The organism is Allobosea sp. P4_E12 (genome assembly GCF_056401655.1).
On the sequence record NZ_JBFUIY010000013.1, the window covers coordinates 56,694 to 113,813 of the forward strand.

Genomic DNA, 57,120 nt, shown 5'->3' on the forward strand with positions numbered 1-57,120 from the left:
GAGAGCCATGAAGCAAACGCTGCTGCAGATCTTTACCTGGTGGAACGGCCAGACCATTGGCACGCGCTTCCACACCTGGCGCTTCGGCGAGAAGGTCGGCCAGGACGAATTCGGCAATACCTATTACCGCACCAAGGGTGGGGTGAAGGACAAGGCGCTGGGCCTACAGCGGCGCTGGGTGGTCTATAACGGCCTGGCCGAAGCTTCGACCATTCCGGCTGGCTGGAATGGCTGGTTGCATCACACCGTCGATATCGCTCCCTCCGAGGAGAGCTATCAGCCGCGCGACTGGCAGAAGCCGCACCAGCAGAATTGGACGGGAACGGCCATGGCCTATCGTCCTCAGGGCTCGACCCTGGCTGAAGGCGAGCGCCCGCCCGCGACGGGCGACTACGAGGCCTGGACGCCCGGGCGCTGAAGCCTGCACGATCTGTTTGAGAAAGGGGCCGCCGGCGAATGAACGCCGGCGGCCCCTTTCGATTCAACGGAGTGCCCGTTTCGCGTCAGTCGGCCTTCGGCAATCGCTGCATGAAGGCATCGACGCGTTCCGCGATCTCGCCGGAATGGGTCTCGAGCGCGAAATGGCCGGCATCGAACAGATGCACCTCTGCGGCCGGCAACTGCTCCTTCAGATAGTCGACGCCCGCCAGCATGAAGAACGGATCGTTCTTGCCCCAGACAATCAGCGCGGGAGGCTGGTGTCGGGCGAGATAGGCCTGCCAGGCCGGGTAGGCGGCAAAATTGCTCTGATAGTTGTGGAGGAGCCGCAACTGGATGTCCTGATTGCCTGGGCGGTCCAGCCCGGCCTGATCATGGCGCCAGGCATCCGGCGAGAGCCGCTCCAATCTGGTCGCGCCATGCGTGTACTGGAACTTCGTGCCGTCGGCACCGAGCAGATTGCGGAAGGGCTTTTCGGTCTCGGGCGTCCAGTTTTGCCAGAACGGCTCCATGTCACGGCGGGCCTCCGCGCTCCAGGCGCCTTCATTGGCGACGGCATTCTGAACGATCAGCGCGCGAATGCGCTCGGGATGTTTGAGCGCGAGGCGAAAGCCGATCGGGCCGCCGTAGTCCTGGATATAGAGCGCATAGCGGGTGAGGCCGACCTGCTCCGTGAAGCCCTCGATCACCTCAGCCAGCCTGTCGAAGGAGTAGGCGAATTCGCTCGGCGCGGGCGCCGAGCTGTGACCGAAGCCGGGATAGTCAGGCGCAACGACGCGGTAGCCCTTGGCGAGCAGCGGCAGCAGGTCGCGGAACATATGCGATGAAGACGGAAAGCCGTGCAACAGCAGGATGGCGGGAGCATCCCGAGGTCCGGCCTCCCGATAGAAAATGTCGAGGCCCTGTATCGTGGCGGTGCCGTAGCGGACCGCGACCGACGGGGAGAGGACGGGCGCAATGGGCTGTGCGGTGGACATGAGTGGGGCTCCGAACATGAGAAACGTGGCGAGCGCGGCAGAACTGACGAGAGTTCGCATTTCGAGTCCGTAACCTGTCAATCTGTCGTTCAACGGTGTCATTTGACGCGTAACCTGTCAATGACTAAATTAGAGGTTACAAACGGCACTCACCTGCGCCAACCGGAGCGGCCCATGTCTGCGAGCCCGACCAATGATGATTTCCGGGATGGCTTTCCCTTCATGGGCGGCCGGCCCTGGCTCGATCTGCTCAACACCACGCCGCTGACCGAGACTGGACCGCGGGATCTGCTCGGCGAGCCGCACTCCATGGCGGTGTGGCTTGCCGCGGCTGGGCTGGGGGAGGCGGAGACGCCTGAAACCGGGTGTGAGCTCAAGAGCTTGCGGGAAACCCTTCGCCCGACATTTGACCTGTTGCGGCAGGGCAAGCCGCTGCCGGAAGGGTCTATCGATGCGATCAACCGCCTGCTCGTGCCGGCGACCGAGCGTTATCGGTTGCAAAGGGGTGACGAGGGCTACGCGCTAATCTCCGTGGCCGATCGGGGCGTCGGAGCGGCGTCGAGGATCTCGCTGGATTTCGCCCGCTTCGTCTGCGACCACGAGCCGGCTCGGCTCAAGCACTGCGCCAACCATGACTGCGTGATGGTGTTCTACGATCGAGGGCGAAACAACACGCGGCGCTGGTGCACGATGAGCACCTGCGGCAACCGCGACAAGGTCGCCCGCTTCCGGGCGCGCAAGAGCCAATGATGCGGTGCCGCCGCAGGCGTCACTGTGGCCCCGCTGCCCTTTTTCCGCTGCGATTGCCGTGTTAAGCCGCAGCCCCCGTCTTCTGGCGGGAGGGGAGATTCGTAGCAGAAGATGCGGTCCGTCAGCAGATTGTCGAAGGTCGCGGCCCTGGCCGCTCCAGCTCTCGCGGCCCTGATGGCCGCCCAGCCTGCGAAGGCCGACCGCATCCGCAATCCGACGGCGGTTTTTGCGGGTCTCGACAAGATCACCGGTCGGATCATCTCCTTCGAGGTGGCGATTGACGAGACCGTTCAGTTCGGTGCGCTGCAACTGACGCCGCGCGTTTGCTGGACCCGCCCGCCGACGGAGAACCCGCAGACCACCTCCTTCGTCGAGGTGGACGAGGTGACCTTCTCGAACGAGTACCGGCGCATCTTCACGGGCTGGATGTATGCCGCGAGCCCTGGTCTGCATGGCGTCGAACACGCGATCTATGATGTCTGGCTCACCGACTGCAAGGGCGGTACCGAGCTCGTGGTCGATCCCAAGGATCCGGAAGCGCCGCCGCCACCGGAAGAGCGCAGGCCGCGCACGCCGCCACGCGACGTCAACCAACTGCCGCCGGGCACCCAACTGCCTCCTGGCACCCAGCTTCCCCCCGGACAGCGCATGGATGTGGCTCCGCCGCGTGGTGTGCCGGTTGAGCCGCGTCAGGCGCCGAGCCAGCGCTTCTTCCCGACCAATCCTGTTCCTGGACGTGATCCCGCCGGCAATAACTGAGGCAGGGGCAAGAGCATGCTGCGAAAAAGTGGCAACGGTTTTTCGCATAAAGCAGGCTCTAAACTATAAGAGTTGATCACGCTGTATTTGGACAATTTCGTTCAAACGCAGCGTGATCAAGGGCTGAACTCAGATCAGCTCAGTCAGGGCCTCGCGACCGGCGATGTCCTGGCCTTTTGGCCAGCTCCACCATTCCGCGTCATGGGCGATCGCGGCTTCGAGCAGCATGCGATAGGCCTCGCGTGGCACTTCCTGTGTGCCGAACTGGGCAAGGTGCGTGGTCTGGAACTGGGCATCGAGCAGGCGGTAACCGCCGCGCTTCAGCCGGGCCACCAGATGGACGAGCGCGACCTTCGAGGCGTCAGTCGCCCGATGAAACATGCTCTCGCCGAAGAAGGCTGCGCCAAGGGACAGGCCGTAGAGCCCGCCAACCAGCTTTCCATCGCGCCAGCATTCGACGCTGTGCGCGTGCCCGAGTTCGTGAAGTGCGCCAAACAGCTCCCTGATCCGCGTATTGATCCAGGTATCGGGCCGGTCCGGGCGCGCTTCGGCGCAGGCCGCGATGACCTGTTCGAAGGCGGTGTCGACCCGGATCTCGAAGGGATCGGCGCGGAGCTTACGGGCAAGGCGTGAAGGCAGATGGAAGTTCGCGAGCGGGATCACGCCCCTGACCTCGGGCTCGACCCAGAACAGGTTTGGATCGTCGGCGCTCTCCGCCATCGGGAAGATGCCGGCTGCATAAGCGCGCAGCAGGATCTCCGGCGTGATCACGGGCGAGCGTACTGGCGCTGAACGAGCCTTCATGTGCAGATGGGAGCGTGAGCGCGGCGCCAAGTCAAACGCGAAAGCTGCGCTCTTTCGTCATGGCCGCTCCCATCGCGACCGTCCCTGTCACTGTGGCGGGGCTGGCGACCGAGACATCGCAGGATGTCGATGCCCGCCATCGGGCGGGCATGACAGGCCGTGACCGGCGCTATTGTCCCTCGGGCCCCATGCCGCCCGCGGCCAGGAACTTTTCGAGCCAGTGGATATTGTAGTCGCCGTTCAGGATGTCGGGATTGCGCACGAGCGTGCGGAACAGCGGCAGGGTCGTGTCGACACCGTCGACGACGAACTCGTCGAGCGAGCGGCGCAGCCGCATCAGGCATTCCGCCCGGTTGCGACCATGGACAATCAGCTTGCCGACCAGAGAGTCGTAATGGGGCGGGATCGAGTAGCCCTGATAGGCCGCAGAATCGACGCGGACGCCAAGCCCGCCCGGCGTATGGAACGAGGCGATCTTGCCCGGGGAGGGGCGGAAATTCGCCGGATGCTCGGCATTGACGCGACACTCGATGGCGTGGCCCTCGATGATGATGTCGCTCTGCTTGAGCGAGAGCGGCGCCCCGGCGGCGATGCGGATCTGCTCGTTCACCAGATCAATCCCGGTGATCATCTCGGTGACCGGATGCTCGACCTGGATGCGGGTGTTCATTTCGATGAAATAGAACTCGCCATCCTCGTAGAGGAACTCGATCGTGCCGGCGCCGAGATAGCCGAGATCGGCCATCGCCTTGGCGCAGATCGAGCCGATCCGGTCTCGCTCGCCGGCATTGAGCGCGGGCGAGGGGCCTTCTTCCCAGACCTTCTGGTGGCGGCGCTGCAGSGAGCAGTCGCGCTCGCCGAGATGGATGGCATGGCCGCGGCCGTCGCCAAGGATCTGGATTTCGATGTGGCGCGGCTTCTCGAGATATTTCTCGATATAGACAGCGTCATCGCCAAAGGCGGCTTTGGCCTCGGTTCGCGCCGTCTGGAGCGCCACGACGAGATCATCCTCGCTGCGCGCCACCTTCATGCCGCGCCCACCGCCGCCGGCCGCGGCCTTGATGATCACGGGAAAGCCGATATCGCGCGCGATGCGCAGGGCTTCCGCATCCTCGCTGACGCCGCCCTCCGAGCCGGGGACGCAGGGAATGCCGAGGCGCTTGGCCGTACGCTTGGCTTCGATCTTGTCGCCCATCACCCGGATATGCTCGGCCTTGGGACCGATGAAGGCGATGTTGTGCCGCTCGAGAATCTCGGCGAAGCGGGCGTTCTCCGACAGGAAGCCGTAGCCGGGATGGACCGCATCGGCGCCTGTGATCTCGCAGGCCGCGATCAGGGCCGGAATGTTGAGATAGCTCTCGCGGGCGCTCGGGGGGCCGATGCAGACGCTCTCGTCGGCGAGGCGCACATGCATGGCATTGGCATCCGCGGTCGAATGGACCGCGACGGTCGCAATGCCGAGCTCCTTGGCCGCGCGCAGGACGCGCAGCGCGATCTCTCCGCGGTTGGCGATCAGGATCTTGTCGAACATCTTCGGCTCGTCCGCGCCCGCTGCCCCGCTCACTCGATCACCAGAAGCGGCTCGCCGTATTCGACCGGCTGCCCGTCCTCGACCATGATCGCCGTGACCTTGCCGGCGCGCGGCGCGACGATGTCGTTGAAGGTCTTCATCGCCTCGACGAGAAGGACCCGCTCACCCGCCTTTACCTCCTGGCCGATCTCGACGAAGGGCTTCGCTTCAGGCGAGGGGCGGCGATAGGCGGTGCCGACCATCGGGGAGGGCACGGTGCCGGGGTGGGCGGCTGCCGACTTGACCTCGACCGGCGCGGTCGCGACCGGTGCATGGGCCATGGCCGGGGCATGCGAGGCGACGGGCACCTGCACGGTTGCGGAGATGGTGCGGGCCACACGGACGCGCAGATCACCCTTCTCGACCTCGATCTCGGACAGGTCGGTCTCGTTGAGGAGCTGCGCGAGTTCGCGCACCAGTTCGGGATCGATCGGGCTCTTGGTCGCCATGGCGGGTTTCACCGTCTTCGTCGTCTTGGTTGAGAGGATGGGCAGCCGCGAGGCGCCACCCTGCTGGATTGAGCCGGCCCGTTCAGGCCGCCGTCTTTTCCGCGCGCTTCTGGAGAAGCGGCACGATCGCGTCGAAAGCAAGGTCGTAGCTGGCGACGCCGAAGCCGCAGATCACGCCAACGCAGACCGGTGCCATGTAGGAATGGTGCCGGAATTCCTCGCGGGCGTGCACGTTGGAGACATGGACCTCGATGGCGAGGGCCTCGGTGCCCTTGATCGCATCGCGCAGCGCGACGGAGGTGTGGGTGTAGGCGCCGGCATTGATGATGATGCCGGCTCCCGCCAGCCCTGCCTGCTGCACGCGGGTGACGAGCTCACCTTCGAAATTGGTCTGGCTGAAGGTCAGCTCGACCCCGGCAGCGGCGGCCCTCGCCTTAAGGCGTTCCTCGACGCCGGCGAGCGTCACCGAACCGTAGGTTCCGGGCTCGCGGGTGCCGAGCAGATTCAGATTGGGTCCGTTCAGGACGTGGACGGCGACCATGGCTCGCGTTGATTCCTCAAGCCGCGAAGCTGCGGCGTCGGCGTCGTCTTAACCGGAACGGCGGGACAGGGGAAGCCTGTGACGCCGGCCTGCGATGAGAGCCACCACAGGCCGGCCGGTTTCATCAGCCGCTGCAGGTGGCCTTGCCGCATTTGCGGACGGCTTCGATCTTCTCCTTCAGCGCCGCGGCGCCAACGGCGCCGAAGACAACTTCGTCACCGATGATGAAGGCCGGAGTGCCGGTCAGGCCGAGCCGATCGCCGAGTGCGACCGTGGACTCGATCGCGGCGCGGGTTGCAGGCGCGTCCATGTCCTTGCGGGCGCGCTCGACATCGGCGCCGGCGTCCTTGGCGATCTCCAGCGCCTTGGCGCCGTTGATCCGGCCCTTGGTCGCCATCAGCTTGTTGTGGAAATCCCAGTACTTCTGGCCCTGCAGCTGGTTCTTCACGGCGATGGCGACACGGCTCGCCTCGACCGAATCGGGGCCGAGGATCGGGAAATCCTTGATCACGACGCGCAGCTTCGGGTCGTCCTTGGCGAGGGTGCGGACATCGTCGAGCGCCCTTTTGCAGAAGCCGCAATTGTAATCCATGAACTCGATCAGGGTGACATCACCCTGCGGATTGGCGGCGATGATCGATGTCGCGGGATCGACGAGGTTCGCCTTTTCGCTGGCGACGGCGCTGCGCTGTGCCTCGGCCTGAGCGACCTGATTGCGGCGCTCGAGTTCGACGAGCGCTTCCTGGATCAGTTCAGGGTTCTTCAGCAGCGTCTCGCGAATGAGATCGGTGACGGCCTTGCGCTGTTCGGGTGACAGGGGCTGTCCCTGCGCCTGAACCGGAGCGGCGGCCAGGGTTACGGCGAGGCCGAGCCCGCCCAAGACCAGACCCGCGCGCCTGATTCCGGCGAAGGCCGGGCGGAGCAGGGTGAACAGAGCCATGTCGTCATCCTTTCGGGCTCGCCGGCCCTTGGCCACGGCAAGCGTTGAACCGGTCATCTTGCGCCCCTTCTCCGCTCTCGCGCGGGCAGCGTCAATTCACAGCTTTGCCAGCGGTTGCGGCGGGAGCATGACCTGACCTGTGCGCAGCGTCGCTCAACACCATTGCGAATGCGATGGTCGGTCACCTCCTGTCGCCGAGTTGGAGACGGGGCAGGCGCAAGCCGGCCTCTCGAAGGAGGCCCCCGGTCGTCGTCTGTGCCACAAACGGCTTCCCACGCTCCCTCCTGATGCTCTAGGGCACTGCTTCAAGTGGCGGGCGGGGCTCCGCCGGTTCCCGACGCGAGATCTGCATGACAACCGATGTTCACCGCCTAGCGACGCCGCCCGCGCTCTCCGCTCGTGCGGCCGAGGTCGCACCCTTCATCGTCATGGACGTGATGAACCAGGCCGCAGCGATCGAGCGGGCCGGTGGTTCGGTCGTGCATATGGAGGTCGGGCAGCCTTCCGCGCCGACACCGGCCAGCATCCGCGCTGCAGCGGCGCGCGCGCTCGAGCATGGTCGCATCGGCTATACGCAGGCGCTCGGCACCGACTCTCTCAGGGCGCGTATCGCGCGCCACTATCAGGACGCCTATGGCGTCAGCATTCCGGCCGATCGTGTCATCGTGACCACCGGTTCGTCGGGTGGCTTCATTCTCGCATTCCTCGCCTGTTTCCAGCCGGGCGCACGCGTCGCGATCACGGCGCCGGGCTATCCGGCCTATCGCAACATCCTGACCGCGTTGGGGCTGGAACCGGTCGCGATCGAGGTTGGCCCGGAGACCCGCTACGCGCTGACCCCGGACCTGATTGCGAAAGGTCACGCCGAGCGCCCGCTCGCGGGCGTCCTGACCATGAGCCCCGCCAATCCGACCGGCGTGGTGATGGCACCAGACGCGATCGCTGCCGTCGCCGCTGAATGCCGCCGGCTTGGGTTGTGGTACATTTCCGACGAAATCTATCACGGCTTGACCTATGAGACGCCCGCGACGACGGCGCTGAGCGCCGATCAGGACGCGATCATCGTCAATTCGTTCTCGAAATATTACTGCATGACGGGCTGGCGCGTCGGTTGGCTCGTGGTGCCGCAGCGCATGGTGCGCACGATCGAGCGGTTGCAGCAGAATTTCTCGATCTCGGTGCCGTATCTCAGCCAGGTGGCGGGTGAGGCGGCCTTCGATGCGACTGCCGAGTGCGAGGCAATCAAGGCCGGCTATGCCGCCAACCGCGCCTATTTGCTGAAGGCTTTGCCTGAAATCGGCCTGGGCGATTTCCTGCCTGTCGACGGGGCCTTCTACATCTATCTCGACATCGGACGATATTCGAACGATTCCATGGCCTTCTGCCGCGATGTGCTCGAACAGGCTCATGTCGCGATCACCCCCGGCCTCGATTTCGACGGGGGGCGTGGCGCACGCACGGTGCGACTTTCCTTCGCCGGTTCGCTGGCTGAATGCGAGGACGCGGTCTCGCGCTTGGGCATGTGGCTGAAACGGCGCTGAGAGCCTGTAACGATGCCAGCGCGGAATGCTTGCCAAATGGATGTATTCCCGTCCAAGTCATAGGAGAGCAGACAAGGGGGAACCGGTTTTGATGCGAGCTTTCTTTGCGTCTTCGCGCGGTCATGCCCTCCCGGCGGCGCTGGTCCTCCTTGCCTTTCTGCTCATCGGATCGGGATCCGCAGCGTTCGCCCAGGCGTCCGGTGACAACAGCGTGACCCTGATCCTGCGCGGGGACGAGGCGCCCGACGCGCTGCGCAAGACCATCACGACGCTGGAGGCGGGGGGGCGCAAGGTCATTCTCCGCATGGCTGGCCCCGGCGAGGCCGTCGCAACTGCACCGGCGGCAGCGGCCACACCTGTCAAGCCCGCGCCTGCGGAAACGCGCGTTGCGGTTGCCGAAACGCGGCTGGAGGAGGTTGCCAACCATTTCGTCGAAGGGTTCGACTATGGCAACGCCTCGATCCCGTCCGCGACGCGCATACCGAGCGACTGGGCTCGCGCCTGGGCCGCCAATCAGAATGGCGCCACGGGAATGTCGGCGGGGGCCCGCGTCCTGCTCGTCCTGTTTGCCGCCACGGCTTTCGCCGTCATCCTCTGGAAAATGACGCGCGGCTTGATCGCCAAGCGCCTGGTGCCGCGGGACGACACGCTCTTCGAACGGTTCGTTGCCTCCTCGATCGGCTTTGCGCACGATTTCGCCGCGCTCGTGGCCCTATGGCTCGCCGGGCGAACCCTGGTGCGGTGGCTTCTGCCGCAGCTCGATTTCGCGCAACACATCGCCACGGCCGAACTCTACGGACTGGGGATGTTGTGGTCGTTCGCGATGGCCGGGCGGTTCCTGCTTTCCCCGGGGAACCCGGCGCGGCGCATCCTGCCTCTGCCGCGTGCCGAACGGCATTTCGGGCTGATCATGATCTATGCCTTCTTCGGGCATATCGTTCTGGTCGTGAACGCGCTCGGCGAAGGCTCGGCGTCGGATCCTGCCTCGATTGCCGGATGGTTCGCGGTGTCCTCGCTGCTGCTGACGGCCTACAAGGTCTGGTGGTTCTGGTACGCACGGCATGACCTTGTCAGCCTGGCGCAGCCCGGCCCCTCGGCAAGCGGCTTGCGCCGCTTGGTTGCTGCGGCGACGCCCTGGCTCTTGATGGCGAGCGCCGTGTTGATCTGGGCCGTGGGCCGCAGCGCCGCTGTCATGCCTGATGGCGCGCACTGGGGCGTCAAGGCGGGGACCACGCAGTTCATCGTCGTGCTTGCTCCGATCGTGGCGTCGGGGCTTGGGGCGCTGATCCGCTCGTGGCTGAACTGTCGCTCCGTGGAGCGCGAGCAGACCCCACTCTCGAGTGCAATGGGCAGGACCTTGCAATCGAGCGTGGTGGGCTTCGTCTGGCTCTGCGCCCTCTATTTGCTGGTCCGGCTCTGGAGCGGTTTCGTCATGGACGCCGATGCGCCCGATACCGTGTCGTTCGGTCAACGCCTCCTCAGTGTCGCCTCCCTGGCCTTCATGGGATGGATCGCGCTGACCTTCCTGCGTGCCTTCTTCGATGCCTATACGCCGCGTGCCGTGCATGCAGGGCCGACAGACGAGGAAGCTCCCCCAGACGACCATGTCCCGTCCAGGCTCGGCACGGTGCTCCCGGTGCTGCGCGGTGTCGTGCTCGGGGCCGTGATCGGCCTGACCAGCCTTGTCGTGCTATCACGGCTGGGTGTCGATATCGGGCCCCTCTTGGCCGGCTTCGGCATCCTGGGCCTCGCCGTGTCCTTCGGTTCGCAAGCGCTCGTGCGCGATATCGTCTCCGGCTTCTTCTTCATGGTCGAGGATGCCTTCCGCGTCGGCGAATACGTCGATACGGGGCGGCTCAAGGGCACGGTCGAGAAGATTTCGCTACGCTCGGTACAACTGCGCCATCAGAGCGGACAGATCCATACAGTGCCCTTCGGCCAGATCCCGTCCCTGACCAATGCCAGCCGCGACTGGGCAACGGTGAAGTTCAACGTCCGGCTCGACCGCTCCGCCGATATCGAGAAGGCGCGCAAGACAATCAAGAAGATCGGCCTCGCGTTGCTGGAGGACCCGGAATTCGGACCTCACTTCATCGCGCAGCTCAAGATGCAGGGTGTGGCCGAGATTGCCGACACTGCGATCGTCATCCGGCTGAAATTCACCGCCAAGCCGGCTCAGGCCGGTGCGCTCCAGCGTGAGGCGCTGAAGCGGATGTATCAGGCGCTCAACGATGCCGGCGTAGCCTTTGCCTCGAACGCCGTGACCGTCAGGGGCGGTGAAGGGCAGGCCTCTGCCGGGGCCGCCGCATCGATCACGACCATCCAGCCGCCGACGCCGCTGGCGCCTTCGGCCGGGTAGGGTCTCAACGACTGGCTTCGAGGATGAAGAAGAAGCCGAAGCCAATGGCTGTCAGCAGGAGGCCAAGCCCGAGTCCGAGGCGGGCGGCAGAAATCTGGGCGACGAGTTGGGTGCGAAAGCCCGCTCGCTCTGCCTCATGCTCACGGCCATGCTTGTGGAATTGGCTGGCATAGAGATCCGGCGTCATCTGGTGGCCGACGGGCCGGTTTTCCTCGAGCTCGAAGCGGATCGCCACGAAGGCGATGAAGAGGCCGAGCAAGCCGACGCCGAACCAGCCGATCGCCTGCAAAGCCAGCCAGGCGAGACCGAGCAGCGCCGCGATGCAGACGACGACGAGCGCCAGTCGCTCAAAGCTTCTCGGCGGCGGCATCGACGGTCACCCCCTTAACGAAGAAGGCCGCTGCGAGTGATCGCAGCGGCCGGAAGTCTTACTTGCGTCCGGCGAGCTTGTTCCACCAGCCGCCGCGCTTCGGCCGGTCCGGATCCGGCGGGGTCAGGACGACCGCGACGGGTTCCTCGACGACACGCGGGGCAGGTTCGGGAGCGGGCTCAGCTTCGGAGGTGATCGGCGTCTCGACCGGAGCAGCCGGAGCTTCGACTGCGGGGGCGGGAGCCTCGGCGGCGACGCCGTCCTCGGTGATCGGTACGACCTTCTTGCGTGCCCGACTACGCTTCGGCTTCTCGGCCGGTGCGGCCTCGGCGGCGACGGTCTCCGTCACGCCCTCGGCTGCCTTCGCCGCTTCGGGGGCTGCCTCTTGCTCGGTTTCGGCCTTGATCTTGCGCGTGCTGCGGCGGGCGCGGCGCGGCTTGGCCTCCTCGACGGCTTCGGCTGCAACCTCGGCGACAGGCGCTTCGGCTGGCTCGGCTACGGGAGCCGGGGTGGCTTCCGCGACAGCGGGGCTGTCGGCGTGCTCGTCGCCATCCTCGTCGCCTTCATCGCCTTCGGCGTCGCTGCCGCCCTCGATCTGCTGGCCGTTCGCATCGCGCTCGCCACCACGCCGGCGCCGACGACGGCGGCGGCGCTTGCGTCCGCCGTCCCCACGGGCTTCGCCATCGCCGCGTTCCGCAACGGCGTCTGCCTGGGTAGCGTCTTCCTGCTCGTCTTCGCTTCCTCCGGCGGCCTCCGCCTCGGCCGCTGCATCGAGCGCATCGTCATCGACATGCGCGATCGCCTCGGCCTTGAAGGGGCTCGGAACGACGCGGCCTTCATTGCCGACGAACTCGCCGCGCTCGACCTCGAAATAGCGGGTGCCGAGCAGGGTCGCGTCGGCCGAGACCGTGATCGCGATGGCGAAGCGTGTCTCGAGGTCGGTGAGATGCGCGCGCTTCTGGTTGAGGACATAGAGCGCCACTTCAGGCCGCGTCCGGACCGAAAGATTGTGCGAGGCGCTCTTGATCAGGGTCTCTTCCAGCGCGCGCAGGATCTGCAGCGCCACCGAGGAGGTCGAGCGGATCATGCCGGCACCCGCGCAGTGCGGGCAGGGGACCGAGGAGCTCTCGAGGACGCCGGTGCGGATGCGCTGACGCGACATCTCCAGCAGGCCGAAGGCCGAAATCCGGCCGACCTGGATGCGCGCACGGTCGTTCTTGAGGCAGTCCTTGAGCTTCTTCTCGACGGCGCGGTTGTTGCGATTCTCCTCCATGTCGATGAAATCGATCACGATGAGACCTGCAAGATCGCGCAGCCTGAGCTGGCGGGAGATTTCCTCCGCCGCTTCGAGATTGGTCTTGAGAGCCGTGTCCTCGATATTGTGTTCGCGGGTCGAGCGGCCCGAGTTGATATCGATCGCGACCAGAGCTTCGGTCTGGTTGATGACGATATAGCCGCCGGACTTCAGCGTGACGGTGTTCGAGAACATTGCGTCGAGCTGGCTCTCGACGCCGAACGAGGCGAAGAGCGGGGTCTGGTCGCGATAGGCCTTCACGCTCTTGGCATGGCTCGGCATGAGCATGCGCATGAAGTCCTTGGCCTCGCGGTAGGCCTCCTCGCCGGCGACATGAACCTCGTCGATGTCCTTGTTGTAGAGATCGCGGATCGAGCGCTTGACGAGGTTTCCTTCCTCATAGACGAGCGCCGGCGCGACGGAGCCGAGCGTGAGTTCGCGCACGCTCTCCCACATCCGCATCAGATACTCGTAGTCGCGCTTGATCTCGACCTTGGTGCGGGAGGCGCCGGCCGTGCGCAGGATGATGCCCATCCCTTCCGGCACCTCCAGTTCCTGGGCGATTTCCTTGAGGCGCTTGCGGTCCTCGGCATTGGTGATCTTGCGCGAGATGCCGCCGCCCTTGCCGGTGTTCGGCATCAGCACCGAATAGCGGCCGGCGAGCGAGAGATAGGTGGTGAGCGCCGCGCCCTTGTTGCCGCGCTCTTCCTTGACGACCTGGACCAGGATGATCTGGCGGCGCTTGATCACCTCCTGGATCTTGTACTGGCGGCGCGAGTGGCGCGGGCGCTCCGGCATATCGTCCAGGGCGTCGCCGCCGCCGAGCTGCTCCGGCTCTTCCTGCGGCTCGTCGTGGCCATGGTCGTCGCTGTCTTCGCCGTTCTCGTCCTCGTCATTCTCGGACGGACGGCGCGCTTCCTCGTTGTCAGCGGACGCCTCGCCGACTTCTGCAGAGGCTTCGATCACGGTCTCGAAGGTCAGCGGCGCAGCGTTCTCGACGACGGTCTCGTCACTCGATTCTGCGACCTCCGGTGCAAAATACTCGCCGAAGGCGGGCGCGCCTTCGTTGACCATGGCGGCTTCCTTGCCGTCGGTCTCGACGACATCGGCGCTGACGGTCTCGTCGTTGCTCGCCTTCTTGGCGCGTCCGTCGCGGTCACGCCGGCCGCGGTCGCGGCGGCCGCGCTTCTCGCGGCGTTCCTCGTCGCGCTCTTCCTCGCGGTCGGCGCGTGCTTCCTCGGCGAGCAGGGCCTGCCGGTCGGCCACCGGAATCTGGTAGTAGTCCGGATGGATTTCGGAGAAGGCGAGGAACCCGTGACGGTTGCCGCCATATTCGACGAATGCGGCCTGGAGCGAAGGTTCGACCCGCGTCACCTTCGCCAGATAGATATTGCCCCGCAGCGGCTTGCGGCTGGCAGATTCGAAATCAAATTCCTCGACGCGCGAGCCGCGCACCACCACGACCCGGGTCTCTTCCGGGTGTGTTGCGTCGATAAGCATCTTGTTGGCCATAAGAGATTTCCATTGGCGCAGCCGCCGACAGGACCCGCCGGGCTGCGGAAGGATATCCGCTGCCGCGGGCAGGGGCGCCGCGCATGAGCCGGCATGAACCGGCATGTTGCAGGAGGGAGTGAGGGATCAGGACGCGATGGCGGATCGGGAAGCCTGCCCGGGCAAAAAGCCCGCCGCAGTCCCGAAGGTATGGACGATGCACCGATGAGCTAAGCGGCGTCGTATGCCCCGACATCTGACCTAACCTGCAGTGCGTGCGTCGAAGACGATTGCACCGCGTTTGCACGCTCGCGAAAGACTGCCATGCGTCGAACCTCATGCCTGACGCAGGCCGTCCGCGGACGATCCGTTGGCGGCTGCCCTGCCGCGACAAGTCCTGTAAGGGCCTGTCGCTTCGCCGTGTCCCGGACGCCAACGGATCCTCGAATCCGGATGCGCGCTACGGGTGGCTTTGCAATGCAACCACCCCCATTACAGACAGGTGACAGTGATTTGCAAGTCACATCGCTTGGGCAACATCATGGCGGTGGCGCCGGGGCGGTTCTCGCCATCACAATTGCGTGGTAACCGGCTGTTAAGCTTCTGCGTCGCTATGGTTAAGCCTTGGTGACGCCAATGGGATCCATTCGCCTGACGTTCCATTCCCACAGCGCTGGCCTGAACCGGCTGACGGTTTCAGGCGTGGTCCGTCTGATGCTCGGGTCCTGGTTGATTCTAGCGCCATGCGCGCCGGTAAACGCCAATCCTGCGCCCAGGCCTGCAAACGAGTTTCCAGTCGCGACCGATGCCAGGATCGAGCAGGCCGGTGAGGTCGTCAGGCTCACCATGGCGCTCTCGCGTCCCGTCGAGATCAGCGCCTCGGTGATGGCCGCGCCCGATCGGGCGGTGATCGACCTGCCATCGGTCAATTTCCAGGTTCAGCCGAATACGGCGCGCAAGAGTGCCGGCTTCGTCAGCGCCTTCCGTTTCGGGATGTTCACGGCCGATCGTTCCCGCATCATTCTGGATCTCGCTCAGCCAGCCGTGGTCGCGAAGGCCGAGGTCCGCAAGGTGCGCGGCGGATTCGGCGAGCTGGTCGTGGAGTTGAAGCGCGCAAGCCGGGCCGAGTTCCAGGCAGCTTCGGTGCGCCCGGCTCCGCAGTCGCAGGAGGGGCCGGCGTCTCAAGTGCCCAAGCCGCACGGCGAGACACGCCAACTCGTGGTGATCGACCCCGGACATGGTGGGATCGATCCCGGTGCCGTGGTTGCCTCGATCGCCGAGAAATCCGTCGTCCTCGCCTTCGGGCTGGCTCTGAAGGAGCAACTCGAAGCCGGCGGCCGCTATCGGGTGATGATGACGCGCGATGACGATACCTTCGTACCATTGGGGCAGCGCGTGAAGATCGCCCGCGCCGCCGGCGCCGATCTCTTCATCTCGATCCATGCCGATTCGCTGACGCAGGCGCAGGATGTGCGCGGCGCAACGATCTATACCGGCTCGGAGCGCGCCACCGACGCCGAATCGGCCCGGCTCGCCGCCAAGGAAAACCAGGCGGATGCCGTCGCGGGCCTCGACGCGGCCGAGGACGTGCAGGACGTCGCGGGCATCCTGATGGATCTCGCCAAGCGGGAAACCCGGACATTCTCTTCGGTCTTCGCGCGAAATCTGGTCGAGAAGCTCGGCGGTTCGGTCAAGCTGCACAAGGTACCCTTGCGTTCCGCAGGATTTCGTGTCCTGACCGCGCCGGATGTTCCCTCCGTACTGATCGAGCTCGGCTATATGTCGAGCCCCAAGGATGCGGAGTTGCTGAATTCGCCATCCTGGCGAGCGCAGGCAGTCGGGGCGGTCCACAACGCGATCGATGGCTATTTCACCAGTACGCTTTCGGCTGGAAAAGCTGCCGCGAACCAACGTTGAGACCTGTTGATGCGGTTGGCGAAGATTGTGGTCGTTAGGCCACGGTTCCGCCATCTCAGCCGTGTTATAGACCTGATTTGGAAGCGACGAGGACGAGAGCTGGGAGCGAGACGGTGGCAGCCGTTTCTTGCACGAGATCGGCTCTGTTGCGGCGAACCCGGCGAGACCGGTCACTGCACAGCAATCAGGGGCATGGGCCTTAGATGCGGTTTATTCTGCGACTCTTCGGGTGGCTATTCGCTGCGGGCACGATCGTATTCGTCATCGGCGCGGTCGTGGCCGGCGGGTTCATCTGGCATTATTCGAAGGATCTGCCCGACTCGGCGCAGCTGCGGAACTATGAGCCGCCGGTGATGAGTCGTGTGCATGCCGGTGACGGCAGCCTGATCGCCGAATTCGCCCGCGAGCGCCGCCTCTATCTGCCGATCCAGGCGATTCCCAAGCTGGTCGTCGACGCCTATCTCTCGGCTGAGGACAAGAATTTCTACAAGCATATGGGTGTCGACCCTGAGGGGCTTGTCCGCGCGGCGATCACGAATTTTCGCAACCGCGCGTCCGGTCGCCGGCCGCAGGGCGCCTCGACCATTACCCAGCAGGTTGCGAAGAACTTCCTCGTCGGCTCGGAGCAGTCGCTGGAGCGCAAGATTCGCGAGGCGCTGATCGCGCTGCGCATCGAGGGGACCTATTCCAAGGACAAGATCCTCGAGCTCTACCTGAACGAGATCTATCTCGGAGCTCCGGCACCAGGGCAGGGCAGCTACGGCGTTGCCGCTGCCGCACTGAATTATTTCGGCAAGTCGGTGCATGAGCTGAACCTGCAGGAGGTCGCCTATCTCGCGGCTCTGCCCAAGGCTCCGACCGACCTTCACCCCTTCCGCAATCGCGAACGGGCGATCGAGCGTCGCAACTACGTGCTCGATCGCATGGCGGAGAACGGTGTGGTCAAGCGCGAGGAGGCCGAGGCCGCCAAGAAGCAGCAGCTCGGCGTCAACCCGCGTACGATTTCACCCAACAACATCGCGGCCGGCTATTTTGCCGAAGAGATTCGTCGCGAACTGCAGGATCGCTACGGCGAGAAGAAGCTGCTCGAGGGCGGCCTTTCCGTGCGCGCCACCGTCGATCCCAAGATGCAGCTGCTTGCCCGTAAGTCGCTGGTCGACGGGCTCGTGCGCTTCGACGAGGCGCGCGGCTGGCGCGGTGCCATCCAGAAGCTCGACATCAGCGCGCGCGACTGGGGCATTGCGCTCGGCGACTTGCCGGTGCTCGGCGACGTGGCGCCCTGGCGCCTTGCCGTCGTGCTCGATGTCAGTGGCGACAGCGCGCGACTCGGCCTGCATCCGGGACGCGAGAATTCCGGTCATCTCCGGACCGAGCGCGATACCGTGACGCTGACGGGTGACGGCATCCGCTGGACCCGACGCGCCCGCGTCGCCCAGGCCGTCTCGGTCGGCGATGTCGTCTATGTCGAGCCGATTGACAGCAGGCCCGGCCAGGTCCGCCTGCGCCAGATGCCCGAGGTCAACGGTGCCATCACCGTGATGGATCCGTATTCCGGCCGCGTGCTGGCCATGGTCGGCGGCTTCTCGCATGACCAGTCGGAGTTCAACCGCGCGACGCAGGCGCTGCGCCAGCCGGGCTCGTCCTTCAAGCCTTTCGTCTACGCCACTGCGCTCGACAACGGCTATACGCCGTCGAGCATCGTGCTCGACGCGCCGATCGAGGTCGATCAGGGCGGCGGCCTCGGTGTCTGGCGGCCTGAGAACTATGATGGCAAGTCGACCGGGCCACGCACCCTGCGCTACGGCATCCAGTTCTCCAAGAACCTGATGACGGTCCGCCTTGCCAAGGATGTCGGAATGCCGCTGATCGCGGAATATGCCCGTCGCTTCGGCATCTATGACGACATGCTGCCGGTGCTCTCGATGTCGCTCGGCGCCGGTGAAACCACCGTAATGCGCATGACGGCGGCCTATTCGATGTTGGTCAACGGCGGCAAGCGCATTCGTCCGACCTTGATCGACCGCATCCAGGATCGCTTTGGTGGCACGATCTATCGTCACGATCAGCGCGTCTGCGAAGGCTGCAATGCTGACAAATGGGCGAGCCAGAAGGAGCCGCGCCTGATCGACAATCGCGACCAGGTGCTCGATCCGCTGACGGCCTACCAGATGGTTTCACTGCTCGAAGGCGTGGTGCAGAACGGCACGGCGCAGGTGGTCAAGTCGGTCGGCAAGCCACTCGCGGGCAAGACCGGCACGACCAACGAGGCCAAGGACGTCTGGTTCGTCGGCTTCTCGCCGGATCTCGCGGTCGGCGTCTATATGGGCTTCGACAAGCCGAAGTCGCTGGGCAACTCGGCGACGGCCGGCCAATATGCCGCTCCGATCTTCCGCGACTTCATGATGGCTGCGCTGAAGGACAAGCCGGCGACGCCGTTCCGCGTGCCGGCCGGCATCAAGTTGATCCGCGTCGATCCGCGCAGCGGCATGCGTGCCGGTGGCGAAGGCGGCATTCTCGAAGCCTTCAAGCCGGGTACCGCTCCGCCCGACAGCTACTCGGTCATCGGTGCTGCGGGTGAGGGTGGCGGCGCGCCGTTCAACGTCTCTCCCGGCGGCGGGCGCAGCGTCGGGTCCGGCACCGGCGGCCTGTACTAGATCCGTTATCGCCGGCGTGGGAGCGAAGGCCAGATCGGCCCCGTGTCTCGCGCCGGCGTTCTGTATCCCGGCCGGCGAGGGCGCCGGCATTGGGCCGAACTCTGCATGCGGCGAGACGCCATGACGGCCTATATAGCCCTGTTGCGCGCGGTTAATGTCGGGGGAACGGGAAAACTCCCGATGACCACTTTGAAGGCGATGTGCGAGGAAGCTGGCCTTAGCCAGGTGCGCACCTATATCGCCAGCGGCAATGTGGTGTTCACGAGCGATGCGGACGAAGCGCAGATCAAGTCGGTGCTCGAGGACAAACTCCGGACCCATGCGGGAAAGCCAGTCGGTGTGCTGGTCAGATCTGCCGCCGAGATGTCCGGGGTGCTGGCGCGCAATCCCTTTTCGGACAAGCCTGGTAACCGCACGGTGGCGATCTTCGTCGACGAGCCGCTTCCCGCTGACACCCTGGACCATGCCCGCGGTATCCGGGGTGAGCTGGTGCATCTCGCCCAGCGCGAAGTCTATATCTTTTATGGCGACGGGATGGCGGATTCACGCTTGCGCATTCCGGCCTGCGACCCCGGCACGGCGCGCAACATGAACACGGTGGCGAAGCTCGTGGAGATGACTGCACCTCTCTGATGGCCTCGCGGAGGCTGGAAAACATTCTGTGCCGTTTACACCCGCGCCTTTCGCCCCTATCTGAACAGCTCCGTCCGGCATGCCGGATCGAATCCCATCAAGGAAAGTTCTGCTGGCATCATGCGTCCTGAAGTTCAGACCCAACTTGATAACGCCAAGCAGTCGATTGGACTGCTGAGGAGGCATCTTTGACTGGGATGTCGCACAACGACGCCTCGCGGAGCTGAACGCACTTTCCGAAGGCCCCACCTTCTGGGACGATGCCGAGCAGGCACAAAAGCTCATGCGCGAGCGGACCTCGCTCGAAGACCAGATCAACGGCATCCTGAAGCTCGAGCGCGATCTCGACGATGCCCTGACGCTGATCGAGCTGGGCGAGATGGAGAGTGATGCCGCCTCCATCACGGAAGGCGAAGTCGCGATCAAGGCTGTCGAGCAGGAAGCGGCACGCCGGCAGGTCGAGACACTGCTCTCCGGAGAGGCCGACATGCTCGATACCTATGTCGAAATCCATCCTGGCGCCGGCGGTACCGAAAGCCAGGACTGGGCCGAGATGCTGCTGCGCATGTACCGGCGCTGGGGCGAGCGGCGGAAGTTCAAGGTCGAGATGCTCGACTATCAGGATGGCGATCAGGCCGGCATCAAGTCGGCGACGCTGCAGTTCAAGGGCCACAATGCCTATGGCTGGCTGAAGACCGAATCGGGCGTGCACCGGCTCGTGCGCATCTCGCCATTCGATTCGAACGCCCGCCGGCAGACCAGCTTCGCATCCGTCTGGGTCTATCCCGTCGTCGACGACCGGATCGTCATCGACGTCAAGGAATCGGATTGCCGGATTGACACCTACCGCGCCCAGGGCGCCGGCGGGCAGCACATCAACACGACCGATTCGGCGGTGCGCATCACGCATATCCCGACGGGGATTGCGGTCACCTGCCAGCAGGAGCGTTCACAGCACAAGAACCGCGCCAAGGCGTGGGACATGCTGCGCGCCCGCCTCTACGAGGTCGAGCTGAAGAAGCGCGAGGAAAAGGCGAATGCCGAGGCGGCCTCCAAGACCGATATCGGCTGGGGCCACCAGATTCGCTCCTATGTGCTGCAGCCCTATCAGCTGGTGAAGGACCTGCGCACCGGAGTGAGCTCGACGGCGCCGTCGGACGTGCTCGACGGTGATCTTGACCCGTTCATGGAGGCGTCGCTCGCGCAGCGCGTCTATGGCACCGAGGTCGAAGTCGAGGATATCGACTAGAGCAATGAGCGGGAGCATGACGGTGGAGAAACCTCGCTCCCGCCTGCGCAACGGCCTGATCAATCTTGGCGTGTCGCTGGCCAGCCTGCTGGTGTTTCTCGCGTTTTGCGAGCTTGTTCTGTTTCGCTTCGTGCTGCCGGGCAGCGACGTGCCGCGCAACGACTTCGCCAATGAACTCGTGCGCTATGCTCCGAACCAGACCGGCGTCTGGCGCGTGCGCGACGAGATCGCGGCGCCATTCTCGATCAACGCCAAGGGGTGGAATTCGCCCTTGCCGGATTATCCGGCCGAGCGCATTCCCGGGCGTCGACGGGTCGCCTTTGTCGGCGACAGCTTCGTCGAGGCCCTGCAGGTTCCGGTCGGGCGCAGCGTCGCCGACGTGATTCAGGGTGGCTTTGCCAGCGCGGGCCCCGTCGAGGTCTACCGCTACGCCATCGCCGGGGCACCCTTCAGCCAATATATCCAGATGATCGACCGTGAGGTGCTGGCGGCGAGGCCGGACCAGATCGTCGTGCTGCTGGTCCATAACGACTTCGACGAGAGCTTTGTCTTCACGCCGGGCCGGTATACGTCGAGCTTCCTGAAGCTGCGTGTCGAGGGCGGCAAGGTTCTAGGCGAGATCGCGCCTGAGCCCTGGCGTCCCCGCGCCGTGGAGTGGCTCAGGCAGACCGCGACGGCGCGCTATTTCCTCTATCGCTGGCAGGTGCGCCCGCAGGCTCTGCTGGATGCGTTCCTCGGGCCGGCCCAGGCCGAGGATACGCGCTTTGCGGCCAATATCGATGTCGCGTCGGTGCTGAGTCGCGAGGCCGATATCCGCGCCGCGACGGATTACATGATGGTCCGCCTTGCGGCGCAGGCCCGCAGTATCGGCGCCCAGTTGCTGGTGGCCATGGATGGCGATCGCAGCGCGATCTACGCCGGCCGCCCCGACAGCCCGGCGCTGAAGCTCAACCGTATCGCCGCCGAGGCCGCATCACGGGCGGGGATCGCCTTCCTCGACCTGCACCCCGTCTTCGCCGAGGACTGGGCTCGCAACCAGCGGCGATTCGAGTTCGCGGCGGATGCTCACTGGAACGAGAATGGCCACGCCGTCGCCGCTCGGGCGATCCAGGATGTCCTCACCAGGCAGTGAGCAGCCCGAGGACTTAAGCGCCAGACGGCGAATGCGCGTTGGCACGAGGCTGGTGATTTCGGCTGGGATGATGCGGAACCGCGGATCTTCCGGCGACCGGAAAGCCCAGGGAACCCTGACCGGGCCAGTGAAGGCTCTCTTCCCGCATGGGCCACAGCTCCGAGCCGCCGAAGCCGCCCGGCCGGGATGCTGGTTTGAATGCAGCGTGCTCTGAGGCCGCAGCCGCTTGCGAAGCGACCGGGCGCTCAGAAGGCGGCCATGTAGCGAATGGCTGACGCTCAAGCGCAGCGTCGCGGGTATGCAGGGCAGACGACGACCGGCGATCTGTTTCCCGTCCCCCGCCGTCGCTCCGAAACTGACGAGCTTCCCCGTCTAGTCCTTCGACGGCTGCAACGAGGACAGCAAGCCAACCAGAGCGCGGTCGTGAAGCACGACCATACGTTCCCTCGGCTTCAGCCAGATCGCGGCCTCGTCGATCGTTTCCGCGTCGACCAGCTTTGCCTGTGCGACGGCGCGCTCGGGCTCGACTTCACCGCGGCGGCGCGGATGCCCCTCGGGGAGCATCATGTCGTGCTCGGCACGCAGGCGCGGATCGGCATGCAGCGCCTTGAGGCCGTCGGCTTCGTCGAAGCCCGCCTTGGCGAATTCCTCCTGCAGCGCATTGGCACGCAGCGCGATCGCCGGCGGGTCGCCTTCCTCCGGCGTCACCAGGAGCTTGTGCCGCTTCAGCCAGAGCCCGAGCGCGAGCTGGCCCGATGCCCAGGACAGCGGAATGGCCAGCACGAGACCCACGATCGTCGGCGACATCCAAGCGAAGAGCGAGGTCGCGATCATGAAGGCCGAGATACCGGCGATGGCGCCGAGTGCGGTGTGCATTCGGTGGCGCCGGATGATGTCCTTCAACGGAATCGAGCCGTCGTCGCGGCGCTGCGGGTTCCAGCCCGTGTCGCGTCCGAGCAGGATCTGGAAGACCGAACCCGATTGGATCAGCATCATGATCGGCGCGAAGAAGGCGGAGAACAGGATCTCGAGCAGCGACGAGAGAATCAGCCGGATGGTACCGCCGCAGGCGCGCCGCAGCTTGCCGTCGAACAGGGTCAGCAGCAGCCCAAAGAGCTTTGGTGCGAGCAGGATCGCCATGGTGAGGGCGAACAGGTTCAAGGCGCGCTCGGGGTCGAAGCGCGGCCAGACCGGGAAGAGCGTGAACTCCTGGGTGAAGTATTCAGGGCGCGCGTAATTGACCTGCAGCACGATCAGGATGCCGACCACGAGCTGCATCAACCAGAACGGCGAGGCGAGATAGCCCATGATGCCGGTGGCGAAATGCTGGCGCGTCGACCAGACGAAACCCTTCGCGCCGATGATGCGCGAGTGCTGGAGATTGCCCTGCGCCCAGCGGCGGTCGCGCACTGATATGTCGATCAGGGAGGGCGGGCTCTCCTCATACGAACCCGTCAGGTCGGGAAGCATATAGACCGACCAGCCGGCGCGGCGCATCAGCGCGGCCTCGACGAAGTCATGGCTCAAGACATGTCCGCCGAAGGGCGGCTTGCCGTTCAGATCGGGCAGTCCGCAATGATCGGCGAAGGCCTTGGTGCGAATGATCGCGTTATGGCCCCAGTAATTGCCGTCGCGGCCCGACCACATGGCGAGGCCGGTCGCGATCACCGGTCCGTAGACCCGTGCCGCGAATTGCTGCAGCCGCGCGAAGAAGGTGTTGCGATTGATGATCAGCGGCAGCGACTGGATGATTCCTGCGTCGGGATCGGCCTCCATCGCGACAGCGAGGCGCACGATGCAGGTGCCGGTCATCAGGCTGTCGGCGTCGAGCACGACCATGTGCTCGTAGTCACCGCCCCAACGGGTGACGAAATCGGCGATGTTGCCGGCCTTGCGGTGATGGTTCTTCGGGCGGTGCCGGTAGTAGACGCGCGCGCCGGGGCCGAGCCGTTCACGCAGAGCGAGAAAGGCGCGCTCCTCGGCGATCCAGACATCAGGATTGGTCGTGTCCGAGACGATGAAATAGTCGAAATGCGCCCCGAGGCCCGTGGCCTCTACCGATTCCCGGATCGCGGCCAGCGCCGCGAAGGTTCGCGCGGTCGACTCGTTGTAGATCGGCATCACCACGACGGTGCGATGCTGGAGGGATTCCGCCCGTTCGGTCCGGCCGGTCCTAAACAGCAGGCCGAAGAACCCCATCAGTGCGCTGGTGAAGGCGAGTGCGATCCACGAGAAATTGACCGTGAACAGCAGCAGCAAGACGTACTGCAGGAAGGTCGTGCGGCTGACCGACACGACATGGTACATTTCCCAGGCGCCATAGGCGGTGAGCGCGAGACCGCCACCGAAGACGAAGAGGCGCTTCAGCCACGGCGTCGTCCAGGCCAATGGTGCGGCGGGCTTGCGGCGTTCCGAGGCCTTCCAGCTGCGGAAGGACTGGACCGGCATCACCAGCCGGTTCTCAGGCGGGGTCGCTGCCTCCGGACGGGGCAAGCCCGGACGGGGAGCGGTTTCGACCGCGCGCGGCGGCATCTCGGTCACCACGTCCATCGATTCAACCACGTTTCCGATACGGGCTGGCCGCCGGCTTCGAGCACAAGGCGCAGTTCGGAGAGATTCTCATTGCCAGGGTCGACCTCGAAGCGGACCCGCATCAGCTTGCGTTCCGGATAAGGCCAAAGACGCAAACCCTGGATCGCCCCGGTCGTCGCCGTGATATTGGCGCGCGTCGCGGCAACCACAGCGGGGTCCGCCAGCTTGTCACCTGTGAACTCGACCATGAACCGTCGACGCCGACCCTGCGTGCCGCGGCCTTGACGCATGCGCGTGGCCAGGGCGAGCGGTGGTCGCTCGGGTGGCTGCCAGCACCAGGCCTGGCGATAGGCGATCGTGGTTTCGCTGCCCGCGGCGATCGGCTGGCGCGGCCGCCAGTAGGAAATGATGTTGCTGTTGATGTCGGAATCGCTTGGGATCTCGATCAGCTGGACTGAACCGGCTCCCCATTCTCCAAGCGGCTCCATCCAGACGCTGGGGCGAAGCTCGAAGCGCTGGTCGTCATCCTGGAACGCTGCCGGATCGCGCTCCCGCTGGACGAGACCGAAGCCGCGCGGATTGGTGTCGACGAAAGAAGAGACCTGCAGATTGGTCGGGTTGCTGACCGGGCGGTAGATCCATTCGCCGGCGCCGGTGAGCATCTGGACACCGGAGACCTCGTGCACGGCCGGGCGGACGTCGTCGAAGGTCCGGCGGCTCTGAGGCCCCGACATGAAGGTGCCCGTGGTGCAGCCGAAGCCGACATGGTCCAACACCTGCCGCGCGAACAGGGTCATCTCGACATCGATGAATGTGACGTCGCCGGGGCGCAGAGTCATCCGGGCCGCACCTGACAGGCTCTCGGAATCGAGCAGGGCGTGAATCACGAGCATGCCCGATGCCGGATTGGGGCGCTCGATCCAGAAGGCGCGGAAGAAGGGAATCTCCTCGCCCCGCGTCTCGCCGGGACGCAGGATCAGCGCGCGCGCCAGCGCACCGAAGTTCTGGCCGCGCGCCACGGCGCGGAAGAAGGTCGCGCCCTGGAAGATCGCAACCTCGTAAGGCCGCTCGAGCCCGGCGGAGACCCGGAAGCCGGAGAACTGCAGATCGACGCCCGCCGGGGGGGGAGCAACCTTGCCGTAGTCGAACTTGCCGCGATCGAACGCAACGCGGCGCACGACATCGTCTTCGACCGTGAACAGGCTGACGGGAGCAGAAAAGACGTAGCCGCGATGCAGCGGCTCGACCGTGAAGCCGCGGTTCTCTCCAGCCCAGATCAGGCCGCCGGGTTGCGCACGAATCCCGGAGAACTGGTCGAAGGGCAGGGTGGCGTAGCCTTCGGGCAGATCATTGGTCGTCACCGGAACCATCGGGCGCCGCGACAGCATGCGGGCGGCCTCGACAACCAGTGCGGCATCGAAACGCTGACCTTCCGCGATCACCGACTGTACAGTTGCGGCCCAGCTGGCCTGAGAAAATGCAGGGCTCGTGCCCATAAGCGGCGCGGCGGCGAGGCTGTACGCCGCACCCTCCAGAAACCATCGGCGATTCAAGGATTTCGACATTATTTCCAACATACGCGGGCGGCGCAGTCGCACCCCAGCGCTTCTAGATCATTTCCCGGCTGGCTGAAAAGCGGTCGCCGCTTAAAAATTGCGTGCGGCCAGCGACTTGGGCAACGCGTTTGCGTTGCCGGCGGAAAGGTATTGCCATTGCGTCTCGCCCCTCGAATACGCCGGCCGAAGATCTCTCCGGAGGTTTTGGCAAATGCCATCAGGATCGGCTATCCACGGCGACCGCAATGCCACCATGCACCAAATCGCCCACGCGACACCGTCAGGGTCACGGGAGCGAAAGGCTAGATCCGCAGGGAAGCCGACAATCATGACCGAAATACAGCCCGGACGTACCTGCCTTGCAGTTATTCTCGCCGCGGGCGAGGGCACAAGGATGAAATCGCAGCGCCCGAAGGTGCTGCATGAGATGGCCGGCCGCTCGCTGCTCGGTCATGCGCTCGCGGCAGTTGCTGCGGCGGGGGCAGATGCGGTCGCGGTGGTGATCGGGCCGGATCGGCCGGACGTCGCAGCCGAGGTCGAGGCGCTCCTGCCGTCGGCACGCGTCTTCGTCCAGGCCGAGCGCCGCGGCACGGCGCATGCGGTGCTGGCGGCGCGTGCGGCGCTGGCCGAGGGCTATGACGATATCCTCGTCGCCTTCGCGGATACGCCGCTGGTTCGGCCCGAGACCTTCCTGTCGCTGCGGGCTGGGCTCGCCGATGGTGCGCCGGTTGTGGCGCTGGGATTCGAGGCTGCCGACCCGACTGGCTACGGGCGGTTTGTGATGCGCGACGGCGTGCTGGAAGCGATCGTCGAGCACAAGGATGCGAGCGCGGCCGAGCGGACGATCCGGTTCTGCAATGCCGGGCTGATGGCCTTGGACGGTCGGCACGCACTTGCCATTCTCGATTCAATCGGCAGCTCGAACGCCCAGAACGAATTCTATTTGACCGACGCCCCGGCGCTCGCTCGCGCCAAAGGCTTGAAGGTGGTCGCGCTGAGCGCCCCCGAAAGCGAAGTGCAGGGCGTCAATGACCGCGCCCAACTCGCTGCTGCGGAAGCAGAGTTCCAGCGCCGCAAGCGCCTGGCGGTAATGAAGGAGGGTGCGACGCTGATTGCGCCCGAGACCGTGTTCTTCAGCTACGACACGACAATCGGCAGCGATGTCCTGATCGAACCCAATGTCGTTTTTGGCCCCGGCGTCAGCGTTGCCGATGGCGCGGTGATTCATGCCTTCTCGCATCTGGAGGGCGCCGAGGTTGGCCCGCAGGCGAGTGTCGGGCCTTATGGCCGGCTGCGCCCCGGCGCGAAGCTGGCGCGCAAGGCCAAGGTCGGGAACTTCGTGGAGATCAAGGCGGCGGATATCGGGGAAGGAGCCAAGGTCAGCCATCTCACCTATATCGGGGATGCGAGCGTCGGCGCCGAGGCCAATATCGGTGCCGGTACGATCACCTGTAATTATGACGGATTCTTCAAATACAAGACGACCATCGGTGCCGGCGCCTTTGTCGGTTCGAACTCGTCGCTGGTTGCCCCGGTGACGATCGGCGATGGGGCTTATGTCGGCTCCGGTTCGGTCATCACCTCCGATGTTCCGCCTGACGGGCTGGCGATCGCTCGCGGCAGGCAAGTCGGGCGGGACGGTTGGGCGAAGGTGTTCCGAGATAGGGCAAAGGTCAGGAAGCTGAGCGCGGCCAAGAATACGGATTGAATCGACGCCGAAACCGCCTGTTCACAGTCTGACATTCAACGTGATTGGGTGTTTTTGGCGTTCGCAGCTACACGGGCCGGCAACGGCAACACTCAAAGAGGTCGGGCATGTGTGGCATTGTGGGGATCCTGGGCAAGGAAGCCGTAGCCATTCAGGTGGTCGAGGCGCTGCGGCGGCTCGAATATCGGGGTTATGATTCCGCCGGCGTCGCGACGCTGGAGAAGGGTCTGCTCACGCGCCGCCGTGCCGAGGGCAAGCTCAGGAACCTCGAGATCCGCCTGTCGAACGAGCCGCTCGATGGGATGATCGGCATCGGCCATACGCGCTGGGCGACGCATGGCAAGCCAAACGAGACCAATGCTCACCCGCATGCGACCGAGAAGCTCGCGGTCGTGCATAACGGCATCATCGAGAACTTCCGCGAGCTGCGCGCCGAGCTCGAAGCTGCGGGCCGCGTCTTCGAGACCGAGACCGATACCGAGATCGTCGCCCATCTCGTCACCAGCGAGATGGAGCGGGGCAAGAATCCGGTTGCGGCGGTTGCAGCCAGCCTGCCACGCCTGCGCGGTGCCTTTGCCCTCGCATTCCTGTTCCAGGGCGAGGAAGACCTGTTGATCGGCGCTCGCAAGGGCTCGCCGCTCGCGGTCGGCGTCGGCGATGGCGAGATGTATCTCGGCTCTGACGCGTTGGCGTTGGCCCCTTTCACCAATCTCATCGCCTATCTGGAAGAAGGCGATTGGGTCGTGCTCCATCGCAAAGGCGCGACCTTCTACGACGTCACGGGCGCGCAGGTGGAGCGTCGCGCGCAGCGGGTCGCCGCCGGCACCTTCCTGGTCGAGAAGGGCAACTACCATCATTTCATGGCCAAGGAGATCCACGAGCAGCCGGAGGTCGTCGGCCATACGCTGACGAAGTATCTGGACATGGCTGCGGGAACCGTGCGCCTGCCCTTCGATGCCCCCTTTGACTGGAAGGCGCTGTCGCGGCTGTCCATCTCGGCCTGCGGAACCGCCTATTATGCGGGACTGACGGCGAAGTACTGGTTCGAGAAGCTGGCGCGGTTGCCCGTCGAGATCGATGTCGCCTCCGAGTTCCGCTATCGCGAGGCGCCGCTGCCCAAGGACGGTCTCGCGCTCTTCGTTTCGCAATCGGGTGAAACCGCCGATACGCTTGCCTGCCTGCGCTACGCCCGTCAGGAAGGGCAGCACGTCCTTGCCGTCGTGAACGTGCCGACCTCGACAATCGCGCGAGAGAGCGATGTCGTGGCGCCGACCCTGGCCGGGCCGGAGATCGGCGTGGCTTCGACCAAGGCCTTTACCTGCCAGTTGACCGCGCTCGCGAGCCTGGCCCTTGCGGCGGCTCGCGCCCGCGGCACGCTTTCGGAGGCGGAAGAGGCCCGATATGTCCGCGAGCTGATCGCGCTGCCGGGATTGATGGCGCAGGCATTGACGCTGGAACCCGAGATCGAGAAGCTCGCCCGAAAGCTGTCGAAGGCACGCGACGTGCTCTATCTCGGCCGGGGCACGAGCTTCCCGATGGCGCTCGAAGGCGCTCTGAAGCTCAAGGAAATCAGCTATATACACGCCGAAGGTTATCCGGCAGGTGAGCTGAAGCATGGTCCTATCGCACTGATCGACGAGGACATGCCGGTCATCGTCATCGCACCGCATGATACGCTGTTCGAGAAGACCGCCTCCAACATGCAGGAGGTCGCGGCACGTGGCGGCCGGATCATCCTGATCACCGACGCCAAGGGCGCTGCCGAATGTGGCATCGAGCCCGAGGTGACGATCGTGATGCCGGATATGGACCCGCTCTTCGCACCGATCGTCTATGCAGTCCCGATCCAGATGATCGCCTATCAAACGGCCGTCTTCATGGGCAAGGACGTCGACCAGCCGCGCAACCTGGCAAAATCCGTCACTGTCGAGTGATCAATCCTCGGTCGAGTGATCAATCCTGGCGGGTCGGCTCCGGCCGGCTCGCGACATAGCTTCCGGCGGCGAGCAGGCTGGCGCCGCTGGCCCAGAGCGCGACAGGCGGAGCGTCGCTCAGCGCCACCAGTCCGAAGCTGAACAGCATGGAGCCGCAGGCGATCCATTTCGCCCGACGGTCGATCGCGCCGGTTGCGCGCCAGCGACGGACGTGCGGACCCAGCCTGGGATGGCCAAGCAGCCAGGCCTCGAAGCGAGGCGAAGACCGCGAAAAGCACCAGGCCGCGAGAATCAGGAAGACTGTTCCCGGCATCAGCGGCAGCACGAGGCCGATAACCCCGATTCCCGTGAACACCCAACCAGCGGCGAACATCAGCGGCCTGTACCAGCGGCGGAGTTGCCGGGGTGTTTCGGTCACGAAATCCATCCGCATTCGCGTCGGCACGTGAGACGGGGCTGGTCAGCAGCACCGGCTCGGCTATCCTGCTCATATCGCGATGCAGCGCCGCCGAGGCAAGCACGCCCTGTGGAGATCGGATTCCCGGACCGCCATGACGTTAGACGGCCCTCCTGATCCCAGCCACATGCTTCAGCCGGATTTGCTGCGGCCGACTGCGGGCACGCGGCTACGCCGCTATTTCCTGACCGGGCTCGTGATCGCGGGGCCGCTGGCGATCACCGCTTCGGTGACCTGGTGGTTCATCAACCTGATCGACGGGGTGGTGAAGCCGCTGATCCCCAACAATTATCTGCCCGAGACCTATCTGCCTTATCCGATCCCCGGCTTCGGGCTGGTGATCGGATTGATCGGCTTGACGCTGCTCGGCTTCCTGACGGCCAACCTGGTCGGGCGTACCCTGCTCGATGCTGGGGAGGCGATCCTGCACCGGATGCCGGTGATCCGCGGCCTCTACAAGGGCGTGAAGCAGGTTTTCGAGACGATATTCTCGCAATCGGGCACATCGTTCCGCAAGGTCGGCATGGTGCAGTTCCCGCAGCCGGGCATGTGGTCCATCGTTTTCATCTCTCAGGAGGCGGCGCCCGAGATCAGCTCACGGCTGCCGGATGGCAGCGAACAGATCGGCGTCTTCCTGCCCTGCACGCCGAACCCGACCACGGGTTTCTTCTTCTACCTGCCGCGTCGCGAGGTGGTGGAGCTTTCAATCTCCGTGGAGGACGGCGCCAAGCTCATCATGTCCGCCGGGCTGATCCAGCCGGGGGAGAATGGCTCGAAGGCGCCACCAGGCAACGGCAAGTCCCAGAACTGATCTGCGGACTTGCCGTCCTTTTTGGTCCGGGAGGTCGTCAGGCCTTCAACGGAACCCAGATTTCGACGGTTCCGGTACCGCTTTGCGGATCGAAGCGCTCGTCATAGCGCTCGAAGCTCGGCCCTTCCGAGGCTTTCCAGCCCTTCTTCGGCAGCCAGTCGCGCCAGATTGCGTCGAATGTGCCCTTGATGCCCGAGATATGGCCGTGATGCAGGAACACGACATAGTTCTGCTCGGGAATGCGGATGCGGTCGAATTCGGGTGGCAGGTCGGAAAAGGATTTCACCTCGACGCCAGCGAGATAGTCGAAGCTGCCCTCGTCGTCGGCGTTGTAGCAGACCCCGTAGCCGATGCCCCCGATCTGGCCCGGGACATGGCCGAAATGCGGGGTGAGCTTCTGCCAGAGCGACGGAATGCCGGCAGTGGTCTCATAGGTGTAGCGGCTGCCGAACCCGGCAACGAGCATGCTCTTGCCGGTCAGTGAGCGGGGTTCTTCCAGGATAACGGTTGGGCTTGCGTCCATGACGATGGGCTCCACGAGCTTGAGCGCCGAGAGGTCGCGCCGCTCGCGCAGTTCTTCGGGCGTGAGGCCGAATTGCTCGCGAAAGGCGCGGGTGAAGGCCTCGTGAGAGCCGTACCCCCAGTCCAGCGCGACGGAGAGGATGTCCGGCGCGCCATTCGCCAGTCTCCGGGCGGCTTCGGTCAGCCGGCGTTCGCGCACATAGCGCATCACCGAGCGGCCGGTCGCGTTGCCGAAGGCGCGGCAGAGATGGAAGCGCGAGACGCCGCTGACCGAGGCGATCTCGTCGAGCGAGATCCCGGAGGCGAAGCGGCTCTCGACGCACCACACGGCTTTGCTGATTGGGTCCATTGTGGTTCTCACGAAGGCACACCCGGACGATGCCGATCCCGCGCTACGGCCGCTTGATCGGGATTGATCTCCCGCAGGATCTCCAGCGCTAAAGCATCGGCCCGAAAAGTGGATTGCGGTTTTCGGGAAAGCCGATGCAATCACAGATGGCTAGATCGTCGGACCGGATACGATATCCGGTCCGACGATCTAGCCGGCGCGCAAAAGCTTGATCGCGACGTCCCTCTCGAACAAATAGAGCAGCGTCCTGACGGCTTCGCCGCGTTCGCCGGCGAGGTGCGGGTCGCGCTCTATCAGGAGCCGCGCATCATCGCGAGCGGCGGCCAGCAGATCGCCATCGATTTCGGGGCGGGCAACGCGCCAGTCGGGGGATCCGGACTGGCGCGTGCCGAGCACCTCGCCTTCGCCACGCAGGCGCAGATCTTCCTCGGCAATCCGAAAGCCGTCCTCGGTCTCGCGCATGATGGTCAATCGCGCTTCCGCGACCGGACCCAACGGCCCCTTATAGAGCAGGAGGCAGGTCGATGCGGCCGAGCCGCGCCCGATCCGCCCGCGTAGCTGGTGGAGCTGGGCCAAGCCAAAGCGCTCGGCATGCTCGATCACCATGACGCTGGCATTGGGCACGTCGACCCCGACCTCGATGACGGTGGTCGACACCAGGATGCGCGTCTCGCCGGCAACGAAGGCCGCCATCGCAGCGTCCTTGTCGCGCCCGGGCATCTGGCCATGCAGCAGCCCGACCCTGGCGCCGAAGTGCCCCCCCAGTTCCTCGAAGCGCTCCTGCGCGGCGGCGACATCGAGCGTGTCCGATTCCTGAACGAGCGGGCAGACCCAATAGACCTGCGCGCCGGCCTCCACCGCGCGGCCGACTGCGCCAACGACCTCGTCATAGCGTTCGAGCGAGATCGCGCGTGTCGAGATCGGTTTGCGGCCGGCCGGCTTCTCGGCGAGCACCGAGACATCCATGTCTCCGAACCAGGTCAGCGCCAAGGTGCGCGGGATCGGCGTTGCCGTCATGACCAGCACGTCGACGGCCTCGCCCTTCGAGCCCAGCATCAGGCGCTGATGGACGCCGAAACGGTGCTGTTCGTCGACCACCGCCAGCGCGAGATCGTGGAAGACGACGCCTTCCTGGAACAGCGCATGGGTGCCGACCACGATGGCGATCTCGCCGCTCGCCAACCGCTCGAGCACCTGGCGTCGGCCGGCGCCTTTCTCGCGGCCGGTCAGCAGGGCGAGCTTGAGCCCGGCCGTTTCTGCCAGCGGCGCCAGCCGTTCGGCATGCTGGCGCGCCAGGATTTCGGTTGGCGCCATCAACACCGATTGCCGGCCGGCTTCGGCGGCTGCGACCATCGCCATCAGGGCGACAACGGTCTTTCCCGAGCCGACATCGCCCTGCAGCAGACGCAGCATGCGCTCGGGCTTCTCCATGTCCGAATGGATATCGGCCACGGCCTGGCGCTGGCCATCGGTGAGCGAAAAKGGCAGGGCTGCTTCGATCGCCTTGAGCATGCGGCCGTCACCGGCGGTGACGCGCCCGGCTGCCTTCTTCTGCTGCCGGCGCACCAGGGCAAGCGCGATCTGGCTCGCCAGCAATTCGTCATAGGCAACGCGCCTGCGTGCGATCGTGTCACCCTCGACGGCGCGCAGGTCCGGCGGGTGGTGTAGGGCACGGATGGCCTCGGCGAAGGAGGCGAAGCCGGCCTTCTGCAGAAAGCTGCGGTCCTGCCATTCGGCGAGCTCCGGACATTTTTCCGCCGCTGCTGCCACGATGCGTGTCATGACGCGGGGCCCGATGCCTTCGGTCAGGCCGTAGACCGGCTCGATCGACGGCAGGCTGGCGAAGGCCCGGGCATCCATGATGCGGTCGGGGTGGACCATTTGGCGCATACCGTCCCAGAGCTCGAGCTTGCCCGAGATGATGCGGAACTCGCCGACCGGCAACGTCTGCTGGAGATGGCGGACATCGGCATGGAAGAAGACCAGGGTCACGTCCCCGGTCTCGTCCTCGACGATGACGCGATAGGGAGCTTTGGCCTTGCCGGGCGGGGCCGGGCGATGCTCGGTGACACGGGCCGAAAAGGTCGCGACATCGCCGACCGGAGCGTCGGCGATGCTGGCGCTGGGGCGACGATCGATCGCGCCCGTGGGAAGGTGGAAGAGCAGGTCGACGACCCGCGCTGGCTGCGTCTCGTCGCCGAGCAGCTTGTCCAGAAGCTTGCCGAGCTTGGGGCCGACGCCGGGCAATATCGTCGCGGGAGCAAAGAGCGGATCAAGCAGGGAAGGACGCATCTGCCTCGGGTGGGAACCGGAATTGCGGGAAACGCGGCGGTTCGGCCACTGACTCGCCCCGACGCCATCGCTATATAGCCTGCATCGGCAGGTTCCGCGACGGGGCCGGCCCGTTCCGCCATTTGCATTTCATGCGAGGCTTACGATGAGTGGCTCTTCCCGCACCAGTGCCGATCTCGATCCGCGCCGCCGCAAGATCCTGTTCCGTGCCTGGCATCGCGGCATGCGGGAGACGGACCTGATCATGGGCCGCTTCGCCGACGCCGAGATCGGCACGTTGAGCGATGCCGAACTCGACGAGTTCGAGCAACTGATCGAGGTTCTCGACCGAGACCTGCTGTCCTGGATCACAGGAGAGGCCGAGGTGCCGGTGAACTACGATACGGCCGTGTTCCGACGGCTGAAGGCGTTCCACAACCACAGCAAGCCGATTCACGTCTGAGCACGCAGCGACAATCCGATATGAGCATTCCGCCCCCCGCCCAGCTCGCCAAGCTGCAGATCGACCGCATCCTCGACGCGCTGAAGCGGGGCGACAAGCCGACGCTCGCCAGCGTGCCGGACGGGTTCGACGCCGTCGTCCTTGCCGATCTCGTCCGGACCCGGGCGAAGAAGGTGGAAGGCGCGGCAATGCTCGTCTTCGTCGCGCGTGACGGGCAGCGGCTGCAGGTTCTGGAAAATGCGCTCCAGTTCGTGGCGCCCGATCTGGAGGTGATGAGCTTCCCGGCCTGGGACTGCCAGCCCTATGACCGCGTCTCGCCGGCTCCTGCCATCGGGGCCCATCGCATGACGACGTTGTCGCGACTGGCCAAGACCAAGTCAGGCGACAAGCCGCGTCTGCTGCTGACGACGGTCAACGCCGCGCTGCAGCGCGTGCCGGCCTTCAGCAAGGTGGCCTCGGAGAGCTTTTCGGCTGCGCCAGGCAACATGGTCGACACAGAGCAACTCGCACGCTGGCTCGACATGAACGGCTACCTGCGGACCTCGACGGTGCGCGAGACCGGCGAGTTCGCGGTGCGCGGTGGCATCGTCGATCTCTTTCCGCCCGGCATGCCTGCGCCGATCCGCCTCGACTTCTTCGGCGACGCGTTGGAATCGATCCGGACCTTCGACCCCGAGACGCAGCGCACCACGGGCCAGTTGCGCGGACTCGATCTCGTGCCGATGTCCGAGGCGCAGATGACGAGCGAGAGCATCAAGCGCTTTCGCCAGTCCTATATCACGAGCTTCGGCACGCCCGGCCGTGACGACATGCTCTACGAGGCGGTCAGCGAAGGCCGGCGGCCTGCGGGGCTCGAGCATTGGCTGCCCTTGCTGGCCGACCGGCTCGACACGCTCTTCACCTATCTGCCGGATGTGCCGCTGGTTCTCGACGCGCAGGCCGAGGATGCGGTCGGCGAGCGCATCAGCCTGATCAAGGACTACTACGATGCGCGCAAGGCCGCGCTCGACCAGGGCGGCACGGGAGGGACGCCCTACAAGCCGTTGCCACCCGATGCGCTCTACCTGTCCCCGGCCGAATGGCGCGGCGTGATCGACAATGCCGGCGTCGCGTCGCTGACGCCGTTCCAGCTGCCCGATAGCGACGGCAAGCTGATCGTCGATCTCGGCGCCCGCCAGGGTCGAAGCTTTGCGGCCGAGCGCGCCGACAATGCCGGCAGCGTCTTCGATGCGGCGGTCGCCCATGTGAAAGCGCTGCAGGCCGATGGCCGGCGCGTCATCCTTGCGGCATGGTCGGAGGGCTCCCGCGAACGCCTGGCCCATGTGCTGGCCGATCATGGCCTCAAGACCGTACAGACCACGGGGTCCCTGCGCGCGGCCTTCGATCTGAAGCCCGGCATCACGGCACTCGCGGTCTGGGGCTTCGAGACCGGCTTCGAGGCCGGCAAGCTTGCGGTCATCGGCGAGCAGGACATCCTGGGCGACCGCCTCGTGCGCCCGCGCCGCAAGACGCGCCGGCCGCAGGATTTCATCGCCGAGCTGTCATCGCTCGCGCCCGGCGACCTTGTCGTCCATGTCGATCACGGCATTGGCCGCTTCATTGGATTGCAGAGCATCACGGCGGCCGGAGCGCCGCATGATTGTCTCGAAATCCACTATGCGGGCGATGCCAAGCTGTTCCTGCCGGTCGAGAATATCGAGCTGCTCTCGCGCTATGGCTCGGAGGACACCGAGGTTCCTCTTGACCGGCTTGGCGGCGGTGGCTGGCAGGCGCGCAAGGCCAAGCTGAAGCAGCGCATCCGCGAGATGGCGGGCAAGCTGATCCAGATCGCTGCCGCCCGCGCGCTGAAGGAGGCGCCGCGCCTCGTTCCGCCGGACGGGCTCTATGATGAATTCCGGGCTCGCTTCCCGTTCGAGGAAACGGAAGACCAGCAGAACACGATCGATGCGGTACTGGACGATCTCGCGGCCGGTCGGCCGATGGACCGCCTGGTCTGCGGCGATGTCGGCTTCGGCAAGACCGAGGTGGCGCTGCGTGCCGCCTTCACGACGGCGCTGGCCGGCAAGCAGGTCGCGGTCGTGGTGCCGACGACATTGCTCGCCCGCCAGCATTACCGGAATTTCGCCGAGCGCTTTGCGGGGTTGCCGGTGAAGGTCGGCCAGGCCTCGCGCTTCGTCTCGGCTCAGGATCTCAAGGCGGTCAAGCAGGGCATCGCCGACGGCACCATGGACATCGTCGTCGGTACCCATGCCCTGCTCGGCAAGGGCGTCGAGTTCAAGGATCTCGGCCTCGTCATCGTCGACGAGGAGCAGCATTTTGGCGTCAACCACAAGGAGCGGCTGAAGGAGTTCCGCGCCGAGGTGCATATGCTGACGCTGTCGGCCACGCCGATACCGCGTACGCTCCAACTCGCCATGACGGGTGTGCGCGAGCTCTCGATCATTGCGACCCCGCCGGTCGACCGGTTGGCCGTGCGGACTTTCGTCACGCCGTTCGATCCGCTGATCGTGCGCGAGGCGTTGCTGCGCGAGCGCTATCGTGGTGGCCGCAGCTTCTATGTCGTGCCGCGCATCGAGGACATCGCCGAGGTCAAGGACTTCCTCGACAAGCAGGTACCCGAGGCCAAGGTCGGCATTGCCCATGGCCAGATGGCGGCGGGCCAGCTCGAGGACGTGATGACGGCCTTCTACGAGGGCCAGTACGACGTTCTGCTCTCGACCACGATCGTCGAGTCCGGGCTCGATATCCCGACGGCTAACACCCTGATCGTGCATCGCGCCGACATGTTCGGCCTCGCCCAGCTCTATCAGCTGCGCGGGCGCGTCGGCCGCTCGAAGATCCGCGCCTACGCGCTCTTCACCATGCCGGCCAATCGCAAGCTGACCGAGCAGGCCGAGCGCCGGCTGAAGGTTCTGCAATCGCTCGACACGTTGGGTGCGGGGTTCCAGCTCGCCAGCCACGATCTCGACATCCGTGGCGCCGGCAACCTGCTCGGCGACGAGCAATCCGGGCACATCAAGGAGGTCGGCTACGAACTCTACCAGCAGATGCTCGAGGAGGCGGTGGCGCAGCTCAAGGCCGGCATCGACATCGTTGCCGAAAGCCAATGGTCGCCAAGTATCCAGATCGGCGCGCCGGTGATGATCCCCGAGCACTATGTCACCGACCTGACGCTGCGCCTGACCCTCTACAAGCGGCTCTCGACGCTCGACGAGGATGGCGAGATCCAATCCTTCGGTGCCGAGCTGGTCGACCGTTTCGGGCCGCTGCCGGAAGAAGTGCAGCAACTTCTGGAGATCGTGGCGATCAAGGCGCTCTGCCGCCGGGCCAATGTCGAGAAGGTCGAGGCCGGACCGAAGGGCATCATCGTTGCTTTCCGCGACAACGAGTTCGCCAATCCCGAGGGGCTGGTCGGCTATGTCGCGAAGCAGGGAACGCTGGCCAAGGTCCGTCCCGACATGCGCGTCGTCTTCATCGACGACTTCGAGACGGCGGAGCAGCGGCTCAAGGGCACGCGCCGGTTGCTGACCGATCTGGCGCGCATCGCCGAGCGAAAGAAGGCGGCGTGAGCATCAGCACGAGACGCTGGCCTTAGCCTCGTCTGTCATGGGAGGGGCGCGGCGGCGAAGCAATCCCGGCCTCTGCCTGAGGGGATTGCTTCGCTCGTGACGACGAGACAGGGCGTCTCTGACGCAAGGCATAGGCCCGAAACGCGGACGGCTTTCGGGAAGGCTGCTGCAAGCGCAGAAGGTTAGATCATCGGCCGCTCAGGCGACGGTCACGCGCCCGCGGGAGATCTTCAGGCTCAGCTGCCCGTTCTTCAGCGCCAGCGCCTTGTTGCCGAAGACTTCGCGGCGCCAACCCTGCAGGGCCGGTACATCGGCCAGGTCGTCCGAGGCGATGGCCTCGAGATCGTCGGTCGAGGCCAGGATCTTGGGGGCGACGCGTTCGGCATCGGCGGTCGCCTTCAGCAACACCTTGAGCAGGTCGAGTACGGCGCCATTGGTCGGGCGTCCGCGCTCGCGTTCGAGACGGGGCAGGGTCCTGGGATCGAGCGCCAGGCCGCGCTCGATCGCCGCGAGCACCTCGCCGCCGGCCCGCGAGCGCTCGAAGCCGTTCGGCACGGAGCGAAGCTCCGCCAGCGCCTCGACCGAGCGCGGACCGCGCTGAACGATATCCATCAGCGCATCGTCCTTCAGCACCCGCTGGCGCGGCACGTCGCGGCTTTGCGCCTCCCGCTCCCGCCAGGCGGCGATCTCCATCAGCAGCGCGACTTCCTTGGGCTTGCGAATCCGGCCCTTCAGGCGCTGCCAGGCGTTCTCGGGCCTGACCTCATAGGTGCCTGGCGAATTCAGGATCGCCATTTCCTCGGCAACCCAGCCCTCACGGCCGCTGGCGGCGAGATCGGCCGATAGGGCGAGATAGATGTCACGCAGATAGGTGACATCGGACTCGGCATAGGTCAGCTGCGCCTCGGTCAACGGTCGGCGCGACCAGTCGGTGAAGCGCGAGGATTTGTCGATCCGCGCCTTGGCGAGGTCGTTGGCGAGCTGCTCGTAACCGACGGAGTCGCCATAGCCGCAGACCATTGCGGCGACCTGCGTGTCGAATAGCGGGGTCGGGAGCATCTTGCCGATGATCCAGATGATCTCGAGGTCCTGCCGTGCGGCGTGGAACACCTTGACGACGTTCTGGTCGGCCATCAGCGCCAGGAAGGGCGCGAGGTCGATTTCGGGGGCGAGCGGATCGACAAGCACCGCCTCGTCGGGCGAGGCGAGCTGGATCAGGCAGAGCTTCGGATAATAGGTCGTCTCCCGCAGGAATTCGGTGTCGACCGTGACGAAGGGATGCTGGGCCAGCCGCGCGCACGCCTCGGCCAGATCCTGTGTGGTGGTGATGAGGCTCATGATTAGCGGCTTAGCGGAGGAACGGGTTGTCCGTCGAGTCCGCGTTTCATGCTTCTGCTCGCCGGCGCCGCATGACCTTCAGAAGAACGGGCCTGTCCTTCGGGGCCCGGACAAGGTCATCTGCCTTGTCTACGTATTGAAACCTTCACACCATGGTGCGACGGCCTCTGCCGCCTCCTTGCGGCGAACAGCTGGAATGCCGGCTTCGCGCATCACGATTATCGCTGCCATTCTTGACAATCCGCGCGCCTGCGTGTGCTTACGCCGAAGGTTTCAGCTGGCCTTGCGCCGGCTCCTTCGCATTTCCGAGAGACGAGTCCCGTGACCTTGCATCGCTATCGCTCCCACACCTGCGGCGCCCTTCGCGAGAGCGATATCGGCAATCAGGTTCGCATTTCGGGCTGGTGCCACCGCATCCGCGACCATGGCGGTGTGCTCTTCATCGATCTGCGCGACCATTACGGCATGACCCAGGTCGTGATCGATCCGGACTCGCCGGCTTTCGCCGAAGCGGAGAAGATTCGGGCCGAGTGGGTCATCCGCATCGACGGCAAGGTCAAGGCTCGCCTCGAGGGGACCGGGAACGCCAATCTCGCGACCGGTGCGATCGAAGTCTTCGCCGCGGCGCTCGAAGTGCTGGGTCCTTCAGGCGAGCTGCCGCTGCCGGTGTTCGGCGATCTCGAATACCCCGAGGACACGCGCCTGAAATATCGCTTCCTCGACCTGCGTCGCGAGAAGCTGCACAACAACATCATGCTGCGTGGCAAGGTCATCGACTCGCTGCGCAACCGCATGAAGACCTCGGGCTTCTCGGAATTCCAGACGCCGATCCTGACCGCGTCCTCGCCGGAAGGCGCGCGCGACTTCCTGGTGCCGAGCCGGCTGCATCCCGGCCATTTCTACGCCCTGCCGCAGGCACCGCAGCAGTACAAGCAGCTGCTGATGATGGCGGGCTTCGACCGCTATTTCCAGATCGCGCCCTGTTTCCGCGACGAGGATCCGCGCGCCGACCGTCTGCCGGGCGAGTTCTACCAGCTCGACGTCGAGATGAGCTTCGTCACGCAGGAAGACGTCTTCCGCACCATGGAGCCGGTGATCGCCGGCGTTTTCGAGGAATTCGGCGGCGGCAAGTCGGTCACCAAGAACTGGCCGCGCATTCCCTATGCCGAGTCGATCCGCAAATACGGCTCGGACAAGCCTGATCTTCGCAACCCGCTCGAGATGCAGGATGTGTCGGAGCATTTCCGCAGTTCGGGTTTCAAGGTCTTCGCCCGCATCCTGGAAGACGAGAAGAACCAGGTCTGGGCGATTCCGGCACCGGGCGGCGGTTCGCGTGCCTTCTGCGACCGCATGAACTCCTGGGCTCAAGGCGAAGGCCAACCCGGCCTCGGCTACATCATGTGGCGCGAAGGCGCGGGTGCTGGCCCGATCGCCAACAATATCGGTCCGGAGCGGGTCGAGGCGATCCGCATCGCGCTTGGTCTGAAGGATGGCGACGCTGCCTTCTTCGCAGCGGGCAACCCCGACAAGTTCTACAAGTTCGCCGGCGCCGCCCGTAACAAGGTTGGCTCGGAGCTCGGCTTGATCGACGAGAACGCCTTCGCTTTCGCCTGGATCGTCGATTTCCCGATGTACGAGTACAACGAGGACGAGAAGCGGGTCGATTTCTCGCATAACCCGTTCTCGATGCCGCAAGGCGGGTTGGAGTCGCTGCAGAAGGACGATCCGCTGGCGATCAAGGCCTTCCAGTACGACATCGCTTGCAACGGCTACGAACTCGCCTCGGGCGGCATTCGCAATCACCGCCCTGAGGCGATGGTTAAGGCCTTCGAGATCGCCGGTTATGGCGAGGAGACGGTGATCGAGCGCTTTGGCGGCATGTACCGGGCCTTCCAGTATGGCGCGCCGCCGCATGGTGGCATGGCAGCGGGTATCGACCGCATCATCATGTTGCTCGCCGGCGCCAGCAACCTGCGCGAGGTCGCGCTGTTCCCGATGAACCAGCAAGCGGTCGATCTGCTGATGGGGGCGCCCTCCGAGGTCGGCCCGAAGCAGCTGCGCGAGCTCCATATCCGCCTGAACCTGCCTGAAAAGAACGGCTGACCCCCCGCCATGCCTGCCCCGACCGGAGCGCGCTTGTCCGCGCTCGCCTGCCTGCTCGCGCTGCCGCTAACCGCCTGTGTCACCGCTGCGCCCCACACAAGCTCGGGGCGGGCGGTGGAGCTTGCCAATCTGGTCTCGCGCTCGATCGCCTGCCGTGCTGGAGCACCACGCACCAGCACACTCGACCGCTTCCTCGACGCCGAGCGTGCCCGTGGCGCGACGCCGGAGCAGATCGCGGGAGCGCGCTCGACCTATGTCACCGTTTCGGAGGCGGCGACCATCAATCAGGATGTCCGGCCCGAAGCCTGCTCTGCGGAAGAACGCAGCTCCTTGAAGCCACGCATGGCGCGCGTCCGGGCCGGCGATTTCAGCGGGCTCTGAGCGCGATCAGCCATGCCCTTCGCCAGAGCCTTCCTCTGCAGCCTGCTTCTGCCTGCGCTTGCGGCCTGTACGACGACTGCCGGTCCAGTGCCCGGCACGGCGGAGTTTGCGGCCGTCAAAGTCTCGCGCGGCTATGATTGCGGTGTCGCCGTCGATCGCCGCCGTGTGATGGCGGGGCTTGCCCCGGCCGAGCGCGGACGTTTCGTCGTCGTCAATGCCAGCCTCGCGGTGAAGTCCTACAAGGCGCCGCGCCACTGCGATGCCGCCGAACGCAGCGCGGTTCAGCACGAGCTCGCCGGTCTCACACGGCGCTGAATTCTGCTTGCCTGCCGGGGGCGATCCCGGCCAGAAGGCAGGAATGCCGCCCGCGAACGAGTTGCTCCCGCTCCAAGAAACCGTCACCGCGGTCGTCGTCGCCTATGACAGCGCCGATGTCCTGCCGGCCTGCCTGGATGCGCTACGGCGCGAAGGCGTGCCTGCCATCGTCGTCGACAATGCCAGCAGTGACGATTCGGCCGCAATCGCGCGGGCGCATGGCGCAACGGTGATCGCGAGCCCCAGGAATGAAGGCTATGGCCGAGCCAACAATCTCGGCATCGCAGCCTGCCGCACTCCCTACGCGCTGATCGTCAATCCCGACCTCGTGCTGCAGCCGGGCGCCATGGCGGGGTTGCTGGCTGCCGCTGGGCGCTACCCCGATGCCGGGATGCTGGCTCCGCGCATTGTCGAGCCGTCAGGGCGCGTCTTCATCCAGCCGCGTTCGCTGCTGTCGCCGGCTCATCTCAATCATTCCGGCGCGGCAATTGTACCGGAGGGGGATGCCTGCCTGCCGTTTCTCTCGGGCGCCTGCCTCTTGCTCCGCTGCGAGGCCTTCGAAGCGCTGGGCGGTTTCGATCCGCGAATCTTCCTGTTCTACGAGGACGATGATCTTTGCCGCCGCATGAGGGACGCCGGGCATGCGCTCGTGCATGTGCACGATGCACAGGCGCATCACGCGCGCGGCCGTTCCAGCAAGCCCAGCCCCGGCCGCCGTTTCAACGCACGCTGGCATCTCGCCTGGTCGCACGCCTATATCTCGGCCAAATACGGGCAAGTCGGGCCGTCGTCCTTTGCGATTTGCGAAAACATCGCAAAGACAGTCGGTTACGCCTTGATCTTCAACCGCCTCAAGATGATGGCGCATGCCGGATCTGCCGCTGGCGCGCTGGATTGGCGGCGGGGACGGACGGCGCTCTCGCGGCAGGGCCTGGACGAATAGCTCGCGCGCCTTAGATCATCGGACCGGATATCGTATCCGGTTCGATGATCTCACCCTTTGTGTTTGCATCGGCTTTGCCCCGAAAACCGCAATCCACTTTTCGGGCCGATGCCTTAGAGGTGCAGGTCCTTCATGGGGGTGGTGATGATCCTGCGGATCTCGCGCAACTGCCTGAAGACGAGCCGTGCCTTGCGCAGCACATTGCTGTCGGCCGAGAGCAACTCGGCCTCACGTGCGGCAAAGGCGGCTTTGCCCTGCAGGGCAGGGATTGGGCTCAGCGGCAGCGGGGTGTTCGGCAAGGCCGAGAGATCGAGCTCAGTCAGAGCCGGCTCGGCTCCGCGAAGGCTCTTGCCGATCATGCTGCGCGCTACGTCGAGGCGGCTTGCGGCGGCATCCCGGACCGGCTTCTGCATCACGGCGCTGGAATCGCGCCACTGGATGCCCCTTCGATAGGCCGGAACCCATTGCACCTGAGCTTCGAGCAGGTTCAGCCCGGCATAGCGGGCCAGGGCAGGGAAGGCATCGTCGTAGAAGCGCCAGCAATCGACGGGGAAGCGGTGCCGCGGACCGCCGCCCGGTGAGGTGATGAACGCGAGTCCATTGCCCTTCAGCACGCGCGAAATCTCAAGGATGGTGATCCAGAAATACTCTGCATGCTCGAAGACCTCCGAGCAGGTCACGACATCGACCGAGCCGGTGGCGATCTCTTTCCAGTCATAGGGATCGGCCACCGCCACATCGACGTTCAGCCCCGGCTCGATGTCCATGCCGACAAGTTTCCAGGCCGGGTTCGACATGACGTCGCGGTTGGACAGGCTCTGTCCGTCGACAATGGCCGAGCCGACGTCGAGCACGGTCAGCGGCGAGGTCTCGACTGCGGAGAGATAGGCCTTGCGGAAGACCCGCGCCTTGTCGTTGGCAGAATCATGCATGGGGGCGGTCCGGCAATGGAGGGAGGCCGTATCGGAGGGGGAGCCTTCGATCCTGAACGGCGAACTATCAGGAAACGGCTCTCGGAGGCAAATCCTCGATCCTGTCGGACATCAAGACCGGGATCAGTCGTCTGATGTCGGCCTCGGGCCAGGCCCACCATTGGCTCGCCAGCAGGGTCGCGATCTTCTCCTCCGTCAGGCGGTGCCGCAGCAGCCGTGCCGGATTGCCGGCGACGACGCCATAGGGCGGAACATCCTTCGTGACGACGGCGCGGGCGCCGATGACGGCGCCATGACCGATGCGGACTCCGGAGAGGATCAGCGCTTGCGACCCGAGCCAGACATCATGGCCGATGACGACGTCGCCGCGCGAGACCTGATTGCCGGGATGGTGCTTCGCTTCGGGCCATAGCCGTGGGTAGTCGTGGAATGGGTAGGTCGTCGCCCATTCCGTGCGGTGGTTGCCGCCGAGCAGGATCTCGACCCCGTCTCCGACCGAGCCGTAGCGCCCGATGATCAGGCGCGCCCCGCTTCCGGCGAAGCGCACCTTCGGCCGCCCATAGGTGTAGCGTCCGACAACGATCTGCCCCGGGTGCCGAGCGATCAGGTTGGCCAGATACAACCGGGCCTGGTTGTCGGGGTTGAAGCGCCGGCGCAGAAAACTGCGCGGGCCCTGTGGCAGCCCGGCCCACCACGCTGCGATCGCGGAGGGCCGCCAGGACTCGTCTTCGGGAAGAAGCTCGACAGACCAGTTATTCGGCATTGGCCTTGAGGTCGATCTTGTCGAAGATCTCGGTCGGATCGGTGATCGTGATGACGTCGGCGAGGCCGAGACCCCCTGTCGCCTTCGCATTGGCCTGGACGGTCAGCGTGCCTGGCTTCGCCGCAAAGCGCGAGACCGCCGCGGTCAGGGTCTTGGCCGCGTCGGACGGGCCGAGGACCGCGGCAAGGCCGAGGCTGGCCATCATCGCATATTCGCGCCGCAGATCGTCGGGCTTGCGCTTGTTCTTGCGGGCCTCGTTCTCGATGAACTTCTCGAGCAGACCGAGATTCTTCAGCCTGGCATCCAGGCTGCGGGCTGTCGCGCCGAGTGCCGCAACCTGTGCGAGCGCGAGATCGCTGGAGAACAGGTCCTTGGTGACGTTACCGAGGGTACCCGAGGCCTCGAACTGTGCCATGCCGCCGCTCCCGAGCGAGAGCGTACGGATCGCAAGCTCGTTGCGTGCGGGGTCCCAGGCGAGGTCGAGCTTCGCGGAGAGGTCGAGGGCGCGGTAGCCCATGGCAATCAGATCCGCGGCCGCGGGATTGCCGGTTGCCTCGCTCACCGGAGCGGTGAGCTTGTCGATCGTCAAGGCAAGCTTGGTGGGGATGCCGTTGATCTGGTCGGCGGCAGCAATCTCGAAGGTACCGAGCCCGACGCGGATCGGGGCCTGCGCTGGCTGACCCGGCTTTGCCGTTTGCGGCACATCGACCGAGAGCCCGGCAAGCCGGATCGTGCCGAGTTTGGGGATCAGTTTGCGGAAATCGAGCGAATCGATCTCGGTTTCGGGCTTGGCCAGGACCTCCTTCAGGCCCTTGAACATGGGCGCGAGCGAAAAGCCGGAATAGCTGAGCGACTCGAACCCTGCCTTGGCGCCCGCACCCGCGAAAGAGAAACCTTCCACGGCGTAGCCGGACCTGGCCGGCGCATCTTCGCCATACGCCATCCTGGCGATTCTCACGTCCATGGCGACCGGCGCTTCGCCCGGATTCGGCGGAACGGAGAGTGCCATCACCATATCGCGAACCTCGCCGCTGCCATAGTCGATGGCATCGAACAGCGAGAACATGGAAAGCGCCATGCGCTTGTCGGCCTCGAGCCGGGCAGGGTCGCGCTCGGCCTTCGAGCTGAGCCCTGCCTTCTGGTCGGCCTCTGCCTGCGCGATGATCCGCGACAGGAGCTCTCCGACCGGCTCGTCTCCGACGCGCATCTTGAAATCGCGGCTGGTCGCCTTGCCGAGCGAGATCTTGCCGAGCTGGCCCAGATCGATCGCGTAGCCGTCCTGCTCGAAGCGGCCGAAGATCGGCTGCATGGCTTCTTCCACGCCGGGTTTGGCGCGCTCGCTCAGCACGCGTGCGAGATGGCGCATGTCGAACGCTTCGAAGCTGATGCGCTTGATCTCGCCCTTCATCGCGCCGGTCGGCCCACCGGTCGCGGATATCGCTCCGCCTCCCGCCGAGCCGCGGCCGATCTTGCCGTCGCGAATCTCACTGAAGCGGATGTCGCGGTACGTCGTGACCTGCCTTTGCGGCCCGAGAACCTGCTCGACCGTCAATTCGGGCGCACTGATTTCCGACGCGGTGAGGCGGCCCGTCCGGGCAACCGCGCTCTCGCCGGTGCTGCCATTGAACAACGAGACAAAAGCTTCGCGCTCGAGGCTGGAGCCCTTCACATCGACCTTCGGTATCGCGACGACGATCGCGCCAAGGTCCAGGCGGATATTGTCGATCTGGAAATCGGCTGCCCAGGACGGCTGCGCCAGAACGAGGATAAGGGCTGCGGCCGCCGTTATGCGCAGGCGGCGCATCGGGCTGCGAAGGGTCGACGTGATCATGACGGTCTCCAGATGGCGGCAGCGAACCTGCCGCAACGCAGCGAGGAAAGGAAGACGACTTGCTCTCGCGGACGCAGGAAAAACTTGACCGCCTCGCTGCGATCTTTCGTATCTGTCTCAGATCCGCCATCCGGCCTGTGCAGGAGCGGTGCGGGCGACGAATGCAATGGAGCTTAGAGACGATGCGGTCCGCCCGACGATTCCCTGCAGCCTGCCTTGCCTTGCTGCTTCTGGCTCTTGCCCCCGTCATGGCATTCGCGCAGCAGGCGGCTCCCGCGACCGGGCTGGAAACGCTTGCGATCGTCGGCAGCGGGCAGCGCCATGTCTTCCAGGTCGAGGTCATGCGCACGCCCGATCAGCGAGCGCGTGGCCTGATGCACCGCAATTACCTGCCGCCGGACCGCGGCATGCTGTTCGATTTCGGCCAGGTCGAGCCGGTCGCGATGTGGATGCAGAATACCTTCATCCCGCTCGACATGCTGTTTATCCGCGCTGATGGAACCGTCGTGCGTATCGCCGCGCAGACCGAGCCGCTCTCGACCCGTACGATACCCTCAGGCGAGCCGGTGCTCTCGGTCCTTGAGATCAATGGCGGCATCGCCGCCAAGCTCGGCATCAAGCCTGGCGACAAGGTGGAGCATCCGCTCTTCAAGCGGTGAGGCGGTTTTTCGCGCGCAGGGCAGCGTTGCGATCGTCCCTCGAAACCGGTCGGCCAGGCCTGTATTCCTCCTGCATTCCTGGTGAACGCGCGGGCCGTGACGGCCACCGCATGAAGGGCGTCGCGCCGTCGAAGCTCTGTGGATTGCGGAAGAAATCTGGCGGCGAATCACAGAATTGCCCACTTCCTTAATCAAAGGCGGTCATCCCGGATTTCATCCCCGCTACCCAGCACGCTTGCGAAGGACGGATCATGACGACACGTGCCGTGGTCGCAACGCTAGCGATGTGCGTTGCGCTGATCACCGGAGGCCGCCCGGATGACGCCCATGCCGAGCAGATCGCGGCCGCGACTCGGGGGCGCACCTCGCCACCAGCTGCGTTCCTCACCTTCTGCGCGAAGAATCCGGCGGAATGCGCACGATCGGGGCCTGTGGTGCGTAGCGTCTCGCTTTCTCCCCAGCGCCACGGTGAGCTGCAGGAAGTGAATGCGCATGTGAATGCGACCATTCAGGAGGTCTCCGACCTGGCGCATCATGGTCAGGAAGATGTCTGGAGCATACCGGCGGATGGTCGAGGCGATTGCGAAGATTTTGCGCTCCTGAAGCGCAAGCTGCTGATCCAGCGCGGTTGGCCGTCATCGGCGCTGCTGATGACGGTTGTCGGAACGCCCGAGGGGGAGGGCCATGCCGTGCTGACGGTGGTGACCGATTCGGGAGATTTCGTTCTGGACAACAAGAGATCGCGCATCCTGCTCTGGTCGCAAACAGGCTATGTCTTCTTTAGCCGGGTGGCGCAGGCCAATCCGCGCCAGTGGGAATCGATCGACGGCGGGAATGCGAGATTCACCGCAGCAACGCGACACGGGTTCCATCCTCAAGCCGGCCGTTAGCCGCCAGACAGCAAACGCCCCGGAGTGACTCGGGGCGTGTCTCGTTTCACATGCTCTGAAGACACTGGCGGTTACCGGCCACCGTGGTTGCCGCCATTGCCACCGCCTTGACCGCCGCCATTGCCGCCACCCTGGCCACCGCCATTGCCGCCACCCTGGCCACCGCCATTGCCGCCACCCTGGCCACCGCCATTGCCGCCACCGTGGCCGCCGCCATTGCCGCCACCCTGGCCACCGCCATTGCCGCCACCGTGGCCGCCGCCATTGCCGCCACCCTGGCCACCGCCATTGCCGCCACCCTGGCCACCGCCATTGCCGCCACCCTGGCCACCGCCATTGCCGCCACCGTGACCGCCGCCATTGCCGCCGCCGTGACCGCCGCCATTGCCGCCACCCTGGCCACCGCCATTGCCACCACCGTGACCGCCGCCATTGCCGCCACCCTGGCCACCGCCATTGCCACCGCCGTGACCGCCGCCATTGCCGCCACCATCGCCGCCGCCATTGCCACCGCCGTGGCCGCCACCATTGCCACCGCCGTGGCCGCCGCCATTGCCGCCACCGTGACCGCCGCCATTGCCACCGCCGTGGCCGCCACCATTGCCGCCGCCGTGRCCGCCRCCATTGCCRCCRCCGTGRCCGCCRCCATTGCCGCCRCCGTGACCGCCGCCATTGCCACCGCCGTGGCCGCCACCATTGCCGCCGCCGTGACCACCGCCATTGCCACCGCCGTGGCCGCCRCCATTGCCRCCGCCGTGACCGCCACCATTGCCACCGCCGTGGCCGCCGCCTGAGCCACCGTTGCCACCGGAGCCACCGCTACCGCCGGAACCGCCACTGCCGCCGGAACGGCCGTCACCTCCGGAGCCGCCACCGCCGCCCGAACTGCCGCTCCCACCGGACCCAGCGCCCCCACCGGGCCCAGCGCCCCCACCGGATCCACCGCCTCCGCCGGACCCGCCGCCCGAACCCGAACCGCTGCTGTTGCTCGCTGTGCTGGCGCCGCCGCCAGCAGGATTTCCGCCTTCGCCGCCGTTGCCGTTACCGTTGCCTGCCGGATTTCCGGCGCTGCCGGGTGCTCCTGAAGACAGTGCTCCCGTTGTCAGCGGCGGGCACGCCCAGTACTCGCCGCCGTCCTGCTGGTAGAGGGCACATGCCTGATTGGGCGCGCGCGTCCGGCGACCGTTGGGGGTGACAGCGGTGTAATACTGAACGCCGCCAGGGGCAGCCCCCTGGAAGGCGGGCGCCCCGGTGCCGATCGCCGCCGTGGCGCGCGGTGGACAGGCCCACAAGGGTCCGCTGTCATATTCCTGAATGACACAGTCCCGACTCGGCGCCCGCGTTTTGCGCCCGTTGGCCGTGACCGCGTTGTAATACCGCACCCCGCCGGGACCGGGGAGGCTGGAAGCCGATCCGGATGTCGCAGCCGCACTGCTCGCGGACCAATCCAGGCCTACAGGTCCACTCATCCTGTTGCGGCCGGACGGATCGCACTGCCAGAGCCTCTGGCTTCCGATGAGTTTGCTTTCGCAGGAACGATAGGGCTGTTGCGTCGGAGTGCCGTCTATCGCGAGGCCTTCATAATATTCGGGAAGGCCACGAGCGGCAGGATTCTGTGCGTAGGATAATGTTGATGTTGTAGCAAGCAAGCCGGCAATCAGTATGCTGGATTTTAGATATTTCATAGCAATGCCTCCCGCCCAGGGAGGCATTAAGCCGCCAGGGCGCTAATTGGTTTTTCTTTGAAATGCGAAGTTCATCTTCAATATTTTTCGTGCTTTCTCATTTTTGAACATATCGAGATTTGTTGGTTTTGCTCAATTTGGCTTTTACGCTAGGTCGTTTCTCCTTAGGGGGGATTTGCCTACACCCCGCACGAGGCTCCCTCGTCATCCGAAAAGGTAGGCATTCCGGCCAGAGGGCTCGAAAGTGCAGCATCTCGCATTAGCCCGTTGCAGGAACGGCAGGGCGCGAAAGTGGTAGATTGCATCTGCGCGCAGGGTGTCGGCGCACGCGAAGGCGAACGAATTGAGTGTGCTTCGACGGCCGTACGGCCAATTTCGTCGTTCGGGCTCTGGGTTGCGCGAAGGCACGGCGGGAAATGCCTGACGAATTTGCCTGGGAATTTCATCGGAACTTACGGTTCCCATGGCGGCAGTTCGGTGCTATCTCGTTGCGCGTCGCATGTGGCCGTCGAGGAGCGTGTGCGATCGTTTCGTGAGTGATTTGATGCACTTGCAGACAGTCGGGGTATAGCGCAGCCCGGTAGCGCATCTGCTTTGGGAGCAGAGGGTCCCAGGTTCGAATCCTGGTGCCCCGACCATTCTCGAGATCGCCTGGCCCGCTGTCGCGGGCCAATGGAATGACGAGCTGACGGCCGAGCCAGAGCATGACCGCACGCATTTACCGCCCAGCCCGCAATGCCATGCAGTCCGGCACGGCAAAGACCGAGCGCTGGCTGCTGGAATTCGAGCCGGAGCAGCCGCGCCAGATCGAACCGCTGATGGGGTGGACATCCTCTGCCGATATGAAGAGCCAGGTGAAACTCTGGTTCGACACGGAGGATGAGGCAGTGGCCTATGCCACGCGCAACGGCATCGCCTATCGGGTGGAGCAGCCCCATGTGCCGAAGCGGCGCGGCATGGCCTATTCGGATAACTTCAAGTTCAATCGTGTCGGGCAGTGGACCCACTGACCAACCATTTGGCGCCTGACCGGGCGCTTTCGACTACGGGCCCGTAGCTCAGTTGGATAGAGCAGCAGCCTTCTAAGCTGCTGGTCGCAGGTTCGAATCCTGCCGGGCTCGCCACTTCTATCGATCGCAGTCGCGGGACGCGCTGAGATCCACCAAGAATCGCACAGACGGATTCCCGCGATGAGCGACGTGAAGGACAGCAACGGCAATGTCCTGAGGGACGGCGATTCCGTGACGCTGATCAAGGATCTCAAGGTGAAGGGGACCTCCGTCACCTTGAAACGCGGTACCCTGGTCAAGAACATCCGCCTGACCGGCAGCGAGGATGAGATCGAGTGCAACGCCGAGAAGGTGAAGGGACTTGTGCTCAGAACGGAATTCCTGAAGAAGGCCTGACGCTGGCCCGAAGGGTCCAACCTTCTCCCCCGAGTTTCGGAGCCGCCGGAATCGACGGCGCCTGCGCATCGTAGGTCGAAGATCATCCGGCCGAAAAGGACGAAGGCCGCGAGGACTGCGCCAGAGAAGCCTGGCCACGGATAATCCTCCTGCCTCGTCGTCGCGGTTGCGGCGCCCGCAAGGGATATCCTGCGTTTGGCTTGCAGGAGGGGAGGTGGCGTCGTAAACGGCGTGCGTCGCCGGGACGCGGGCCGTTTTGCCTTGATCGCGCCCGAAAGCCCCGCCATGCCGGCGGCGCCCTGGGTCGATACCTGGCCTTGCGACATTCATGCCTGCGATGAACGCGACCTGGCCGGTCGCGAGGATGGACAATGCTTTCGCTCCGGCCCGTGTTTGACCGCATCTCCGTTTTCGCATCGGCCAGCCATTGGCGCGCCTGCGTCTTCCTGCTTCTGCTCTCCCTCGCAGCCTTCCTGCCGGGATTCACGAGCCTCCAGCCGCTCGATCGCGACGAACCGCGCTTCGCCCAGGCGAGCAAACAGATGCTCGAGACCGGCGATTTCGTCGATATCCGCTTCCAGCAGGAGGCGCGGCACAAGAAGCCCGTCGGAATCTATTGGCTGCAGAGCGCGGCTGTGACCGCCGGCGAGGCGCTGGGTGTCCAGGACCCTCGTCATCAGATCTGGCTCTATCGCGTGCCGTCGCTGATCGGCGCGGTTGCCACGGTGCTGCTGACCTATTGGGCGCTGCTCGCCTTCTTCAGCCCGGGCGTGGCGCTGCTCGGCGGGGCTCTGATGGCCGCTGCTGTGCTGCTCGGCGTCGAAGCCCGGATCGCCAAGACCGATGCGGTGCTCGCAGCCTGCGCGGTGGCGACGATGGGGGCATTGGCGCGCGCCTGGCTGGATTGGACCCGCTCGCTCGCCTTCGTGCCGGACCGCCGCAACTGGCTGGTTTTCTGGGGCGCGACAGCGATTGCCCTGCTGATCAAGGGGCCGATCGTGCCGATGGTCTGGGGACTCGCCACGATCGTGCTATGCATCCGCGAGCGCTCCTGGCGTTGGTTCTCATCGTTGCGCCCGTCCTGGGGGCTGCTGCTTTGCCTGCTCGTCGTGCTGCCCTGGTTCGTGGCGATCGCCTGGAAGACCGGCGGCAGTTTCTTCACGGCCAGCGTCGGCAACGATATGTTGGGCAAGGTCGCGGAGGGCCAGGAGAAGCACTGGGGTCCGCCCGGGCTCTATCTGCTGATCTTCTTCGGCACCTATTGGCCGGCGGCTGCTTTCGCCGCGATGGCGATCCCCTTTGCCTGGGTGCGTCGCCGCGAGCCGCAGATCATCTTCCTGCTGGCCTGGATCGTGCCGTCCTGGATCGTCTTCGAGGCGGTGCCGACCAAGCTGCCGCATTACGTGCTGCCGCTCTATCCGGCGGTCACGACGCTGCTGCTTCTGGCGATGGTCAATGGCGGCATCGATCGCCTTCGGCGTGGCGCGACCGCGACCGCCGCGCTGGTCCTGCTGGTCCCGACGGCGCTTGTCGGCGTGATCATCTATGCCAACTGGACGCTGGATCGCACCGTACCCTATCTCGCACTTCCAGTTTTCGCGCTGGCGCTGTTCGTGGCCTGGCGCGTCGTCATGGCGTTCCGGCAGGGCGACCTGGAGGGTGCGCTCTGGCGCTGCGTCCTGGCGAGCCTCCTGCTCTCGATCGGCGTCTACGGCTTTGCGATCGAGAGCCTGCGTTCGCTCAAGCTCTCGCCCCGTCTGGCGGAAGCCGTCCGGGCGGTCGGCTGTGCCGATCCCGCAGTGATGACCGTGGGTTATCGCGAGCCGAGCCTCGTCTTCCTGACCGGGACCGATCTTGCCATGGGGCCGAATGGTGCGGCGGCCGCTGCCTTCCTGAAGGAGCCCGGCTGCCGGATCGCGCTCGTCGAAAAACGCTTCGAAGCGGAGTTCCATGCCGGCGTCGCCGCCGCCGGGATCACGCCACGTCTCGTCACCTCGATTCCCGGCTTCAATCTCAATGGCGGCAAGCGGCTCGAGATGGCCGTGTTCGCGCGACAGTGAAACCTGCTTGCCCTGTTTGCGCGCTTGACGCAGTTTGCGCGCCGTTTTCCCGGATGAAGCTTTCGTGACCGAGACACAACCCATCACCTTGCCGCAACTCAGCGTTGTCGTGCCCGTTCGCAACGAAGTCGGCAATGTCGGGCCGCTGCTGGCCGATATCGAGGCGGCCTGCCAAACGCTCGGCGCCTTCGAGGTGATCTATGTCAATGACGGCTCGACCGATGGCACGGCGGCCGCGCTGCGCGAGCTCGGCACGACGCGCCCCTGGCTGCGTGCGATCCGCCACGAACAATCCTGCGGGCAGAGCGCGGCTGTGCGTACCGGTGTCCGCCACGCCCGGGCGCCGGTCGTGGTGACGCTCGACGGTGACGGCCAGAACGATCCGGCCTTCATCCCGGCGATGGTGCAGGCCCTGCACAAGGCCGGATTGCAGGCCGGGCTCGTCCAGGGCCAGCGTGTCGGACGCAAGGATACCGGCTTCAAGAAATGGCAGTCGCGCATTGCCAATGGCGTCCGCGGCCGCATTCTCAAGGACGGCACCCGCGACACGGGCTGCGGGCTGAAATGCTTCCGCCGTGAAGCCTATCTCGCCTTGCCCTATTTCGATGCGCTGCACCGGTTCATGCCGGCCCTGATGGTGCGGGAGGGCTACCAGGTCACGCATGTCGACGTACGCGATCGCCCGCGCCTGACCGGTGTCTCCAATTATGGCTTCTTCGACCGGCTCTGGGTCGGTATTCTTGATCTCGCCGGCGTCTGGTGGCTGATCCGCCGTCGCAAGCGCGTGCCGCAGATCGTGCCGGAGACGCTCTGATGCTGATCGACCTCCAGCAAATGATCGGCGAATATTTTCACGACGTCTTCGTGAACAATATCGACTGGTGGGTTCTGCTTGGCGTCGTGGCGCAGGCGCTCTTCACCATGCGCTTCGTGGTGCAATGGCTGGCGAGCGAGAAGGCCAAGCGGTCGGTCGTGCCGATGACCTTCTGGTGGTTCTCGATCGGCGGCGGAGCCCTGCTGCTGGTCTATGCGCTTTACCGCCGTGACCCGGTCTTCATTCTCGGGCAGGGCTTCGGCCTGTTCGTCTATTGCCGCAACCTGCAATTCGTCCTGCGCGCCAGGGCGAGGGGCGAGGATACCAACGCCGGTCCGGGCTAAAGCACGTCCTGACCACTGGATTGCGGCTTGCGGGAAAGCCGCTGAGCTAACCGACTTCGAAATCGCTGGCCGCGAAGCCGTATCGCGCCATCATGGCGCGGTGCCAATCGCTGCCGATCAGCCCGTCGAGAGCCTGATCGAACCGGGTCCGCAGATCCGCCTGCGATCTGGCGAAGGCAAAGGCGCCCTTTGCGGGTTCTCTGTCCTTCGCTTCGGCGGCCACGGGCACGATGGCAAGGGAGGCATCGGGGGTGTGACCGAGGAAGCCACGATGCGCCATGGCGACGCTGGCATAGGCCTCGGCACCTCGATCCCTGACCATCTGCACGGCGTCTTCCTGCGTCGCGACGCGCAAGACGCGGTTTCGCGGAATGCCGGCCGCGAGGCCCGACTGCTCCTGGACCTGGTCGGCCACCACAACGAGGCGGGCGCTTCCATCCTGCGCCAGCGCCTCGTAACTGCAGAAGCGATCTTCATCACCGTGCCTGACGAGGAGTCCGTCGCTCAGCGCCCAGACTGGCCGGCTGAAATCGACGCTTCTCTTCCGCTCCGGCGTGACGAAGAGCGGCGTGGTGATGGTCCAGCGCCCATCGACAAGGCCTGGCAGCAACTCGGAGAAGCTGGTCAGGCGCATCTCGACCGAGACAATGCCGATCTCCCGCAAGGTCTCGGTCATCAACTCGACATCGCTGCCGAGCGCGCGGCCATCGGGGCCGGGCCAGCAGAAGGGCGGCTCATCGAGATAGGCGAAAATGATCGCCTCTCGCATCGCCGCTCCGGCCTTTGGAATCACACCGCTGCCCGGAGGCGGGCAAAGCCGGCATCAAGATCGTCCTTGAGATCTTCGAGATCCTCCAGTCCGATATGGAAGCGGATGGTCGGCCCCTTGAAATCAGGCTCCGTTGCCGTGCGATAGCCCTTGCAGTCGAAGGGGAGGGCAAGGCTTTCATAGCCGCCCCAGGAGGCCCCCATCCCGAACAGGGTAAGTCCGTCGAGCATCGCGCCGACAGCCTTCTGCGCCACCGGCTTCAACTCGATCGCGAACAGGGAGGAGGCGCCGGTGAAATCGCGCTTCCACAGATCGTGGCCGGGATCGTTCGGCAGGGCAGGGTGCATCACGCGCGCCACCTCGGGACGGGCGGCGAACCAATTGGCCATCTCGATACCGGCGGGCATCTGCTCCTTCAGGCGGATATGCATCGTGCGGATGCCGCGCAGCGTGAGGAAAGCATCCTCGGGCGCGATGATGACGCCGAGCAGTTCCCAGGTCTCGCGCAACTGCCTGTAGAGTTCGGGGGTACGTGCCGAGATCGTGCCGATCAGCACGTCGGAATGGCCGGCGTAATACTTCGTGCCGGCCTGAACCGAGAGATCGACCCCGTATTTATGCGAATCGAAGAACAGCGGCGTCGCCCAGGTGTTGTCCATCAGCACCAGGATGTCGCTGGCATGGGCGGCCGCGACGATGGCCGGAATGTCCTGCATCTCGAAGGTCTGTGAGCCCGGAGCCTCGGTCCAGACCGCCCTGGTATTCGGTTTGAACAGCTTTGCGATGTCGGCGCCGGCCGCCGGGTCGTAATAGGTGACCTCGACGCCCATGCGCGGCAGGACCTTGTCGCAGAAATGACGCGTCGGCCGATAGACGCTGTCAGTGACCAGGAAGTGATCGCCGGACGACAGGGTCGCGAGCATGGGCAGGGTGCAGGCGAGCAGACCTGACGGGCAAACGACGGTTCCCGCACCGCCTTCCATGGTGTTGAGCGCCGCGATCAGCGCATCGATCGTCGGATTCCCTTGCGTGCCATAGGTGTAGCGGGCCTTGCGCGCCAGGAAATCCTCCATGTTCGGGTAGATTACCGTCGAGCCGCGCACGATCGGCGGATTGACGAAACCGTAGCTGTCGGCGGGATCCCGGCCGGCAAGGGCGAGGCGGGTCTTTTCGCGAAGCTGCGCGAACGCAGATGGAGACAGTTTTTTCATGGAGCCGGCGCTGGAGGGAGGTCCCGATCGAGGCAGTCAGGCTTGACCACATTTTGAAAGTCGCATGTGATGCAAGGGGTGGATAGATGCGTTCCAGGAAAGGGTCCCTTGCTTGACGCACATGCGCTGCTCTGGCAATCGACGCAGGGGAACGTCGCTCAATATATGGGCAACAAGTGGGGCGCGCACTCCCACTGGCGACGCAACTGAAGACTGCCCGCTGGCTGCGGCCAGCCGGGAGACCTCAACGGGAGAGAGTTCGATGGAAAAGTTCATGGCAGTTGCGATCGCGGGGCTGGGCCTCGCGATGACCGCTACGGTGGCAACGGCCCAGGCGCCCGCAACGCTGGCGCAGGTCAAGTCCCGCGGCATCCTCAACTGCGGCTCGAATACCGGTCTTGCTGGCTTCGGCGTGCCGGACGCTCAGGGCAACTGGCAAGGCCTCGATGTCGATTACTGCCGCGCGATCTCGTCGGCGATCTTCAACGACCCGACAAAGGTCAAGTTCATTCCGCTGTCTGCCAAGGACCGTTTCACGGCCCTGCAGTCCGGCGAAGTCGATGTGCTCGTGCGCAACTCGACCTGGACGATGTCGCGCGACACCGCGCTCGGCCTGCTTTTCACCGGCGTGAACTA

47 protein-coding genes and 2 tRNA genes (1 of these 49 cut by a window edge) are annotated in these 57,120 nt (G+C 65.2%); 30 read left to right on the forward strand and 19 right to left on the reverse strand.

The genetic code is table 11. The annotated features are described in order from the left end of the window. Positions 1 to 7 precede the first annotated feature (7 nt). Positions 8 to 418, forward strand: a complete 411-nt coding sequence (locus AC1DW9_RS17915) for an NADH:ubiquinone oxidoreductase subunit NDUFA12 (protein WP_441489983.1) — start codon at positions 8 to 10, stop codon at positions 416 to 418. A gap of 85 nt (positions 419 to 503) precedes the next feature. Here AC1DW9_RS17915 and AC1DW9_RS17920 read toward each other — a convergent pair whose 3' ends face one another. After that, entirely contained in the window at positions 504 to 1,415 is a 912-nt protein-coding gene (locus AC1DW9_RS17920) for an alpha/beta fold hydrolase (protein ID WP_441505383.1), read from the reverse strand. Between the two features lie 174 nt (positions 1,416 to 1,589). Here AC1DW9_RS17920 and AC1DW9_RS17925 point away from each other — a divergent pair, with 174 nt between their 5' ends. Both AC1DW9_RS17925 and AC1DW9_RS17930 read left to right on the forward strand, forming a co-directional pair. Further along, positions 1,590 to 2,165 carry a CGNR zinc finger domain-containing protein gene (locus tag AC1DW9_RS17925; protein ID WP_441505384.1) on the forward strand — a complete coding sequence of 192 codons (576 nt, stop codon included), beginning with the start codon at positions 1,590 to 1,592 and terminating at the stop codon, positions 2,163 to 2,165. A 174-nt stretch (positions 2,166 to 2,339) separates the two neighbouring features. Continuing rightward, the gene (locus AC1DW9_RS17930) at positions 2,340 to 2,924 is read left to right on the forward strand and encodes a DUF2155 domain-containing protein (RefSeq protein WP_441505596.1); all 585 of its coding nucleotides are present in this window, start codon (positions 2,340 to 2,342) and stop codon (positions 2,922 to 2,924) included. Positions 2,925 to 3,053: 129 nt separating this feature from the next. On the opposite strand, the gene aat is transcribed toward AC1DW9_RS17930, so the two are convergent. From aat to AC1DW9_RS17955, 5 genes are all read right to left on the reverse strand, one after another. Continuing rightward, positions 3,054 to 3,728, reverse strand: coding sequence for a leucyl/phenylalanyl-tRNA--protein transferase (gene aat, locus AC1DW9_RS17935; protein WP_441505385.1), 675 nt, complete (start codon positions 3,726 to 3,728; stop codon positions 3,054 to 3,056). A 169-nt stretch (positions 3,729 to 3,897) separates the two neighbouring features. Next, on the reverse strand, positions 3,898 to 5,259 hold the full coding sequence (accC, locus tag AC1DW9_RS17940) for an acetyl-CoA carboxylase biotin carboxylase subunit (RefSeq protein ID WP_441489987.1): 1,362 nt from the start codon (positions 5,257 to 5,259) through the stop codon (positions 3,898 to 3,900). 29 nt (positions 5,260 to 5,288) lie between these two features. Continuing rightward, entirely contained in the window at positions 5,289 to 5,747 is a 459-nt protein-coding gene (accB, locus tag AC1DW9_RS17945; RefSeq protein WP_441489988.1) for an acetyl-CoA carboxylase biotin carboxyl carrier protein, read from the reverse strand. 82 nt (positions 5,748 to 5,829) lie between these two features. Then, positions 5,830 to 6,288: a type II 3-dehydroquinate dehydratase gene (aroQ, locus tag AC1DW9_RS17950; RefSeq protein WP_113512750.1), complete on the reverse strand. Its 459-nt coding sequence runs from the start codon at positions 6,286 to 6,288 to the stop codon at positions 5,830 to 5,832. A gap of 124 nt (positions 6,289 to 6,412) precedes the next feature. Further along, positions 6,413 to 7,228 (reverse strand): DsbA family protein, encoded by an 816-nt coding sequence (locus AC1DW9_RS17955; RefSeq protein WP_441489989.1) that lies wholly within the window; start codon positions 7,226 to 7,228, stop codon positions 6,413 to 6,415. Between the two features lie 350 nt (positions 7,229 to 7,578). On the opposite strand from AC1DW9_RS17955, the gene AC1DW9_RS17960 reads away from it, so the two are divergent. Both AC1DW9_RS17960 and AC1DW9_RS17965 read left to right on the forward strand, forming a co-directional pair. Beyond that, positions 7,579 to 8,769 carry an aminotransferase class I/II-fold pyridoxal phosphate-dependent enzyme gene (locus tag AC1DW9_RS17960; RefSeq protein WP_441505387.1) on the forward strand — a complete coding sequence of 397 codons (1,191 nt, stop codon included), beginning with the start codon at positions 7,579 to 7,581 and terminating at the stop codon, positions 8,767 to 8,769. Positions 8,770 to 8,860: 91 nt separating this feature from the next. Next, entirely contained in the window at positions 8,861 to 11,128 is a 2,268-nt protein-coding gene (locus AC1DW9_RS17965) for a mechanosensitive ion channel family protein (RefSeq protein WP_441505388.1), read from the forward strand. Positions 11,129 to 11,132: 4 nt separating this feature from the next. Here the strand turns inward: AC1DW9_RS17965 and AC1DW9_RS17970 are convergent, their stop codons facing one another. Both AC1DW9_RS17970 and AC1DW9_RS17975 read right to left on the reverse strand, forming a co-directional pair. Further along, positions 11,133 to 11,498, reverse strand: coding sequence for a hypothetical protein (locus AC1DW9_RS17970; RefSeq protein WP_441489992.1), 366 nt, complete (start codon positions 11,496 to 11,498; stop codon positions 11,133 to 11,135). A 58-nt stretch (positions 11,499 to 11,556) separates the two neighbouring features. After that, a complete protein-coding gene (locus AC1DW9_RS17975; protein ID WP_441489993.1) occupies positions 11,557 to 14,304 on the reverse strand; it encodes an Rne/Rng family ribonuclease in 2,748 nt (915 codons plus the stop codon). Between the two features lie 615 nt (positions 14,305 to 14,919). Here AC1DW9_RS17975 and AC1DW9_RS17980 point away from each other — a divergent pair. From AC1DW9_RS17980 to AC1DW9_RS18000, 5 genes are all read left to right on the forward strand, one after another. Further along, on the forward strand, positions 14,920 to 16,200 hold the full coding sequence (locus AC1DW9_RS17980; RefSeq protein WP_441505389.1) for an N-acetylmuramoyl-L-alanine amidase: 1,281 nt from the start codon (positions 14,920 to 14,922) through the stop codon (positions 16,198 to 16,200). A gap of 203 nt (positions 16,201 to 16,403) precedes the next feature. Beyond that, positions 16,404 to 18,854, forward strand: a complete 2,451-nt coding sequence (locus AC1DW9_RS17985; RefSeq protein WP_441505390.1) for a penicillin-binding protein 1A — start codon at positions 16,404 to 16,406, stop codon at positions 18,852 to 18,854. A gap of 120 nt (positions 18,855 to 18,974) precedes the next feature. After that, positions 18,975 to 19,487 carry a DUF1697 domain-containing protein gene (locus tag AC1DW9_RS17990; RefSeq protein ID WP_441489996.1) on the forward strand — a complete coding sequence of 171 codons (513 nt, stop codon included), beginning with the start codon at positions 18,975 to 18,977 and terminating at the stop codon, positions 19,485 to 19,487. Between the two features lie 120 nt (positions 19,488 to 19,607). Further along, positions 19,608 to 20,736 (forward strand): peptide chain release factor 2 gene (gene prfB, locus AC1DW9_RS17995; protein WP_441489997.1). Its coding sequence is split into 2 segments (ribosomal slippage): positions 19,608 to 19,676 and positions 19,678 to 20,736, totalling 1,128 coding nucleotides; the frame shifts between segments, so codons are not numbered across the junction. 16 nt (positions 20,737 to 20,752) lie between these two features. Then, positions 20,753 to 21,868, forward strand: coding sequence for an SGNH/GDSL hydrolase family protein (locus AC1DW9_RS18000; RefSeq protein ID WP_476775433.1), 1,116 nt, complete (start codon positions 20,753 to 20,755; stop codon positions 21,866 to 21,868). A 372-nt stretch (positions 21,869 to 22,240) separates the two neighbouring features. Here the strand turns inward: AC1DW9_RS18000 and mdoH are convergent, their stop codons facing one another. Further along, complete coding sequence (mdoH, locus tag AC1DW9_RS18005) at positions 22,241 to 24,400, reverse strand: glucans biosynthesis glucosyltransferase MdoH (RefSeq protein ID WP_441505597.1); 2,160 nt, start codon at positions 24,398 to 24,400, stop codon at positions 22,241 to 22,243. A gap of 5 nt (positions 24,401 to 24,405) precedes the next feature. Further along, positions 24,406 to 25,842, reverse strand: a complete 1,437-nt coding sequence (locus AC1DW9_RS18010) for an OpgD/OpgG family glucan biosynthesis protein (RefSeq protein ID WP_441489999.1) — start codon at positions 25,840 to 25,842, stop codon at positions 24,406 to 24,408. Between the two features lie 442 nt (positions 25,843 to 26,284). Between AC1DW9_RS18010 and glmU the strand changes: the two genes are divergently transcribed. Next, positions 26,285 to 27,664: a bifunctional UDP-N-acetylglucosamine diphosphorylase/glucosamine-1-phosphate N-acetyltransferase GlmU gene (glmU, locus tag AC1DW9_RS18015; RefSeq protein WP_441490000.1), complete on the forward strand. Its 1,380-nt coding sequence runs from the start codon at positions 26,285 to 26,287 to the stop codon at positions 27,662 to 27,664. Positions 27,665 to 27,771: 107 nt separating this feature from the next. Beyond that, on the forward strand, positions 27,772 to 29,598 hold the full coding sequence (gene glmS / locus AC1DW9_RS18020; protein ID WP_441490001.1) for a glutamine--fructose-6-phosphate transaminase (isomerizing): 1,827 nt from the start codon (positions 27,772 to 27,774) through the stop codon (positions 29,596 to 29,598). 19 nt (positions 29,599 to 29,617) lie between these two features. Here glmS and AC1DW9_RS18025 read toward each other — a convergent pair whose 3' ends face one another. After that, positions 29,618 to 30,016 (reverse strand): YbaN family protein, encoded by a 399-nt coding sequence (locus AC1DW9_RS18025; RefSeq protein WP_441490002.1) that lies wholly within the window; start codon positions 30,014 to 30,016, stop codon positions 29,618 to 29,620. A gap of 166 nt (positions 30,017 to 30,182) precedes the next feature. Between AC1DW9_RS18025 and AC1DW9_RS18030 the strand changes: the two genes are divergently transcribed. Then, positions 30,183 to 30,866 (forward strand): DUF502 domain-containing protein, encoded by a 684-nt coding sequence (locus tag AC1DW9_RS18030; protein WP_441490003.1) that lies wholly within the window; start codon positions 30,183 to 30,185, stop codon positions 30,864 to 30,866. A 37-nt stretch (positions 30,867 to 30,903) separates the two neighbouring features. Here AC1DW9_RS18030 and AC1DW9_RS18035 read toward each other — a convergent pair whose 3' ends face one another. Together AC1DW9_RS18035 and recG are read right to left on the reverse strand one after the other, a co-directional pair. Continuing rightward, a complete protein-coding gene (locus AC1DW9_RS18035) occupies positions 30,904 to 31,737 on the reverse strand; it encodes an AraC family transcriptional regulator (RefSeq protein WP_441505392.1) in 834 nt (277 codons plus the stop codon). Between the two features lie 189 nt (positions 31,738 to 31,926). Next, the gene (gene recG / locus AC1DW9_RS18040) at positions 31,927 to 34,029 is read right to left on the reverse strand and encodes an ATP-dependent DNA helicase RecG (RefSeq protein ID WP_441505393.1); all 2,103 of its coding nucleotides are present in this window, start codon (positions 34,027 to 34,029) and stop codon (positions 31,927 to 31,929) included. Between the two features lie 145 nt (positions 34,030 to 34,174). On the opposite strand from recG, the gene AC1DW9_RS18045 reads away from it, so the two are divergent. After that, positions 34,175 to 34,471, forward strand: a complete 297-nt coding sequence (locus AC1DW9_RS18045) for an FAD assembly factor SdhE (protein WP_441490006.1) — start codon at positions 34,175 to 34,177, stop codon at positions 34,469 to 34,471. 20 nt (positions 34,472 to 34,491) lie between these two features. After that, positions 34,492 to 38,040, forward strand: a complete 3,549-nt coding sequence (gene mfd / locus AC1DW9_RS18050; RefSeq protein ID WP_476855144.1) for a transcription-repair coupling factor — start codon at positions 34,492 to 34,494, stop codon at positions 38,038 to 38,040. A gap of 198 nt (positions 38,041 to 38,238) precedes the next feature. Here the strand turns inward: mfd and rnd are convergent, their stop codons facing one another. Next, on the reverse strand, positions 38,239 to 39,378 hold the full coding sequence (rnd, locus tag AC1DW9_RS18055; RefSeq protein ID WP_441490008.1) for a ribonuclease D: 1,140 nt from the start codon (positions 39,376 to 39,378) through the stop codon (positions 38,239 to 38,241). Between the two features lie 327 nt (positions 39,379 to 39,705). Here rnd and aspS point away from each other — a divergent pair, with 327 nt between their 5' ends. From aspS to AC1DW9_RS18075, 4 genes are read left to right on the forward strand one after another with little or no spacing between them, the layout of a single operon-like run. Continuing rightward, positions 39,706 to 41,481, forward strand: a complete 1,776-nt coding sequence (gene aspS, locus AC1DW9_RS18060) for an aspartate--tRNA ligase (RefSeq protein WP_441505598.1) — start codon at positions 39,706 to 39,708, stop codon at positions 41,479 to 41,481. A 33-nt stretch (positions 41,482 to 41,514) separates the two neighbouring features. Next, positions 41,515 to 41,862: a hypothetical protein gene (locus AC1DW9_RS18065; RefSeq protein ID WP_441505394.1), complete on the forward strand. Its 348-nt coding sequence runs from the start codon at positions 41,515 to 41,517 to the stop codon at positions 41,860 to 41,862. 12 nt (positions 41,863 to 41,874) lie between these two features. After that, positions 41,875 to 42,177, forward strand: coding sequence for a hypothetical protein (locus AC1DW9_RS18070; RefSeq protein ID WP_441505395.1), 303 nt, complete (start codon positions 41,875 to 41,877; stop codon positions 42,175 to 42,177). A gap of 43 nt (positions 42,178 to 42,220) precedes the next feature. After that, the gene (locus AC1DW9_RS18075) at positions 42,221 to 43,120 is read left to right on the forward strand and encodes a glycosyltransferase family 2 protein (RefSeq protein WP_441505396.1); all 900 of its coding nucleotides are present in this window, start codon (positions 42,221 to 42,223) and stop codon (positions 43,118 to 43,120) included. Positions 43,121 to 43,233: 113 nt separating this feature from the next. Here the strand turns inward: AC1DW9_RS18075 and AC1DW9_RS18080 are convergent, their stop codons facing one another. The 3 genes from AC1DW9_RS18080 to AC1DW9_RS18090 all read right to left on the reverse strand — a co-directional run bounded on the left by AC1DW9_RS18080 (position 43,234) and on the right by AC1DW9_RS18090 (position 46,646). Beyond that, positions 43,234 to 44,052: a class I SAM-dependent methyltransferase gene (locus tag AC1DW9_RS18080; RefSeq protein WP_441505397.1), complete on the reverse strand. Its 819-nt coding sequence runs from the start codon at positions 44,050 to 44,052 to the stop codon at positions 43,234 to 43,236. A 67-nt stretch (positions 44,053 to 44,119) separates the two neighbouring features. Further along, complete coding sequence (locus tag AC1DW9_RS18085; protein WP_441490013.1) at positions 44,120 to 44,815, reverse strand: CatB-related O-acetyltransferase; 696 nt, start codon at positions 44,813 to 44,815, stop codon at positions 44,120 to 44,122. Then, the gene (locus AC1DW9_RS18090; RefSeq protein WP_476775431.1) at positions 44,805 to 46,646 is read right to left on the reverse strand and encodes a hypothetical protein; all 1,842 of its coding nucleotides are present in this window, start codon (positions 46,644 to 46,646) and stop codon (positions 44,805 to 44,807) included. The genes AC1DW9_RS18085 and AC1DW9_RS18090 overlap by 11 nt, the downstream gene beginning before the upstream one ends. A 182-nt stretch (positions 46,647 to 46,828) precedes the next feature. Between AC1DW9_RS18090 and AC1DW9_RS18095 the strand changes: the two genes are divergently transcribed. From AC1DW9_RS18095 to AC1DW9_RS18140, 10 genes are all read left to right on the forward strand, one after another. Next, on the forward strand, positions 46,829 to 47,305 hold the full coding sequence (locus AC1DW9_RS18095) for a DUF192 domain-containing protein (protein WP_441490015.1): 477 nt from the start codon (positions 46,829 to 46,831) through the stop codon (positions 47,303 to 47,305). Positions 47,306 to 47,589: 284 nt separating this feature from the next. Beyond that, on the forward strand, positions 47,590 to 48,195 hold the full coding sequence (locus tag AC1DW9_RS18100; RefSeq protein ID WP_441505399.1) for a transglutaminase-like cysteine peptidase: 606 nt from the start codon (positions 47,590 to 47,592) through the stop codon (positions 48,193 to 48,195). Positions 48,196 to 48,278: 83 nt separating this feature from the next. Then, positions 48,279 to 48,989: a hypothetical protein gene (locus AC1DW9_RS18105; protein ID WP_476855145.1), complete on the forward strand. Its 711-nt coding sequence runs from the start codon at positions 48,279 to 48,281 to the stop codon at positions 48,987 to 48,989. Between the two features lie 1,452 nt (positions 48,990 to 50,441). After that, a tRNA-Pro gene (locus AC1DW9_RS18110) sits at positions 50,442 to 50,518 on the forward strand. A 66-nt stretch (positions 50,519 to 50,584) separates the two neighbouring features. Continuing rightward, entirely contained in the window at positions 50,585 to 50,890 is a 306-nt protein-coding gene (locus AC1DW9_RS18115; protein ID WP_441490017.1) for an ETC complex I subunit, read from the forward strand. A 37-nt stretch (positions 50,891 to 50,927) separates the two neighbouring features. After that, a tRNA-Arg gene (locus AC1DW9_RS18120) sits at positions 50,928 to 51,004 on the forward strand. Positions 51,005 to 51,070: 66 nt separating this feature from the next. After that, positions 51,071 to 51,286 carry an alkylphosphonate utilization protein gene (locus AC1DW9_RS18125; RefSeq protein ID WP_441490018.1) on the forward strand — a complete coding sequence of 72 codons (216 nt, stop codon included), beginning with the start codon at positions 51,071 to 51,073 and terminating at the stop codon, positions 51,284 to 51,286. Positions 51,287 to 51,657: 371 nt separating this feature from the next. After that, entirely contained in the window at positions 51,658 to 53,346 is a 1,689-nt protein-coding gene (locus tag AC1DW9_RS18130) for an ArnT family glycosyltransferase (RefSeq protein ID WP_441505475.1), read from the forward strand. Between the two features lie 64 nt (positions 53,347 to 53,410). Beyond that, positions 53,411 to 54,160, forward strand: a complete 750-nt coding sequence (locus tag AC1DW9_RS18135) for a glycosyltransferase family 2 protein (protein WP_441505476.1) — start codon at positions 53,411 to 53,413, stop codon at positions 54,158 to 54,160. Beyond that, positions 54,160 to 54,504, forward strand: a complete 345-nt coding sequence (locus AC1DW9_RS18140) for a lipid-A-disaccharide synthase N-terminal domain-containing protein (protein ID WP_113519074.1) — start codon at positions 54,160 to 54,162, stop codon at positions 54,502 to 54,504. Before AC1DW9_RS18135 ends, AC1DW9_RS18140 begins: the two co-directional genes overlap by 1 nt. A gap of 46 nt (positions 54,505 to 54,550) precedes the next feature. Here AC1DW9_RS18140 and AC1DW9_RS18145 read toward each other — a convergent pair whose 3' ends face one another. Both AC1DW9_RS18145 and metC read right to left on the reverse strand, forming a co-directional pair. Next, a complete protein-coding gene (locus tag AC1DW9_RS18145) occupies positions 54,551 to 55,273 on the reverse strand; it encodes a transporter substrate-binding domain-containing protein (protein WP_441505477.1) in 723 nt (240 codons plus the stop codon). A gap of 20 nt (positions 55,274 to 55,293) precedes the next feature. Then, positions 55,294 to 56,484 (reverse strand): cystathionine beta-lyase, encoded by a 1,191-nt coding sequence (gene metC, locus AC1DW9_RS18150; protein ID WP_441505478.1) that lies wholly within the window; start codon positions 56,482 to 56,484, stop codon positions 55,294 to 55,296. Between the two features lie 274 nt (positions 56,485 to 56,758). Between metC and AC1DW9_RS18155 the strand changes: the two genes are divergently transcribed. Then, positions 56,759 to 57,120, forward strand: the start of a protein-coding gene (locus AC1DW9_RS18155) for an amino acid ABC transporter substrate-binding protein (RefSeq protein ID WP_441505479.1). Its footprint extends 652 nt past the window's final position; 362 of the gene's 1,014 nt are visible here — the first part of the coding sequence; its start codon is at positions 56,759 to 56,761; its stop codon lies beyond the right edge, outside the window.

Bases quoted from the DNA above. Each gene is read 5' to 3' on its own strand.
- AC1DW9_RS17915 (WP_441489983.1), top strand. From the start codon at position 8: ATGAAGCAAACGCTGCTGCAGATCTTTACCTGGTGGAACGGCCAGACC.
- AC1DW9_RS17920 (WP_441505383.1), bottom strand. From the start codon at position 1,415: ATGTCCACCGCACAGCCCATTGCGCCCGTCCTCTCCCCGTCGGTCGCG.
- AC1DW9_RS17925 (WP_441505384.1), top strand. From the start codon at position 1,590: ATGTCTGCGAGCCCGACCAATGATGATTTCCGGGATGGCTTTCCCTTC.
- AC1DW9_RS17930 (WP_441505596.1), top strand. From the start codon at position 2,340: ATGGCCGCCCAGCCTGCGAAGGCCGACCGCATCCGCAATCCGACGGCG.
- aat (WP_441505385.1), bottom strand. From the start codon at position 3,728: ATGAAGGCTCGTTCAGCGCCAGTACGCTCGCCCGTGATCACGCCGGAG.
- accB (WP_441489988.1), bottom strand. From the start codon at position 5,747: ATGGCGACCAAGAGCCCGATCGATCCCGAACTGGTGCGCGAACTCGCG.
- aroQ (WP_113512750.1), bottom strand. From the start codon at position 6,288: ATGGTCGCCGTCCACGTCCTGAACGGACCCAATCTGAATCTGCTCGGC.
- AC1DW9_RS17955 (WP_441489989.1), bottom strand. From the start codon at position 7,228: ATGGCTCTGTTCACCCTGCTCCGCCCGGCCTTCGCCGGAATCAGGCGC.
- AC1DW9_RS17960 (WP_441505387.1), top strand. From the start codon at position 7,579: ATGACAACCGATGTTCACCGCCTAGCGACGCCGCCCGCGCTCTCCGCT.
- AC1DW9_RS17965 (WP_441505388.1), top strand. From the start codon at position 8,861: ATGCGAGCTTTCTTTGCGTCTTCGCGCGGTCATGCCCTCCCGGCGGCG.
- AC1DW9_RS17970 (WP_441489992.1), bottom strand. From the start codon at position 11,498: ATGCCGCCGCCGAGAAGCTTTGAGCGACTGGCGCTCGTCGTCGTCTGC.
- AC1DW9_RS17975 (WP_441489993.1), bottom strand. From the start codon at position 14,304: ATGGCCAACAAGATGCTTATCGACGCAACACACCCGGAAGAGACCCGG.
- AC1DW9_RS17980 (WP_441505389.1), top strand. From the start codon at position 14,920: ATGGGATCCATTCGCCTGACGTTCCATTCCCACAGCGCTGGCCTGAAC.
- AC1DW9_RS17985 (WP_441505390.1), top strand. From the start codon at position 16,404: ATGCGGTTTATTCTGCGACTCTTCGGGTGGCTATTCGCTGCGGGCACG.
- AC1DW9_RS17990 (WP_441489996.1), top strand. From the start codon at position 18,975: ATGACGGCCTATATAGCCCTGTTGCGCGCGGTTAATGTCGGGGGAACG.
- AC1DW9_RS18000 (WP_476775433.1), top strand. From the start codon at position 20,753: ATGACGGTGGAGAAACCTCGCTCCCGCCTGCGCAACGGCCTGATCAAT.
- mdoH (WP_441505597.1), bottom strand. From the start codon at position 24,400: ATGCCGCCGCGCGCGGTCGAAACCGCTCCCCGTCCGGGCTTGCCCCGT.
- glmU (WP_441490000.1), top strand. From the start codon at position 26,285: ATGACCGAAATACAGCCCGGACGTACCTGCCTTGCAGTTATTCTCGCC.
- glmS (WP_441490001.1), top strand. From the start codon at position 27,772: ATGTGTGGCATTGTGGGGATCCTGGGCAAGGAAGCCGTAGCCATTCAG.
- AC1DW9_RS18030 (WP_441490003.1), top strand. From the start codon at position 30,183: ATGCTTCAGCCGGATTTGCTGCGGCCGACTGCGGGCACGCGGCTACGC.
- AC1DW9_RS18035 (WP_441505392.1), bottom strand. From the start codon at position 31,737: ATGGACCCAATCAGCAAAGCCGTGTGGTGCGTCGAGAGCCGCTTCGCC.
- AC1DW9_RS18045 (WP_441490006.1), top strand. From the start codon at position 34,175: ATGAGTGGCTCTTCCCGCACCAGTGCCGATCTCGATCCGCGCCGCCGC.
- mfd (WP_476855144.1), top strand. From the start codon at position 34,492: ATGAGCATTCCGCCCCCCGCCCAGCTCGCCAAGCTGCAGATCGACCGC.
- rnd (WP_441490008.1), bottom strand. From the start codon at position 39,378: ATGAGCCTCATCACCACCACACAGGATCTGGCCGAGGCGTGCGCGCGG.
- AC1DW9_RS18070 (WP_441505395.1), top strand. From the start codon at position 41,875: ATGCCCTTCGCCAGAGCCTTCCTCTGCAGCCTGCTTCTGCCTGCGCTT.
- AC1DW9_RS18075 (WP_441505396.1), top strand. From the start codon at position 42,221: ATGCCGCCCGCGAACGAGTTGCTCCCGCTCCAAGAAACCGTCACCGCG.
- AC1DW9_RS18080 (WP_441505397.1), bottom strand. From the start codon at position 44,052: ATGCATGATTCTGCCAACGACAAGGCGCGGGTCTTCCGCAAGGCCTAT.
- AC1DW9_RS18085 (WP_441490013.1), bottom strand. From the start codon at position 44,815: ATGCCGAATAACTGGTCTGTCGAGCTTCTTCCCGAAGACGAGTCCTGG.
- AC1DW9_RS18090 (WP_476775431.1), bottom strand. From the start codon at position 46,646: ATGATCACGTCGACCCTTCGCAGCCCGATGCGCCGCCTGCGCATAACG.
- AC1DW9_RS18095 (WP_441490015.1), top strand. From the start codon at position 46,829: ATGCGGTCCGCCCGACGATTCCCTGCAGCCTGCCTTGCCTTGCTGCTT.
- AC1DW9_RS18100 (WP_441505399.1), top strand. From the start codon at position 47,590: ATGTGCGTTGCGCTGATCACCGGAGGCCGCCCGGATGACGCCCATGCC.
- AC1DW9_RS18115 (WP_441490017.1), top strand. From the start codon at position 50,585: ATGACCGCACGCATTTACCGCCCAGCCCGCAATGCCATGCAGTCCGGC.
- AC1DW9_RS18125 (WP_441490018.1), top strand. From the start codon at position 51,071: ATGAGCGACGTGAAGGACAGCAACGGCAATGTCCTGAGGGACGGCGAT.
- AC1DW9_RS18130 (WP_441505475.1), top strand. From the start codon at position 51,658: ATGCTTTCGCTCCGGCCCGTGTTTGACCGCATCTCCGTTTTCGCATCG.
- AC1DW9_RS18140 (WP_113519074.1), top strand. From the start codon at position 54,160: ATGCTGATCGACCTCCAGCAAATGATCGGCGAATATTTTCACGACGTC.
- AC1DW9_RS18145 (WP_441505477.1), bottom strand. From the start codon at position 55,273: ATGCGAGAGGCGATCATTTTCGCCTATCTCGATGAGCCGCCCTTCTGC.
- metC (WP_441505478.1), bottom strand. From the start codon at position 56,484: ATGAAAAAACTGTCTCCATCTGCGTTCGCGCAGCTTCGCGAAAAGACC.